This window comes from Sinorhizobium mexicanum (assembly GCF_013488225.1).
GTDB lineage: Bacteria > Pseudomonadota > Alphaproteobacteria > Rhizobiales > Rhizobiaceae > Sinorhizobium > Sinorhizobium mexicanum.
In genome coordinates, this window is sequence record NZ_CP041238.1 from 996464 (window position 1) to 1054134 (window position 57671).

At 62.0% G+C, this 57671-nt stretch carries 53 protein-coding genes and 1 riboswitch (2 of these 54 running past the window's edge); of the genes, 31 read left to right on the forward strand and 22 right to left on the reverse strand.

The window, feature by feature from the left end:
* The 3 genes from FKV68_RS04635 to ubiA all read left to right on the forward strand — a co-directional run.
* Nucleotides 1-329, forward strand: partial view of an AraC family transcriptional regulator gene (locus FKV68_RS04635; RefSeq protein WP_180940360.1) — the final stretch only. 487 nt of this gene lie to the left of the window's left edge; 329 of the gene's 816 nt are visible here — the last part of the coding sequence; its start codon lies beyond the left edge, outside the window; it ends in the stop codon at nt 327-329.
* Between the two features lie 267 nt (nt 330-596).
* Entirely contained in the window at nt 597-1400 is an 804-nt protein-coding gene (locus tag FKV68_RS04640) for a MipA/OmpV family protein (RefSeq protein ID WP_180940361.1), read from the forward strand.
* A 169-nt stretch (nt 1401-1569) separates the two neighbouring features.
* On the forward strand, nt 1570-2529 hold the full coding sequence (gene ubiA, locus FKV68_RS04645; RefSeq protein ID WP_180940362.1) for a 4-hydroxybenzoate octaprenyltransferase: 960 nt from the start codon (nt 1570-1572) through the stop codon (nt 2527-2529).
* 399 nt (nt 2530-2928) lie between these two features.
* On the opposite strand, the gene FKV68_RS04650 is transcribed toward ubiA, so the two are convergent.
* Nucleotides 2929-3495: a DUF6101 family protein gene (locus FKV68_RS04650; RefSeq protein ID WP_180940363.1), complete on the reverse strand. Its 567-nt coding sequence runs from the start codon at nt 3493-3495 to the stop codon at nt 2929-2931.
* Between the two features lie 328 nt (nt 3496-3823).
* On the opposite strand from FKV68_RS04650, the gene FKV68_RS04655 reads away from it, so the two are divergent.
* Nucleotides 3824-6001, forward strand: coding sequence for a DUF1217 domain-containing protein (locus FKV68_RS04655; protein ID WP_180940364.1), 2178 nt, complete (start codon nt 3824-3826; stop codon nt 5999-6001).
* 50 nt (nt 6002-6051) lie between these two features.
* Here FKV68_RS04655 and FKV68_RS04660 read toward each other — a convergent pair whose 3' ends face one another.
* The 3 genes from FKV68_RS04660 to FKV68_RS04670 all read right to left on the reverse strand — a co-directional run bounded on the left by FKV68_RS04660 (nt 6052) and on the right by FKV68_RS04670 (nt 9296).
* Nucleotides 6052-7488, reverse strand: coding sequence for an FAD-binding oxidoreductase (locus FKV68_RS04660; protein WP_180940365.1), 1437 nt, complete (start codon nt 7486-7488; stop codon nt 6052-6054).
* Nucleotides 7489-7517: 29 nt separating this feature from the next.
* Complete coding sequence (locus FKV68_RS04665) at nt 7518-8492, reverse strand: L-threonylcarbamoyladenylate synthase (protein ID WP_180940366.1); 975 nt, start codon at nt 8490-8492, stop codon at nt 7518-7520.
* A gap of 204 nt (nt 8493-8696) precedes the next feature.
* The gene (locus tag FKV68_RS04670) at nt 8697-9296 is read right to left on the reverse strand and encodes a DUF6656 family protein (protein WP_180940367.1); all 600 of its coding nucleotides are present in this window, start codon (nt 9294-9296) and stop codon (nt 8697-8699) included.
* A gap of 313 nt (nt 9297-9609) precedes the next feature.
* A riboswitch (cobalamin riboswitch) is annotated at nt 9610-9811 on the forward strand.
* Between the two features lie 108 nt (nt 9812-9919).
* Between FKV68_RS04670 and FKV68_RS04675 the strand changes: the two genes are divergently transcribed.
* Nucleotides 9920-11164, forward strand: a complete 1245-nt coding sequence (locus tag FKV68_RS04675; RefSeq protein WP_180940368.1) for an aromatic ring-hydroxylating oxygenase subunit alpha — start codon at nt 9920-9922, stop codon at nt 11162-11164.
* A gap of 2 nt (nt 11165-11166) precedes the next feature.
* Nucleotides 11167-12258: an FAD-binding oxidoreductase gene (locus FKV68_RS04680; protein ID WP_180940369.1), complete on the forward strand. Its 1092-nt coding sequence runs from the start codon at nt 11167-11169 to the stop codon at nt 12256-12258.
* Nucleotides 12259-12270: 12 nt separating this feature from the next.
* Here the strand turns inward: FKV68_RS04680 and FKV68_RS04685 are convergent, their stop codons facing one another.
* Together FKV68_RS04685 and FKV68_RS04690 are read right to left on the reverse strand one after the other, a co-directional pair.
* Nucleotides 12271-13332 carry a glycoside hydrolase family 25 protein gene (locus FKV68_RS04685; protein ID WP_180940370.1) on the reverse strand — a complete coding sequence of 354 codons (1062 nt, stop codon included), beginning with the start codon at nt 13330-13332 and terminating at the stop codon, nt 12271-12273.
* Nucleotides 13333-13620: 288 nt separating this feature from the next.
* Entirely contained in the window at nt 13621-14610 is a 990-nt protein-coding gene (locus FKV68_RS04690; RefSeq protein ID WP_180940371.1) for a transporter, read from the reverse strand.
* Between the two features lie 286 nt (nt 14611-14896).
* Here FKV68_RS04690 and FKV68_RS04695 point away from each other — a divergent pair, with 286 nt between their 5' ends.
* The 3 genes from FKV68_RS04695 (at nt 14897) to mcpU (ending at nt 20070) form a co-directional block, all read left to right on the forward strand.
* On the forward strand, nt 14897-16678 hold the full coding sequence (locus FKV68_RS04695; protein ID WP_180940372.1) for an acyl-CoA dehydrogenase family protein: 1782 nt from the start codon (nt 14897-14899) through the stop codon (nt 16676-16678).
* 11 nt (nt 16679-16689) lie between these two features.
* A complete protein-coding gene (locus tag FKV68_RS04700) occupies nt 16690-17442 on the forward strand; it encodes a crotonase/enoyl-CoA hydratase family protein (protein ID WP_180940373.1) in 753 nt (250 codons plus the stop codon).
* A gap of 528 nt (nt 17443-17970) precedes the next feature.
* Nucleotides 17971-20070 (forward strand): methyl-accepting chemotaxis protein McpU, encoded by a 2100-nt coding sequence (gene mcpU / locus FKV68_RS04705; RefSeq protein WP_180940374.1) that lies wholly within the window; start codon nt 17971-17973, stop codon nt 20068-20070.
* Between the two features lie 48 nt (nt 20071-20118).
* Here mcpU and FKV68_RS04710 read toward each other — a convergent pair whose 3' ends face one another.
* From FKV68_RS04710 to FKV68_RS04740, 7 genes are all read right to left on the reverse strand, one after another.
* A complete protein-coding gene (locus FKV68_RS04710) occupies nt 20119-21375 on the reverse strand; it encodes a class I SAM-dependent RNA methyltransferase (protein ID WP_180940375.1) in 1257 nt (418 codons plus the stop codon).
* Nucleotides 21372-22127 carry a TlyA family RNA methyltransferase gene (locus tag FKV68_RS04715; RefSeq protein ID WP_180940376.1) on the reverse strand — a complete coding sequence of 252 codons (756 nt, stop codon included), beginning with the start codon at nt 22125-22127 and terminating at the stop codon, nt 21372-21374. The genes FKV68_RS04710 and FKV68_RS04715 overlap by 4 nt, the downstream gene beginning before the upstream one ends.
* A 57-nt stretch (nt 22128-22184) precedes the next feature.
* On the reverse strand, nt 22185-24098 hold the full coding sequence (gene dxs / locus FKV68_RS04720) for a 1-deoxy-D-xylulose-5-phosphate synthase (protein ID WP_180941404.1): 1914 nt from the start codon (nt 24096-24098) through the stop codon (nt 22185-22187).
* Between the two features lie 158 nt (nt 24099-24256).
* On the reverse strand, nt 24257-25180 hold the full coding sequence (locus FKV68_RS04725; protein WP_180940377.1) for a pirin family protein: 924 nt from the start codon (nt 25178-25180) through the stop codon (nt 24257-24259).
* Between the two features lie 230 nt (nt 25181-25410).
* On the reverse strand, nt 25411-25665 hold the full coding sequence (locus FKV68_RS04730) for an exodeoxyribonuclease VII small subunit (protein ID WP_136507243.1): 255 nt from the start codon (nt 25663-25665) through the stop codon (nt 25411-25413).
* Nucleotides 25666-25668: 3 nt separating this feature from the next.
* Nucleotides 25669-26598 (reverse strand): histone deacetylase family protein, encoded by a 930-nt coding sequence (locus FKV68_RS04735; protein ID WP_180940378.1) that lies wholly within the window; start codon nt 26596-26598, stop codon nt 25669-25671.
* 63 nt (nt 26599-26661) lie between these two features.
* On the reverse strand, nt 26662-27630 hold the full coding sequence (locus FKV68_RS04740; RefSeq protein WP_180940379.1) for a zinc-dependent alcohol dehydrogenase family protein: 969 nt from the start codon (nt 27628-27630) through the stop codon (nt 26662-26664).
* A 14-nt stretch (nt 27631-27644) separates the two neighbouring features.
* On the opposite strand from FKV68_RS04740, the gene FKV68_RS04745 reads away from it, so the two are divergent.
* A complete protein-coding gene (locus tag FKV68_RS04745; protein WP_180940380.1) occupies nt 27645-28046 on the forward strand; it encodes an acyl-CoA thioesterase in 402 nt (133 codons plus the stop codon).
* Here FKV68_RS04745 and FKV68_RS04750 read toward each other — a convergent pair.
* From FKV68_RS04750 to FKV68_RS04770, 5 genes are read right to left on the reverse strand one after another with little or no spacing between them, the layout of a single operon-like run.
* Complete coding sequence (locus FKV68_RS04750) at nt 28034-29227, reverse strand: thiolase family protein (RefSeq protein WP_180940381.1); 1194 nt, start codon at nt 29225-29227, stop codon at nt 28034-28036. The genes FKV68_RS04745 and FKV68_RS04750 overlap by 13 nt on opposite strands.
* The gene (locus tag FKV68_RS04755) at nt 29211-30713 is read right to left on the reverse strand and encodes a class I adenylate-forming enzyme family protein (protein ID WP_180940382.1); all 1503 of its coding nucleotides are present in this window, start codon (nt 30711-30713) and stop codon (nt 29211-29213) included. Before FKV68_RS04755 ends, FKV68_RS04750 begins: the two co-directional genes overlap by 17 nt.
* 4 nt (nt 30714-30717) lie before the next feature.
* A complete protein-coding gene (locus FKV68_RS04760) occupies nt 30718-31281 on the reverse strand; it encodes a biotin transporter BioY (protein WP_180940383.1) in 564 nt (187 codons plus the stop codon).
* Nucleotides 31282-31313: 32 nt separating this feature from the next.
* On the reverse strand, nt 31314-31919 hold the full coding sequence (locus tag FKV68_RS04765; RefSeq protein ID WP_180940384.1) for a CbiQ family ECF transporter T component: 606 nt from the start codon (nt 31917-31919) through the stop codon (nt 31314-31316).
* A complete protein-coding gene (locus FKV68_RS04770) occupies nt 31913-32593 on the reverse strand; it encodes an energy-coupling factor ABC transporter ATP-binding protein (RefSeq protein ID WP_180940385.1) in 681 nt (226 codons plus the stop codon). The genes FKV68_RS04765 and FKV68_RS04770 overlap by 7 nt, the downstream gene beginning before the upstream one ends.
* 121 nt (nt 32594-32714) lie before the next feature.
* On the opposite strand from FKV68_RS04770, the gene FKV68_RS04775 reads away from it, so the two are divergent.
* The 3 genes from FKV68_RS04775 (at nt 32715) to FKV68_RS04785 (ending at nt 35955) form a co-directional block, all read left to right on the forward strand.
* Entirely contained in the window at nt 32715-33914 is a 1200-nt protein-coding gene (locus FKV68_RS04775; RefSeq protein WP_180940386.1) for a winged helix-turn-helix domain-containing protein, read from the forward strand.
* 75 nt (nt 33915-33989) lie between these two features.
* A complete protein-coding gene (gene tldD / locus FKV68_RS04780) occupies nt 33990-35405 on the forward strand; it encodes a metalloprotease TldD (protein WP_180940387.1) in 1416 nt (471 codons plus the stop codon).
* A gap of 34 nt (nt 35406-35439) precedes the next feature.
* Nucleotides 35440-35955, forward strand: coding sequence for a GNAT family N-acetyltransferase (locus FKV68_RS04785; RefSeq protein ID WP_180940388.1), 516 nt, complete (start codon nt 35440-35442; stop codon nt 35953-35955).
* 20 nt (nt 35956-35975) lie between these two features.
* Here the strand turns inward: FKV68_RS04785 and FKV68_RS04790 are convergent, their stop codons facing one another.
* The gene (locus FKV68_RS04790) at nt 35976-37229 is read right to left on the reverse strand and encodes a D-alanyl-D-alanine carboxypeptidase family protein (protein WP_180940389.1); all 1254 of its coding nucleotides are present in this window, start codon (nt 37227-37229) and stop codon (nt 35976-35978) included.
* 199 nt (nt 37230-37428) lie between these two features.
* Here FKV68_RS04790 and FKV68_RS04795 point away from each other — a divergent pair, with 199 nt between their 5' ends.
* Nucleotides 37429-38484, forward strand: coding sequence for a polysaccharide deacetylase family protein (locus FKV68_RS04795; RefSeq protein WP_180940390.1), 1056 nt, complete (start codon nt 37429-37431; stop codon nt 38482-38484).
* A gap of 12 nt (nt 38485-38496) precedes the next feature.
* On the opposite strand, the gene pdxH is transcribed toward FKV68_RS04795, so the two are convergent.
* Nucleotides 38497-39117 (reverse strand): pyridoxamine 5'-phosphate oxidase, encoded by a 621-nt coding sequence (pdxH, locus tag FKV68_RS04800; RefSeq protein WP_180940391.1) that lies wholly within the window; start codon nt 39115-39117, stop codon nt 38497-38499.
* 141 nt (nt 39118-39258) lie between these two features.
* Here pdxH and FKV68_RS04805 point away from each other — a divergent pair, with 141 nt between their 5' ends.
* From FKV68_RS04805 to FKV68_RS04820, 4 genes are all read left to right on the forward strand, one after another.
* Complete coding sequence (locus FKV68_RS04805; protein ID WP_180940392.1) at nt 39259-39711, forward strand: RT0821/Lpp0805 family surface protein; 453 nt, start codon at nt 39259-39261, stop codon at nt 39709-39711.
* Nucleotides 39712-39916: 205 nt separating this feature from the next.
* The gene (locus FKV68_RS04810; RefSeq protein ID WP_180940393.1) at nt 39917-40975 is read left to right on the forward strand and encodes a DnaJ C-terminal domain-containing protein; all 1059 of its coding nucleotides are present in this window, start codon (nt 39917-39919) and stop codon (nt 40973-40975) included.
* Between the two features lie 202 nt (nt 40976-41177).
* Nucleotides 41178-41996, forward strand: a complete 819-nt coding sequence (gene fabI, locus FKV68_RS04815; RefSeq protein WP_180940394.1) for an enoyl-ACP reductase FabI — start codon at nt 41178-41180, stop codon at nt 41994-41996.
* A gap of 53 nt (nt 41997-42049) precedes the next feature.
* Nucleotides 42050-42634 carry a histidine phosphatase family protein gene (locus FKV68_RS04820; protein WP_180940395.1) on the forward strand — a complete coding sequence of 195 codons (585 nt, stop codon included), beginning with the start codon at nt 42050-42052 and terminating at the stop codon, nt 42632-42634.
* Between the two features lie 121 nt (nt 42635-42755).
* Here the strand turns inward: FKV68_RS04820 and FKV68_RS04825 are convergent, their stop codons facing one another.
* Nucleotides 42756-43016 (reverse strand): DUF1344 domain-containing protein, encoded by a 261-nt coding sequence (locus FKV68_RS04825; protein ID WP_136507224.1) that lies wholly within the window; start codon nt 43014-43016, stop codon nt 42756-42758.
* Nucleotides 43017-43304: 288 nt separating this feature from the next.
* Between FKV68_RS04825 and FKV68_RS04830 the strand changes: the two genes are divergently transcribed.
* The 3 genes from FKV68_RS04830 (at nt 43305) to ribB (ending at nt 48353) form a co-directional block, all read left to right on the forward strand.
* Entirely contained in the window at nt 43305-46022 is a 2718-nt protein-coding gene (locus tag FKV68_RS04830; protein WP_180940396.1) for a bifunctional diguanylate cyclase/phosphodiesterase, read from the forward strand.
* 116 nt (nt 46023-46138) lie between these two features.
* Nucleotides 46139-47236: a chorismate synthase gene (gene aroC, locus FKV68_RS04835; RefSeq protein WP_180940397.1), complete on the forward strand. Its 1098-nt coding sequence runs from the start codon at nt 46139-46141 to the stop codon at nt 47234-47236.
* A 16-nt stretch (nt 47237-47252) separates the two neighbouring features.
* Nucleotides 47253-48353, forward strand: a complete 1101-nt coding sequence (gene ribB / locus FKV68_RS04840; RefSeq protein WP_180940398.1) for a 3,4-dihydroxy-2-butanone-4-phosphate synthase — start codon at nt 47253-47255, stop codon at nt 48351-48353.
* Nucleotides 48354-48425: 72 nt separating this feature from the next.
* On the opposite strand, the gene FKV68_RS04845 is transcribed toward ribB, so the two are convergent.
* Complete coding sequence (locus tag FKV68_RS04845) at nt 48426-48980, reverse strand: invasion associated locus B family protein (RefSeq protein WP_425347586.1); 555 nt, start codon at nt 48978-48980, stop codon at nt 48426-48428.
* A 328-nt stretch (nt 48981-49308) separates the two neighbouring features.
* Here FKV68_RS04845 and coxB point away from each other — a divergent pair, with 328 nt between their 5' ends.
* The 10 genes from coxB to FKV68_RS04895 form a co-directional block, all read left to right on the forward strand.
* Entirely contained in the window at nt 49309-50193 is an 885-nt protein-coding gene (gene coxB, locus FKV68_RS04850) for a cytochrome c oxidase subunit II (RefSeq protein ID WP_180940399.1), read from the forward strand.
* 20 nt (nt 50194-50213) lie between these two features.
* The gene (gene ctaD / locus FKV68_RS04855) at nt 50214-51902 is read left to right on the forward strand and encodes a cytochrome c oxidase subunit I (RefSeq protein WP_180940400.1); all 1689 of its coding nucleotides are present in this window, start codon (nt 50214-50216) and stop codon (nt 51900-51902) included.
* A 98-nt stretch (nt 51903-52000) separates the two neighbouring features.
* Nucleotides 52001-52957, forward strand: a complete 957-nt coding sequence (locus FKV68_RS04860; protein WP_180940401.1) for a heme o synthase — start codon at nt 52001-52003, stop codon at nt 52955-52957.
* Nucleotides 52957-53097 (forward strand): hypothetical protein, encoded by a 141-nt coding sequence (locus tag FKV68_RS04865; RefSeq protein WP_153442220.1) that lies wholly within the window; start codon nt 52957-52959, stop codon nt 53095-53097. The genes FKV68_RS04860 and FKV68_RS04865 overlap by 1 nt, the downstream gene beginning before the upstream one ends.
* 11 nt (nt 53098-53108) lie before the next feature.
* Nucleotides 53109-53711, forward strand: coding sequence for a cytochrome c oxidase assembly protein (locus FKV68_RS04870; RefSeq protein ID WP_180940402.1), 603 nt, complete (start codon nt 53109-53111; stop codon nt 53709-53711).
* A gap of 64 nt (nt 53712-53775) precedes the next feature.
* Entirely contained in the window at nt 53776-54654 is an 879-nt protein-coding gene (locus FKV68_RS04875) for a cytochrome c oxidase subunit 3 (protein ID WP_180940403.1), read from the forward strand.
* Nucleotides 54655-54728: 74 nt separating this feature from the next.
* A complete protein-coding gene (locus FKV68_RS04880; protein WP_180940404.1) occupies nt 54729-55112 on the forward strand; it encodes a DUF983 domain-containing protein in 384 nt (127 codons plus the stop codon).
* On the forward strand, nt 55105-55881 hold the full coding sequence (locus tag FKV68_RS04885) for an SURF1 family protein (RefSeq protein ID WP_180940405.1): 777 nt from the start codon (nt 55105-55107) through the stop codon (nt 55879-55881). Before FKV68_RS04880 ends, FKV68_RS04885 begins: the two co-directional genes overlap by 8 nt.
* 169 nt (nt 55882-56050) lie before the next feature.
* Complete coding sequence (ispH, locus tag FKV68_RS04890) at nt 56051-57061, forward strand: 4-hydroxy-3-methylbut-2-enyl diphosphate reductase (RefSeq protein WP_180940406.1); 1011 nt, start codon at nt 56051-56053, stop codon at nt 57059-57061.
* A gap of 68 nt (nt 57062-57129) precedes the next feature.
* Nucleotides 57130-57671: the 5' portion of a homoserine kinase gene (locus FKV68_RS04895; RefSeq protein ID WP_180940407.1), read on the forward strand. Its footprint extends 439 nt past the window's final position; 542 of the gene's 981 nt are visible here — the first part of the coding sequence; its start codon is at nt 57130-57132; its stop codon lies off the right edge, out of view.

Genomic DNA, 57671 nt, shown 5'->3' on the forward strand with positions numbered 1-57671 from the left:
CTTTCCCGCAGAACCAGAGGCTTGCCTCCCTGTGCCGGCAGTTCCTGAAGGCGCCTTCGGCGACCGCAACCATTGATCAATGGGCCGATCGCATGCGCATCAGCCGCCGTTCCTTCACGCGCCTTTTTCGGCGCGAAACAGGCATCAGTTTCGTCACCTGGCGGCAGCAGGCTTGCATCTTCGGCTCGCTGCCGCGCCTTGCTGATGGCGAGTCGATCACCACCGTGGCGCTCGACGCGGGCTACGAGAATGTCGCGGCGTTCACGACCATGTTTCGGCGCATGCTTGGCGCGCCGCCAAGCCTCTATTTGCGTGACCAGTCAGGCTGATCGATAAAGTGCCATGGGAAACGAAAGCTGAATTGACCTGGTTAACGGAATCGTAGGAACACACCATAGATAAAGCGGCGGTTGTACTACACCCGAGCTTTCTCCCTGGCTCGTGCCCAGGCGCGATCCACCCGCCTACAGCGCCGCGCGTCCAATCGGACGCGCAAAGGTCGCTGCAGCACTTTGAACTGCTGCATGATTTTGTCCTTAAATCGATTCCGATTTAAGGAATCATGCGGTCGCGAATGATTCACCCGGAGTTGTTCATTGCGTATCCGTATTGCTTTTCTTTCTGGAACAATTCTTCTGGTGGCCAGCGCGGCGTCGGCCGAAGACGGTCGCTTCATATGGTCGGGCGATTGGTATCTGAAAGTCGGTGCCACCGGCTTCATCGGCCCGAAATATGAAGGCTCTTCGGACCGGATGTTCCAGGCAGCACCGCTGGTCTCGCTCGGCAAAGCCGGCAGCAGCGTGCGTTTCTCGTCGCGCAACGACAATATGTCCTACGCGCTCCTCGATCACGGCGGGTTCCGGGCAGGCGTCGTGGGCAAGCTGATCTTCGAGCGTGACGAGGATAGGTCGAGCGATCTGAAGGGCCTCGATCCGGTCAAGTTCGGCGGCGAAGTCGGCGGCTTCGCCGAGGTTTATCCGACCGATTGGATGCGTCTGCGCGCCGAGGTCCGCCAGGGTATCCGCAGCCATCACGGCGTCGTCGCGGACGTTGCGGCGGACGCCTTCGTCGACATCAGCGACACGGTACGGGTTTCCGGCGGTCCGCGTCTGACGGCCGCGACGAGCGATTATTTCGACACATACTACGGTGTAAACAACAGGGAATCGGCTGCGTCCGGCCTGAGCGCCTATGATCCGGGAGGCGGCATCCACTCCGCCGGCCTCGGCGCTGCGATTACCTGGCAGGCGACCGAGAAGCTGGAGACCAGCGCCTACACCGAATACCGACGATTGATGGGGCCCGCCGCCGATTCGAGCCTGGTACGTGAACGCGGCAGCCGCAATCAGCTTCTGGTCGGGGTTTCCGCGACCTACCGCTTCGACTTTACGCTTCCCTGACGGCCGATGGCCCCCGCGTGTGGTCAGAAGCGCAAAGGACACTTATACCACTTTGAATTACTGCATGTTCTACCTTGAATCGGCTACGATTTAAGGAAACATGCCGCACCGATTGTGGAACGGAGTGCCGCCGCTTGACCGCGCGGCCCCGGGGAGCCAAACAGGAGCGATGAACACTTCCTCTTTAGATTCCGGCCGCGTTCACGACGCACCGTCCAACAACTGGGTTTATCGCGTACTGCCGCGCGTATTCTGGCCCTATGCGCAGCTTGCCCGCTGGGACAGGCCGATCGGCTGGCAGCTCTTGTTGTGGCCGTGCCTGTGGTCTGCCGCGCTGGCTTCGGCGACCGCGGCTAGCCTCGGCAGCTTCTCGGCAGGCCGTTTCCTGTTCCACGTTGTTCTTTTCACGGTCGGCGCGATTGCGATGCGCGGCGCCGGCTGCACCTACAATGACATCGTCGACCACGATATTGATATGGAAGTGGCGCGCACGCGGTCGCGTCCCCTGCCTTCCGGGCGCGTCACGCGTTTTCAGGCCAAGGCGTTCATGGTGCTGCAGGCTCTTGTGGGTCTTCTCGTCCTGCTGCAGTTCAACGGCCTCACCGTGTTCCTCGGCATTCTGTCGCTGGCGCTGGTGGCAATCTATCCCTTTGCCAAGCGTTTCACGGACTGGCCGCAGTTCTTCCTCGGCCTCGCGTTTTCCTGGGGAGCCGTGATGGGTTGGTCGGCGGAGTTCGGCGAACTCTCCCTTGCCTCCATTTTGCTTTATGCAGCCGCGATCGCCTGGACCATTGGCTACGACACCATCTACGCCTATCAGGACAGGGAGGATGACGCACTGATCGGCGTCCGTTCGACCGCCCGCCGGTTCGGTGACAATCCGCGGCCGTGGCTGATCGGGCTCTACGGATTAGCCGTCGTGCTGATGCTGCTGGCCTTTGTCGCGGCGGGAGCAGGCTTCTTCGCTTATGCGGCTCTTCTGATCGCAGCGGTGATGCTTGGCTATCAGATCCTGGTGCTGAATATCCATGACCCGTTGCAATGCCTGGCATTGTTCAAGTTCAACAGCGTCGTCGGCCTCATTGTTTTTGCCGGCCTTGTGCTGACGCTTCTCATACGCCTCATATGAAAAATCCTCCGGCTGGGTCCGGAGGACGTGTGGGCTTTCGTTCGACCGGCATTTCGGTCAAGCCAATCCATTGGCGGGGCCCCTTATGCCCAGCTTGGTCCGCTATCGGGCTTGCGCGGCTTGACGGCAGCACGCGCGCGGAAAGCAGCCCGAATGGCGATGAGGACTGCGAGCAGATGCTTGCGCATGCGATATCTCCTTCATTCGTGCCTTTGGCTATGGAGCGCATATGGCATGAAGAAGGCGAACCCACTGTTTCTGCGGTAACATTTGCCCGCAAGATGTGGAAAACCTCCACGGCAAATTTAACCTGCGTACGCGGGAGGCGGCATCGCAAAAGACGACGACCGGCCGCAGGGGCTCGGCCGGTCGTCGCACTGGAGTCGATGGGAGAGGAAATCAGGTCCGGGCGATGATCTCGCGCCCGTCGATTTTCATGTGAACGCCGAGTGTCCCGGTCGAGCGGCGCACGAGAAAGCGCGGGCGGCGCTCGGCGAAAAAGGAGTGACGGCGACGCGGTTTCGCCGGAGCGGTGCGGACATCGCCGAGGTGCTCTTCCAGCGGGCGGGCGACACCGTCGGCTTCGACCATCAGCATCGGGATGCGGTAGGCTTCCGCCCAGGCCCGCCAGTCGGCTGCAATGTCGGAAAGGTCGTGGGCGACGAGCAGCGGGATGCAAAGATCCGGATCGTCGTGATGGAGTTCGAGCGTCACTGTAACCTCCCCGTCGCCATGGTCGATGGCCCGCGCTGCCACACCCTTGAACGCTCGCGCAGGCAGGGCGATCGAAAGCGGCAAGCCGCTCGATGGTAGCACCTTGCGCAAAACAGCGCCACGTTCGTCAAGGCTGATGGTGACATTGCCGGCATGGCCGCGCAAGGCGTAGGTTGCATGCTGCGGAAAACGCTTCGGATCGAGCCTCAGTTTGTTTTCAACCCAAGCCGGTTGAGAAAGTGTGTTGCGCATTTCAATCGCCCTTGTTTTTCCTTGAGAGCCGGTTCCCGGTCTTCTCGTCGGGACTTTTCGTCCTCTATGGGCAGGAGGATAGGCAGCCGCTCTTCCGGACGGCTTAAAAATTGCGGTTAAAAAAACTTTGCGTCGCCCGATGGTTAGCAAAAGCCGACCCGTCAAGGTTTCTTCTTCGTCAACGAAATTGCCCGGATTTTTTTGAACCGCGAACGAGGGCCGGAAAAGCCACACACAAGTCTCCGGTGGCATGATGCGGCGTCAGAATTCCGTTTTGGCGGGCGCGGCCCGCCGGCAATCGACAAGAAGCAATCGACAAGGCGGCGGCATGGTTTCGACCTACATCGACTACAATCTCATTACCCGCGACATGAGGGCCAGTCTCAATCGGGTGTCGATCCAGCCGCTGGTTGCGCGCGAGGCCGAATATTATAAAGCGAATATCGGCAAGGTGACTTCTGTCGACGAATTTCTCGACGATTACCGCCTCTATTCCTACGCCATGAAGGCCCACGGCCTCGAGGACATGACCTATGCAGTCGCTTTCATGCGCAAGGTGCTCGAGAGCGACCTGAAGGACGACAACAGCTTTGCCAATCGCCTGACGGACGAACGGTACCGCAATTTCGCCGAAGCGTTCAGTTTTGGCTCGTCGACCGCGGTTGTGCAGACCGACGCCCAGACCGATGCGCTCATAGGACTCTACAGCGAGGCGATCGCCAACCAGTCGAACGTGCTCAATGCCGAAACGAGCTATTACAACGCGGTGATCGATACCGTGACGAATGTCGATCAGTTCCTTGGGAATGAACGCCTCAGGACCTATGCGATGAAGGCCTTCGGGTTCGATCCGAAATACACGTCCTATTCCCATTTGAGACAGATTCTGACCAGCGACGTCAACGATCCGAACAGCTACGTTAACAAGCTCGGCAGCAGCTCTGCGCTGAATTTCGCGAAGGCGTTCAATTTCCAGACCGACGGGAGCCTGCCCGCCAACACGCTGCCGCAGAGCGCGACGCAAAAGAGTGCCATCAACGAGAGCTACATCCTTAACGCCAGCGACCGCGTGACGTCGGCGGAGGCCCTGCTCAACAAGAGCTACTACGAGGCGAAGATTGGCAGCATCACGACGGTCGCCGCATTGAAGGCCGATACCCGCCTGTTCAACTACGTGGTGACCGCTTTCGGACTGCCGCCGAGCACTTTGACGACAACCGTCGAGAACATCCTGACCAGTGACCTCGACGATCCCAACAGCTACGCCAACAAGATGGGCGGCGAGTACAACAAGGCCTACAAGGCCATGGCAGCCGCCTTCAATTTCCAGACCGACGGGACGCTCGCGAGCAGCGACGGCGCGCAGACGGCAGCGCAGGTGGCCATAACGTCCGATGGTTATATGATCCATTACAACGACAAGGACGATGCCGCGGACGAGGCGCTGATTTCGCGTTTCAAGATGCTGATAAACGCGCTGACGAGCGTCGACAATCTGCTCAACGATCCCAGCATGATGACGCTTACGCTGCGCGCCTTCGGCCTTGAGGAGGAGGGGGACAGCGTCCGCAAGCTGAGGAAAGTCCTGACGAGCGATCTGAGCGACCCCGACAGCTATGCCAATTCGCTCAAGGACGAGCGTTACGTTAAGCTTGCCAAGGCGTTCAACTTCGAGCCCGACGGCTCGCTTGGCGCGCCGAAGCTTGCGCAATCCGAGGCCGAAATCCTGAATACGTCCAAGGCCTATGTCATCGAAAAGAGCCGCTTTGGCACCGACGAAGACAAGAGCAAGGCGCAGGAAGAGGCGAAATATTATAGCGCCGAGATCCAGAAGATCGAAACGCTCGACGACTTGCTCGGTAACCGGCGCCTGGTTGATTTCGTCCTTGTCGCCGCGGGCATCGATCCGGAGACCGTCGAGACCAGCTACCTCAGGGAGATGTTTCTCTCCGATCTCGATGACCCGGAAAGCTTCATCAACGCGCAGAGCGATACCCGCTATCGCGAGATCGTCGCTTCTTTCAATTTCGACATCGAAGGAAAGCTTGCGCGCGGAGAAGCAGGTCAGATCCAGACCCGGCGCGGCATCATTGCCACGATGGATCTTTACCTCAACCAGACGCTGGAAGAGAACGCTGGCGAGGACAATGCCGGTGTCCGCCTGGCACTCTATTTCAAGCGCATGGCTTCCGACGTCAACACGGTTTACGACCTTCTTGCCGACAGCGCCTTGATGCAGGTCGTCAGAACCGCCTTCAGCATCCCGCAAGAGATGGCAAGCAGCGACATCGATATTCAAGCCGAATACATCAAGCGTGTGATGAACATCGAGGATCTCCAGGATCCCCAGAAGCTCGAAAAACTCCTGCAGCGTTTCACCGCGCTTTATGACGTCGAGAACAACACCGATGTCTCCCCGGCCGCCACCATCCTGTCCGGCAGCGGTGGTTTCGGCATCAGCGCCGACACGTTGATGCAGCTGACACAGCTCAGGATGGGTGGATGAAGAACGTGGCGGGCGCATTCGCCCGCATCGGCTCCATGCCCTGGAATCGATCACACAGACCTTGCGCGCAGCACCTTGTCGGGGTTCATGATGCCTGCCGGGTCGAAAGCATGCTTGATCCGCTGCATCAGATCGATTTCGATCGCCGGGCGGATCTCCGCAAGCTCATCGCGCTTCAACTGACCGATGCCGTGCTCGGCCGAGATGGATCCGCCATGCGTGAGCACGATGCCATGGACGATGGCGTTTATCTCGCGCCAACGGTCGAGGAAGGCCTGTTTGTCGGCGCCTACCGGCTGGGAAATGTTGTAGTGGATGTTGCCGTCGCCCATGTGGCCGAAGGCGCATATGCGAGCCCCGGGTATCGCTTTCATGACGGCGGCATCGGCCTCAGCCATGAAGGCAGGGATGCTCGACACAGGCACCGACACGTCGTGCTTGATCGACCCGCCTTCCGGTTTCTGTGCCGGCGACATGCTTTCGCGCATGTGCCACAGCGCCTTGCGCTGCATCTCGTTCGTCGCAATCACCGCATTTTCGACAAGGCCATCGCTGACGCCCGCTTCGAGCACGCCCTGTATCATACGCTCCGCGCTTTCCGCGGAATCCGAGGTCGAAATATCGATCAGCGCGTACCAGGGATGGACTGTCGCCATCGGGTCACGAACGCCCGGAATATGCCGGGAGGTGAACTCTATGCCGATCCTCGGCATCAGCTCGAAACCGGTCAGCGCCGGCCCACAGAGGCTCGAAGCCCGATCGAAAAGGGTAAGCGCATCCTCGACGCTTTCAAGGCCCGCGAATGCGACTTGATGGCCAAGCGGCTTCGGGAACAGCTTCAACACGGCGCCGGTGATGACGCCGAGCGTTCCTTCAGCACCGATGAAAAGGTCTCGGAGATCGTAGCCGGTGTTGTCCTTCTTCAGCCGGCGCAATCCGTCCCAGATTTCGCCGGTCGGCAGCACCACCTCCAGCCCCAGGCAGAGCTGGCGCATATTGCCGTATGCGAGCACCGCCGTGCCGCCGGCATTGGTCGAAAGATTGCCGCCGATTCGGGCAGAACCTTCCGAGCCGAGGGATAGCGGGAACAGGCGTCCGTTATCGTCCGCGGCCTTGTGGATATCCGCTAAGATGCAGCCGGCATCGGCCACGATGACGTTGCCGACGGGATCAACGTCACGGATGCGGTTCAGCCGCTCGAGCGAAAGAACCATGTCGGATCTTCCCTCGCGCGGAATCTGGCCGGCAACATGTCCGGTATTGCCGCCCTGCGGGACGATCGCGGTGTGGGTCTGGCTTGCCAGGCGCATGATGCGCGAGACGTCCTCGACGGAGCCCGGTCTGAGAACGAGCGGGGTGGTGCCGTGATAGAGCCCGCGTGACTCGACGAGATAAGGCGCGGTCTCCGCCGGACTGCTGAGCGCATTGCCGCTGCCGACGATGTCGATGAAAGAGGCGATCAGTTCGGGAGAAAGTATTGTCGTCATGATCGTTCCCTCGTTTTCCGACGAATTGTTCAGCCTCTGGGCGCTGCTGCCCGCTGCAGGCGGTCGATGATCGCCTCCCCAAGGCCTTCTTCCGGAATGCGGCCGAAGGCGATCGTCCGCGCGCCGCTCGCATCCGCTTGCTTCATATAGTCGAAGAGGTTGGCGGCCGCCTCGCGGAGGTTGCCGCCGGGGCTCAAGTCCAGCACGATGGTCGCTTCGCCCTCGCCGGGAAGCGGCCTGCCGCCGAAGCGGATCAACGCTTCTCCCGCCTGCACGTCTTCCGCATTCAATCTTACGGCTGCGCCCGGAGCGTAATGCGACGCAAGCATCCCGGGCGCCTCGATCGTCGCGCCGGCGCTTTCGGGCCGCATCACCACGCACCCCGTCAGGTTCTCGATCTCTCCGGCGTCCAGGCCGCCGGGTCTGAGAAGCCGCAGCGTGCCGTCCTCGACCTTGATGATCGTGGACTCAAGGCCGATTTCGGCCGGGCCGGCATCGAGGATGAGTTTCAGCTTGGATCCGAGGTCAGCTTGCACATGGGCGGCGCTGGTCGGGCTGATTTTGCCGGACGTGTTGGCGCTCGGCGCCGCAAGCGGGTGTCCGAAGCGGGCGATTACCTGGCGTGAGAACCCGTCGGGCATGCGGATGCCGAGCGTATCGAGCCCGGCCGATGCGAGCGAATGTACGGTGCTTTCCGGCCGCTGCGGCAAGATAAGGGTCAGGGGACCAGGCCAGAAGGCCTCCGCAAGCCGGCGCGAAATCGGGTCAAACGTCACATGCGCCTCGGCCATCGCCATATCCGAGACATGGCAGATCAGCGGATTGAAACGAGGTCGACCCTTCATCTCGTAGATGCGGCTGATCGCATCGGGATTTGTCGCGTCCGCCGCAAGGCCATAGACCGTCTCCGTCGGGATCGCGACCGGCTCGCCCTCGGAAAGAACGGCGCGGGCTTGCTCGATCGCCCGATCTGGCTCTGTGCGTGTATCGATGATTTCGGCCATGGCGGTTCCGTTTGCCTTTCCGTCGCTTCCTTAACGGACGTGCCGGAAAAACAGAACGATTTTCTTCGTCAATGCATGTCGCCCAAAAGTGCGGAGCGGTTTTGGGACAACGACATGCACGAAACAAGGAGCGCATGTCGCCCAAAAGTGCGCAGCGGTTTTGGAGCACGACATTTATAAGAACAATGCCCGACCAAGCATGGGTCAAAGGCTGCGAATGATCTTGCGCAGTGCGTCGTCGCGCGCGCCCAGCATCAAGACGTTCTTCAGTGCCACCTTGGGATCCTGCGTCCGGAAGATCAGGCCGTTGCCGCGCACATTGCGATTGATGACCATCTGCCCTTCGTCGCCGCCGGGTTCGATGGCCACGGCGAAGTACATCCGCGAATAACCCCTGTGTATTCGATCGAAGAAATGCGTCTCGTCGCCGAGATCGGAGAAGAAGTTCGCGAAATAAAAGGCCCAGGTGATGTCGTGGGAGCGCTCGAGATGCGTTTTCGCGGCCGTCACATGGCAGTAGCCGAGATGCGGACTGTTCGGGAGGGTGCGGTGAAAGATCATCTTCGGAAACTGGATCGAAGAATGGAACGCGTTGATGCGCTTGTGGGTCGTCTCTCCCGCCGCCGAAAGCTTCCGCCCCGTTTGCTCCGCGACCTCCTCATGCGTCAGGTAGCGACGCTGCCCGGCTATCCAGGGCCGTCGGCGGTCGATCCGGCCGGTGCGGAGGAATTCCGCGTGGGGCGTGGCCTTTGACGCGGCAACCGGAGCTCGCGTGCCGGTGTCATAATATCTGAGTCTTGCCATTGGCGCCGGCGCCGTCCTTGTCCGCGAAACGAGTTGATCCGTCCCGGAATGCTAGCCCTTCAGGGTTAACAGATGATTTTTTATTGCCTTTCGTCGGCGGCAAGCACTCCGGAGGATTGTCGCAAAATGACCAGCTCATTTCGTGCCGGAGATGACGCTGGTGAAAAAATCGCCAGCTGCCTATGTTTTCAGCTATCACATTGTTTATAATAAAAAATATCAATCATAGTATAGCGGAATGACGAGCGAATATCGTGTCGTCTTTCTGGAAGAGGATGTCGTCAATCGGCAAACGAAAAGGCGCTGCGCGCGCTTAGATATCGACACTCAAGGTGCCGCTCCCAGGGAGGGCGGAGAATTGGGAAGCCGGTCAGATCCCGGCGCTGCCCCCGCAACGGTGGTGGAGCGAAAGCCACGGCAAAAGGCCACTGGACGGTGTGTCCGGGAAGGCGCCGGGCGGGTCCCTCTTGGGGCCGCTCCAGAGCCCGGAAACCAGCCTTGGGACGAAAAATCGACCGTAACTGGTTGCGGCGGGCAGCCGGATCGGAGCCTTTGATGCGCCGGCACTATCGTCGGCGTTGGTTCCTGTCCTGCCTCTCCGAACTGATGAAAGAGGACAGGACATGGACATTCAGAACGATATGCTGTGCCGGCTGGAAACCCGCCGTGAGGGCCATAGCCTCGACCGGGCCTTCTACACCGACCCGGATTATTACCGGCAAGACCTCGAGCACATCTGGTACAAGGACTGGCTCTTTATCGGTCACGACTGCGAAATTCCGCGGGCCGGCAACTACTTTACCGTTCAGGTCGGCGACTATCCGATCGTCGTTGTCCGCGACCGGCAGGGAACGATCCGGGCGCTCCACAATTCCTGCCGCCACCGCGGCTCGCGCGTCTGCACGCAGCACAAGGGCTCCTCGGCCAAGCTCGTCTGTCCCTATCACCAGTGGACCTACGAACTGGACGGAAAACTGCTTTTCGCGCGGCAGATGCCCGAAGGCTTCGACCCGGCTCAGCACAGCCTGAAGCCGGTCCGTTGCGAAACGGTTGGAGGCTATATCTTCATCAGCCTCGCCGACGAGCCGATGGATTTCCAGGCGTTCCGCGAGACGGTTGCTGGTTATCTCGCGCCGCATCGCCTTGGCGAAACCAAGGTCGCCTATGAGAGCACGATCGTCGAGAAGGGCAATTGGAAGCTTGTCTGGGAGAACAACCGCGAGTGCTACCACTGCGCCGCCAACCATCCGGAGCTTTGCCGCACCTACCCCGAGGCTCCAACGGTGACGGGTGTCCAGGGCGCGATGGACGACCCGGAGATCGGCGCCCATTGGGAAAGGTGCGAAGCGGCGGGCCTTCCGAGCACGTTCAGGATCGCGCCGACCGGCCAGTTCCGGATGACGCGGATGCCGCTCATCAACGGCGCCGAGAGCTACACGATGTCCGGGCATGCGGCCGTGCGCAAACAGCTTTCGGCGGGCATCAACCAGCGCGCGATCGGCACGCTCTTGCTCTTCCACTACCCGACCACCTGGAACCATGTGCTCGGCGATCACGCGATCACCTTCCGTGTGCTGCCCCTTGGCCCGGAACTGACGCAGGTCACCACCAAATGGCTGGTCAGCAAGGATGCAGTCGAAGGTGTCGATTACACCATCGAAGACCTTACTCATGTCTGGACAGAAACCAATGACCAGGATCGCCAGATCGTAGAGGAAAACGCCTTCGGCATCCGCTCGCCGGCCTATGAGCCGGGCCCCTATTCGACCGAGCACGAGGGCGGCGTGATGCAGTTCGTCGAATGGTACTGCAATTTCATGCAGAACCGCCTGCAGGGCGATGCCGCTCCTCTCTCACGGGTGGCCTGATCATGGAAATGGGTTCCTCTTTTCGCCATTTCGATGAGTTGCATCCGTGGATCGATCGGCAGCATCTGCTCGAATGCATATCGGCCGTGATCGAGACTGCGGACGTGATGACCTTCACCTTCCGTTCGGACAAGCTGGCCTGGTTCCGCTATCTGCCGGGGCAGTTCGTCACGCTTGAGCTGCCCGTCGGCGAGGAGCCGGTGATGCGCACCTACACGCTGTCATCCTCGCCATCACGCCCGCTCTCGGTTGCCGTCACCGTCAAGGCGCAGCCGGACAGCATCGGTACGCGCTGGATGTTCGACAATCTGAAGCCCGGCATGAAGCTGAGGGCGCTCGGGCCGCTCGGGGATTTCAGCTTCGTTCGCCATCCGGGTGAGAAATACCTGTTTATCTCGGCTGGCTCCGGTGTGACGCCGATGATGTCGATGACGCGGTGGATGGCGGACTGCGCGCCCGACATGGACGTCACTTTCATTTCCTGCGCGCGCCGGCCGGAGGATCTCCTGTTCCGCTCAGAGCTGGAGGTTCTCGCCCGCCAGATGCGGCGGCTCAATCTCGGCTTTCTCGTCGAGGGCCATGAGGCGCGCCACGGCTGGCATGGACTGCGCGGTCGCATCGATGCGACGAAATTGCCGCTGCTCGCGCCGGATTTCCTGGAGAGGACGGTCTTTTGCTGCGGGCCCGAACCCTTCATGCGCAGCGTCAGGGAGATGCTGAAAGGCGCCGGTTTCGATATGGCGCGCCATCACGAGGAGAGTTTCCAGCCGGCAGCCGCGCCGGCGGCCGAGGAGCTCGCGGTGCGGGCCGGCGCGGGGCCGGGCACTGCGGCCGAGGCACGCGTCTCCTTCACCATGAGCGGCAAGGACGTGACGGTGGTGCCAGGCCAGACGATCCTGCAGGCCGCCCGCGCCAACGGCGTCAGGATCGGCGCCGCTTGCGAGGGCGGCATATGCGGTACCTGCTGTGTGATGAAGGTCGCCGGCGAAGTCGAGATGAACCACAATGGCGGCATTCTCGATGACGAGATCGAGGAAGGCTACATTCTTGCCTGCTGCTCGCGGCCACTCGGCGACGTGCAAATCGAGGCGTGACGGGCGGGCCCTTCAGCGCCGCTCGGGCTGCTGGGGCAGGTGTACCTCGGCAGCTTTGACGGCGATCGAGCCGGTGACGGTCATGTCAACGCCGCTGCCCGATTTGCTCTCGGCCGTCGCGCGGCTGACGAGCAGGGCAGGCCGCCCGAGCGAAGCTACCGCCTTGGCGCTGGTCGCCGCCGCGCCGCGCGTCGCCGCAGCAACAACGGTCAGCACCGGCGGTTTCTCGGGCAGAAGTGCCCCTTGCGCCCAGATGGCCCTTAGCGCAGGAGCGGGCATGGGAGCGACGTTCACGTCGATATCGTCCAGCGTGCCCGGCACCCGGTAGGGGCAGCGCCGCTTGCCGCAATTGTGTGACGAGGAGAACTGCCAGAGGGCATAACTGTCCCAGTTTCCCATCGGAAAGACGTTGCGGATGTCCGGCTTGTAGCGGGCGTACCAGAGCGGAAGCCGCGACAGCAGCCGGTGCTTGTAGCGGTTGGCGGCGATGTATTTCGCGGTGATGTGATTGGTGTAAAGGATAGGGTAGCGGCCGGTGCGGGCCTTGATATGCCCGGCGAAGATGGCTGCGTCTTCCAGGGACATGTATTTTTCCGGATCGATTCCCTCGATGTCGAGGACCATCACCTCGTCGTCGCGGGGGCTGGCATAGTCGAGGAAGTGATTGGCCTGGTCGACAGGATTGCCAGGCCGGGCCATGTGATAGGCCCCCCAGAGCAGGCCATACGCCCGGGCGATCATTCGGCGCGTCTGGTAGAGCTCGCGGCTGACGGCGTACTTGCGCCACATCGTCTTGCAATGGGCGACCGTGTCGCCGCCGTGGTCGCCGGTGCAGGAGAAACTTTCGGGCAGGCCGTCGGAGGCTTTCGCGATGAAGCCGGCGATGCGCTTGTCCTTCAGCAGCGCTTCCCAGTCGATGCTGTTCATCTCATAGGCATCGACGATGATGGCGTTCTGCCGCTGTTTCCAGGGTTCGAGATCACGCGCGTGAAGATTCACCGCCGCGAAGGTCAGACCCAGAAGGGCCACCAGGCGCAAGATCGTCCCCGAGATCGAGAGTCCCCGCTTTTCCATTCACTGAGATTGCCGACATTAGCGTTAAAAGGTCGTAAATCTCAGCCCCGCCTCGATCCTGCGCGAGACGAACGCTCCTGTACACAGACCTCCAGCAGAAGCGTCATTGGCAGATTCGGCTCTGGATTGTGGTGCTACGGCGCCGGTCCGGTCGGGAAATCCCTTGGCGATATGGTTTTCCATCTCGCGATCCATGCCTTAAGTTTCACAATGGCAAGGCGCAATCGTCGGCTGCATGTTCCAAAAAGAGGGAGCAGAACCCGGTCCATATCCTTCCGCAACAGCGTGCTACAGAATCCCGATCCGGCGAAGAATGAGCCAGGCAAGTCCCATTGAAAAGGCGATGATCAAAGCCGCGTAGAGCGTGCCGCTTCCATCGGCGAAGGGCAGGGTTCCCGTGTTCATGCCGAAGAAACCCGTCACCAGCGTTGGCGGCAAGAGAAAAGCTGTCATCAGCGACAGGATATAGAGATGCCGGTTGGTCTCCGAGGAAATCTTGCTGTCGATTTCCTCGTGGAGAAGCCTCGCGCGTTCCTGGAGCGCGAAGACATCGCGATCAACTGCCTCCAGCCGATCTGAGAGTCGCTCTGCCGCGTCGATGAAACCCGGCGGCACCTCGTCCTCCTCCGATGCCCCGGCCCGCCGCAACAGGGCGAGAATGGTCCTGAGATGCCGATGGAGCCGCACCACGGTCCTGCGCAGCGGCGCCAGTCCGGGCTGCTGCCTATGACCAGCCTCTCCGTAGACATGATCCTCGATGATGTTCAGTTCTTCGGTCAGCTCCAGGACGAGGGTGATGAGCGTGCGCTGGAACTCGACCACGAGCATCTCGAAAAGATCGATCGGCCGGCTGCATTTGGCGCTCTTCTCGACGGCAGCCTTCACGCGGTCGAGGCTGCGCAGCGGGTGCAGCCGCGTCGTGATGATAATCTTGTCGCTCACTGCAAAGTGCAGCCAACCGATCGTCTTGGTAACCGCGTCGAATGTGCGCTCGAAATCCACCAGCGTTCCGTGGACGACGTCCTCGGAAACGGAGATCGCTGCCTGGGTATCATGGCTGGTCAGCGTGGCAATCGCCGACTGGGGCAGTTTGCTGATGCGTTCGATCAGGGCGGGCGTGCGTGCATCGCTGAGTGCCAGGTGCAGCCATACCCAGCCGTCGCCCGCAGAAAGGTTGTCGATCGAAGAGTCGGCCCCGATGCGCTGGCATCGGCTCTCCCCGGGTATGAAGCGGTAGGCCCAGACGAGGCCCGGTATCTCGGGAGAAATCAGGTTCATCGCAGCGCCTTGGCTACAGCGCCGCGTGTCTGATCAGACGCACCAAGGTCGCTGTAAAGCTTTGAATTGCCGTATGTCTGCTTAAAGCGAGGTCGATTTATGCAGACATGCAGTAAGCAATCCGGACTCGGCTTCTAATCCCGCTCGATGACAGTTTTGTTACAATCTCGTCAACCTGCAGCCGGCCGCAATTGACGTTGACGTTTACGTAAAAATCAATAGTCTTCGGTTCGAAAGAAGGACGCGCGGCGTGGTCCATGACTACGGCCGCACGGGGAGGATTGTCATGTACAAAGCACCGGTCGACGAGATCGCATTCACACTGAAGCACGTGGCCGGGATGGCTGAGGCCTTGGACGCCGGTGTTTTCGGTGAACTCGGTGAAGATCTGGTCGACGCGATCCTTGCGGAAGCCGGGCGTTTCGCCACGGAAGAGGTGGCTCCTCTCGGCGAAGTCGGTGACCGGCAGGGCGCGCGACTCGTCGACGGCGCGGTCAAGACGCCGGAGGGATGGCGCGATCTCTACCACAATTGGGTCGGCGGCGGCTGGAACGGCCTGACGGCGCCGGAAGCCTTCGGCGGCCAAAATCTGCCCCACATGCTCCACGTCGCCGCGATGGAGATGTGGAACGCCGGTTCGATGGCTTTCGCGCTTGGCCCGACACTGACGATGGGCGCCATCGAAGCGCTGGAGAAGCACGGATCCGAGGCGCTGAAGACAACGTATCTCGCTAAAATGGTTTCAGGCGAGTGGACCGCCACGATGAACTTGACGGAACCGCATGCCGGTTCCGATCTCGGCGTGCTCAAGACCCGGGCCGAACGTCGCGACGATGGCAGTTATCGCATATTCGGCCAGAAGATCTTCATCACCTGGGGTGAGCACGACTTCACCGACAATATCGTCCATCTGGTGCTGGCACGCCTGCCGGACGCACCCACCGGCACGAAAGGCATTTCGCTGTTTCTCGTGCCGAAGTTCCTTGTCAACGCCGATGGCTCGCTCGGTGCCCGCAACGATGTTTTCTGCCATTCGCTCGAGCACAAGCTTGGCATTCACGGCTCGCCCACCTGCACGATGATCTATGGCGACGGTAAGTTCGGCGATGAAAAAGGTGCGATCGGTTATCTGGTTGGCGAGGAAAATCGCGGTCTCGCCTGCATGTTCACGATGATGAACAACGCCCGACTGGCCGTCGGCATGCAGGGTGTCGCGATTGCCGATGCCGCCACCCAGAAGGCGATTGCCTATGCCAAGGAGCGCACGCAAGGCAGGGCCCCCGGCTGGCGCGGCGAGGGCATGAGCCCGATCATCGAGCATCCGGATGTCGCCCGCATGCTTTTGACGATGAAGGCGCTGACCCAAGGTTCGCGCGCGATCGCCTATGCCTGCGCCCACGCAGTCGACATGGCGCACGCCAGCAAGGGCGACCAAGCCCGCCATTGGCAGGAGCGTTCAAGCCTGCTGACGCCGATTGCAAAATCCTTTGCCACCGATGCCGGCGTCGACGTCGCCTCCCTGGGCGTACAGGTGCATGGCGGTATGGGCTTCATCGAGGAAACCGGCGCCGCTCGCTACCTGCGCGACGCCCGCATCGCGCCGATCTATGAGGGCACCAACGGCATCCAGGCGATCGATCTCGTCACCCGCAAACTGCCTCTATCCGACGGTGCCCATGTGCGCGGCTTCATCGCCGAACTGAGTGAGATCGCCGCCGCTGTCAGGGCCACGAACAGGAAGGGGTTCGGGAAGGCGGCAGCGAGACTCGATGCTGCGATTACCGATCTCTCCGACGCGACCGAGTGGCTGCTGGCCGCGCTTGACGGCGGAAGACTTACCGATGCGCTCTCCGGTGCGACCGCCTATCAGCGCCTCTTCGGACTGGTACTGACAGGCGTCTATCTCGCCAAGGGCGGCACGGCGGAGGCCGGTGACGGCAAGGAAGATACTCGCATCGCGCTTTGCCGTTTCACGGCGGAGAACCTGCTCGCGGAAACAGGCGCCCTCAAGGATCGCGTCGTCAGTGGCGCCGAAAGCCTTGCGGCTGCGCGCGCAGTTCTGGTTTGAGGGGGGAACCTATGACCGATCATGTGCTTGTAGAACGCCCGGAGGCCTTCCCCGGCGTCCAGGTCATCCGCTTCAATCGGCCGGAAAAGAAGAACGCCATCACGCGCGAAATGTACGCGAAGATGACGAACGCGCTGACGGTGGCCGGAACCGATCCGGCCGTGCGCGTCACTGCGTTCCTCGGCACCCACGGCTGCTTTTCGGCCGGAAACGATATGGCCGACTTTCTCGCCTTTGCCATGGGCGGGGCGATGGGGACCGAGGTGCTCGATTTCCTGCGGGCGCTCGCGGGAGCGAGAAAGCCGGTCATATCCGGCGTCGACGGCCTGGCGATTGGTATCGGCACGACCATCCATCTTCATTGCGACCTGACGATTGCTTCGCAGCGTTCGATCTTCAAGACACCCTTCGTGGATCTCGCACTTGTGCCTGAAGCTGCCTCAAGCCTGGTCGCGCCGCGCATCATGGGGCACCAGCGCGCCTTCGCGCTTCTTGCCGCTGGAGAACCGCTGGAGGCCACCGATGCCTTGCAAACCGGGCTGATCTGGAAGATCGTCGCCCAGGAAGCGGTGGAACAAGAGACGCTCTCGCTCGCGGCACGTCTCGCCGGGAAACCGCCGGAAGCGCTCAGGATCGCGCGAGACCTCATTCGCGGGGATCGAAGTGACGTGCTCTCCCGCATCGACGAGGAAGCTGCGCACTTCGCCGCGCAGTTGAAGAGCAATGAAGCGCGGGCGGCTTTCGAAGCCTTCATGCGTCGTTAGCTCGGGGGGGCGATGTCCAGATGGCGAGAAGCTGCTGCATGTTTCTTAAATCGGAGCCGAGTTAAGGATAAAAACTGCAGCAATTCAAGGTCTTACAGCCTCCTTTGCGCGTCTGAAGGACGCGCGGCGCTGTGGCGTGTGTGTTCCGGATTGAGGTGCGCGTCGCGGCAGAAATCCCGAACTTGCATATGTCAATTTTAATCGCTTCTTAAATAGCGATCGCTAGCGTGCGGTCGCAGTAGGCCTTCTCCGGAAGATCCGCGTCCAAAGTGGAAACACGAAAAAACCGGACCGGATGCTCTGGAACCATAGCGCCGAGCGTCCTCTTGCGCCTTCATCCGAACAGGCAGACGCTCGTCGTGCGGGCGGCCCCCGGCCGCATGAGGCATGGCCGGTCTTGCCTTCGCGGCATGTTCAATCATTTCCCGCAATTTCGTCCGTCGCTCGCCGCGACCGATCCGCTCTGCGCGGGAAATCCACGAGCTCATGTCCGGCGAAGAATGCCGGCCAATCCAGGGGAGTCCCTCCTTGTCCAAACGATCGAATCTCATGACGCGCATTCTTGTTGCCGCGTCCTGCGTTGTCGTCGGCGCCTTTGCAGGCTTTTCCGTCTACATCGATACGCTCCAGAACAGTGCGACGACAAAAGCCGTCGAGGAGAATATCGCCTCGTCCGGCACCCAGGCGGCGACAAGCGTCGCCAACTGGCTGAACGGCCGCGTGACGCTGACGGCCATGGTTGCCGACGCCGTCGGTCGCGTCGGGGACGACGCCGCTGTCCAACCGGTTCTGAAGAACGATGTCCTCACCGCCGAGTTCATCTCGACCTATGTCGGCAACGAAAGCGGCAAGTTCATCACCTGGCCTGAAACGCCGATGCCCGAAGGCTACGATCCGCGCCAGCGCCCGTGGTATCAGCAGGCCGTCAAAGCCGATGCTCGCGTGCTGACCGAACCCTACATCGACGCCTCCAGCGGCGATCTGATCATCAGCGCAGCGGTGCCGGTCAAGCACGATGCCAAGCTCTATGGCGTGGCAGGCAGCGACTTCTCGCTGAAGACCTTGGTCTCCATGGTCAAGGCGATCGACGTCGGCGGCGAGGGCTTCGCGTTCCTTGCCAGCAAGGACGGTCAGATTCTCGTCCACCCGGATGCCAAGCTGGTGACGAAGACGCTCGCCGACGCCTTTCCGGTCGGCACGCCGAAGATCGGTAGCGGTATCGTCAACACCGAACTCGACGGCAAGCCGATGTTGGTCAGCTTTGTGCCGGTCAAGGGGCTTCCCTCGGTCGAGTGGTATGTCGGCTTCGTCGTGGACGCTGAAGTCGCCTATTCGGCGATCAGCCAGTTCCGCGTCGCCGCCACCGTTGCGACGATCCTCGCCGTCGGTGCCATGATCGCCTTCCTCGCGACCCTGCTCAGCCGCTTGGTCATCCGACCGATCACCGAAATGACCGGCACGATGGAAAAGCTCGCCGCCGGCAATATCGAGGTCGAAATCCCCTGCGAGACGCGCCGCGACCAGATCGGATCGATGGCCGCGGCCGTTGCCGTCTTCCGCGCCAACGCCGTCGAACGCGCGCGGCTTGAGGACGAAGCGGACGCGAACCGGTCGCTGTCCGAGCGCGAGCGCCTGGACCGCGAGGCCCAGAAGGCGCGCGATGCGGCGGAAGTCCAGCACGCCGTCGACGCGCTTGCGACCGGCCTTGGCCGGCTTGCCAACGGCAATCTCGCCTTCCGCATCGACAGCCCCTTTGCCGATCGCCTCGACCGCCTGCGGGCCGACTTCAACAATTCGCTCGCCAAGCTGCACGACACGCTCCGTGCGGTCGGCGTCAACGCCCGTGCGATCGATGCCGGCGCCAGCGAGATCCGTTCGGCCGCCGACGATCTTGCCCGTCGCACCGAGCAGCAGGCAGCTTCGGTCGAAGAAACCGCGGCGGCGCTCGAGGAGATCACCACGACGGTGAAGGACTCAGCCCACCGGGCGGAAGAGGTCGGAGCACTCGTCGCCCGCACGCGCGCCGGCGCCGAGAAGTCCGGTCAAGTCGTCCAGAACGCCGTCCAGGCGATGCATGCGATCGAGAAGTCGTCGGGCGAGATCTCCAACATCATCGGCGTCATCGACGACATTGCCTTCCAGACCAACCTTCTGGCGCTGAACGCCGGCGTCGAGGCGGCCCGTGCGGGTGAGGCTGGCAAGGGCTTTGCCGTCGTCGCCCAGGAAGTGCGCGAGCTTGCCCAGCGGTCGGCCAATGCCGCCAAGGAAATCAAGGCGCTGATCACGACCTCCGGCGACCAGGTGCGCTCCGGCGTGACGCTCGTTGGCGATACCGGCCGCGCACTGGAAGCGATCGTCGCCGAGGTGCAGGAGATCAACAAGCATGTCAGCGCGATCGTGACCGCGACGCGCGAGCAGTCTACGGGTCTTCAGGAGATCAACACCGCCGTCAACACCATGGATCAGGGCACGCAGCAGAACGCGGCGATGGTCGAGGAACAGACGGCGGCAAGCCACGGCCTCGCCCAGGAGGCGGCAGCACTCAACGCGCTGCTCGCCCAGTTCGATCTTGGCGAGATGCAGATGGCCCATACGAGCGCGACCAGCTACCGGCGCCGTGCGGCCTGATCAGAGGCGATTGGAAACATTTGGGGCCCGGCATTTGCCGGGCCTTCGTCATTTCTGGGGTTTTTCGAGGGTCGCGACGGCTTCCACATGCGCCGACCAGAGAAACTGGTCGATCGGTGTCACCGATGTGATCCGATAGCCCGCAGCGGTGAGAATTGCGAGATCGCGGGCAAGAGTCACCGGATTGCACGAGATGGCTGCAATCTTCTTCACGCCCGAGCGGGCGAGCTCGTGGCACTGGGCCTCGGCGCCGGCACGCGGCGGATCGAACACGACCGCGTCGTAGGTCTTCAACTCCTGCACCATCAGGGGTCTGCGGAAAAGGTCGCGCTTCTCGATCGTCACCGGCTTCAGGCCTTGCGTGTTGCGTGCGGCAAAATCGAGTGCTTTCAATGCTTTGTCATCGCCCTCGACGGCATGCACGCGCGCCCTTTGCGCAATCCTGAGAGCGAAGGTGCCGATGCCGGAGAAGAGGTCGGCGACGTGTTTGGCCTTGCCCACATGTTCAAGCACGAGCTTTGCCATCGCCTCTTCGGCGGGCCGCGTCGCCTGGGTGAAACTTCCCGGCGGCGGCGACACTGTTACGCTGCCGAAAACTATCGCCGGCTTTACGGGTTCGACGATGATCTCGCCGTTGAGGCTGACGCGGGCAATGCCGCGTTCCCCCAATACTGCCTCGACGGTCAGGCGGCGCTGCCGGTCCGCGAGCTTGATGCCTTCAAAAGCGAGATCGAGACCGGAGTTGGTCTCAAGCACGGTGATGCGGAACGGCTCGGCGTTCGATGCCATCGCGGCAGCGATCTTGCGGATGGTCGCAAGCCGGGAGACGATGCCCGGGCTCGCGATGGGGCATTCGCTGATCGACACGATGTGATGGCTTTCTGCCCGGTTGTAGCCAAGCAGCATTTCCTTTTCGGTGCGCCGCGCAGTGAAGACGGCGCGTCGCCGCTCGCCCGGATGGGCGATCACCAGCGGCACCACGTCCGGCGTCAACCCCTTCGACTTCAAGGCATCGATAACGAGATTGCGCTTGAAGGCGTGATAGAGGTCGTCGGATGCGTGCTGCAGCGTGCAGCCGCCGCAGGTACCGTTGACGCCGTCCGGGCCGAAGTGGCGACATTTCGGCTCGACGCGATCGGGGGAGGGCTCCTTCAGCGAGATCAGTGTGCCGTGCGCCTTGTTGACGGCAAGTGCGACGGTTTCGCCGGGGAGCGTGAACGGCGCATAGACCGGACCCGCCTCGGTCTGCGCGATGCCGTCGCCCTGTGCGCCAAGACGGGCGATCGTGACGGTTTGCGTGCTCATGGCTTCACACCGGCAAGGAGGAATTCAGTATTGCCGTCGCCACCGGCGATCGGGGATGGGATGAGACCGAGGCTCTGCCAGCCCATGTCCTCCACGAGCCAGCGCTCGAGTTCGGCAGCAACGGCAGGGGCGCTCTCGGGATCCTTGAGCAGCCCCGCCTTGCTGATCGCCTCGCGCCCGGCCTCGAATTGCGGCTTGACGAGGAGGACGCAATGCGCGCCGGGTGCGGCGATCCCGAGCGCGGGCGGAAGAGCCAGTTTCAACGAGATAAAGGAGACGTCGGAGGCGACGAAGCTGATCGTTTGGTTGCCCACGTCCTGCGCTGTCATGGCCCGGGCGTTTAGCCCTTCTATATTGGTGACGCGCGGATCTGCCGCGATGCGCGGATGCATCTGTCCGTGGCCGACGTCGATGGCAACGACATGGCGGGCACCACGCTGGAGCAGAACCTCGGTGAAGCCGCCGGTCGAGGCGCCGATATCGATGCAGGTCTGCCCCGCCGGGTCGAAGCCGAAATGGTCGAGCGCGGCGACGAGTTTCAGCGCCGCACGGGAAACATAGGCCTGCGCCGGATCGTCGATGGTGATCGCGACCCCTTCAACGAAGGTGGCGGCGGGCTTGGTTACAGTACGGCCCTCGACCTTGACGGTTCCGCGCTGGATCGCGTCGCGGGCGCGAGCGCGGCTGGCAACGAGACCGCTGTTCAGCAGCAATTGGTCAAGGCGGAGGGATATCTTGGCTTCTTCAGACATGCGGTCTCATCGCGCCTTGGCGTCGTTTCTTCGTTGAAGCGTGTGACCGAAAAGGTTTCAGCCTGCGGCTCCGAGGCCGACAGTATGCTTCTGGCCAAGCGCCTTGAAGACGGTCGAGACGATGCCGGCCCGGTCGAGCCCGGCCGCGGCATACATGGCTTCGGGTTTTGCCTGTTCCATCCAGATGTCCGGCATCACCATCGGCCGCACCTTGAGTCCGCCGTCGAGCAGGCCGTCCTGCGCAAGGAACTGGAGTACATGGCTTCCAAAGCCGCCGACGGCGCCCTCTTCGATGGTGATCAGCACTTCATGGTGCCGTGCGAGCTGGCGGATGAGATCGTGGTCGAGCGGCTTTGCAAAGCGGGCGTCGGCAACCGTCGTCGAGAGGCCGGCAGCGTCCAGATCCTCCGCCGCCATCAGACAGTCGGCAAGCCGTGTGCCGAATGAAAGCAGCGCGATCTTCGAGCCTTCCTTGACGATGCGTCCCTTGCCGATTTGCAGGATCTGCCCACGTTCCGGCAGGTCGACGCCGACGCCCTCGCCGCGGGGATAGCGGAACGAAATCGGGCCTTCGTCGTAGGCGGCTGCGGTGCGCACCATGTGTTTCAGTTCCGCCTCGTCGGCGGCAGCCATCACCACGAAGCCGGGCAGCGTGGCGAGGTAGGTCGTATCGAAGGAACCGGCATGCGTCGGCCCGTCGGCACCGACGAAGCCGGCGCGATCGATCGGGAAGCGGACCGGCAGCCCCTGGATCGCCACGTCATGGACGACCTGGTCATAGGCCCGCTGCAGGAATGTGGAATAGAGCGCTGCGAAGGGCTTGTAGCCTTCCGCCGCAAGCCCCGCCGCGAAAGTCACTGCGTGTTGCTCGGCAATGCCGACATCGAAGCAGCGCGACGGGTGGACGGATGCGAACCTGTCGAGACCGGTGCCGGACGGCATCGCTGCGGTGATGGCGACGATCTTGTCGTCAAGGCTCGCTTCCTGGACGAGCGCTTCCGCGAATACCGAAGTGTAGGCCGGCGCATTCGGCTTCGCCTTGGCCTGGGCACCTGTGATCACGTCGAACTTGTTGACGCCGTGATACTTGTCGGCAGCCGCTTCCGCCGGCGGATAGCCCTTGCCCTTCTGTGTCACCACGTGAATCAGCACCGGTCCCTTGGCGTTGTCCCGGACATTGCGCAGGACCGGCAGCAGGTGGTCGAAGGAATGCCCGTCGATCGGGCCGATGTGATAAAAGCCCATTTCCTCGAAGAGCGTGCCGCCGGTGACATAGCCGCGGGCATGCTCTACGGCGCGCGTTATCGCCCGGTCGACGCTCTTGCCGAGATACGCCGTCAGCTTCTTGCCGACCTCGCGGATGCCCATATAGGTGCGGCCCGAAGCAAGCCGCGCGAGATAGGCGCTCATCGCGCCGGTAGGCGGCGCGATCGACATGTCATTGTCGTTGAGGATGACGATGAGGCGGGCATCGAGCGCCCCGGCGTTGTTCAACGCTTCATAGGCCATGCCGGCCGAGAGCGCGCCGTCACCGATTACGGCAATCACATTGCGGGACTTGCCGTCGAGATCGGCGGCGACCGCCATGCCGAGCCCGGCGGAAATCGAAGTCGAGGAATGTGCCGCGCCGAAGGGGTCGTATTCGCTTTCGGCCCGCCGCGTGAAACCGGAAAGGCCGCCTTCCTGGCGCAGCGTGCGGATGCGGTCACGCCGCCCCGTGAGGATCTTGTGCGGATAGCACTGATGGCCGACGTCGAAGATCAACCGATCATGCGGCGTATCGAAAATCTTGTGAATCGCGATCGTCAGTTCGACGACGCCGAGGCCGGCGCCGAGATGGCCGCCGGTGCGAGACACCGCATCGATCATTTCCGCGCGCAGTTCACTTGCCAGTTCCGGCAGATCCTTGTCGTCGATCTTCTTCAGATCGTCGGGGAACTTAACCTGATCAAGCAAGGGCGTCGCCGGCATAGGATTGGTTGGCAGTTGTGTCACGCTGCATGCCTCATGCGCGCCGAGGACGGCGCGCGAACTGTTGAAGGTGTTCGTCGAAACGGATCTTTAGACGCAATCGCCGTTGAATGCAAAATTAGGCTTTCCTGCGACTTCAACCAAGAGCTTAACGAAATTTAGCTTTCGGGCAATGGTATGAACTCTTCCTCGTCCCCCGGCACGATATCGAAGCGCCCGCTGCGCCACTCTTCCTTTGCCTTGTCGATCCGTTCCTTGGACGAGGAAACGAAGTTCCACCAGATGTGGCGCGGCGAACTGAGAGCGGCGCCGCCGAACAGCATGACGTGACAGCCAGCGGGGCCGGCGGTCACCGTGATTTCATCGCCGGGGCGGAAGACGAGCAACTGGTTGTCGGCAAAGTGATCGCCGGCGATGATCGCTTCGCCGGCAAGGATGTAGAGTGCCCGTTCTTCCCAGTTGGCGGCAAAGGGGCCGCTCTTGCCCGGCTCGATCATCAGGTCGACGTAAATCGTGTCGGTAAAGGTGGAGACCGGCGAGGTAGCGCCCTCGAAGCCGCCGATGACGACGCGGGCCTCTACGCCGCCATCGGAAAGAGCCGGCAGCATATGCTTTTCCGTGTGATCGAAGAGCGGTTCGATTTCTTCCTTGTGGTCAGGGAGCGCCAGCCAGGTTTGCAGGCCTGACAGCGAACGTTCGTGGCCACGCTGATTTTCCGGCGAGCGCTCGGAATGCACGATGCCGCGGCCGGCGGTCATTAGGTTCACGTCCCCGGGGCGGATCACCATTTCGGTGCCGAGGCTGTCGCGGTGCTTGATCTCGCCATCGAAGAGATAGGTGACGGTCGAAAGGCCGATATGCGGATGCGGGCGAACGTCGATTGCCTGGCCAGCCCGAAGCAGTGCCGGCCCCATCCGGTCGAAGAAAATGAAGGGACCGACCAGGCGGCGCCTTGCGGTCGGAAGCGCCCGGCGAACCTCAAGGCCGCCTATGTCGCTGGTGCGCGGAATGATGAGATGTTCGATGGCGTCGCAGGCAGGCTTGTCACCGGCAAGCGGGTCGGGACCAGGAAAGAACGACATGGCAATCACTCCGTTGGTAGCCGTTGTCTTCGAAGTTACTGCATGTTTCCCTAAATCCTAGCCGATTTAAGGATACTACAGCGATCTTTGCACGTCTGATAAGGCGCGCGGCGCTGTAGAGCGCACACAAACTCTAGCTGGAGCTGAAGACGCGCAAGAGATCATCGGAGCACCTGATTCCGCAGCTCTGGCCTTGCGCGCCGCGCACTATCGAGGGTGACGCCGGCGGTTCACTGGTCCGCGTCGAGCGGTTCCACGCCCTGCGGCTTGCCGGCACGGTCGAGCCGGATCTTCTCGATGCGGTCCTCGGCGGCCTTCAAAAGCATCTCGCAATGCTTTTTCAGCGCCTCGCCGCGCTCGTAGATTTCGATCGATTTGTCGAGCGCCACGTCGCCGCGTTCAAGCGCCGAGACGATGCGCTCCAATTCTTCGACGGCCTGCTCGAAGGAGAGGGCGGAAACGTCCTGTTGCGTGGTGGTGGTCATCAATTACCCTCTCATCAATCTCATAATGTGCATGCCCGCCGATTCGGCGAGCCCCTGCAGGTCATAGCCGCCCTCGAGCAGGCTGACGATACGGTTTCCCGCAGACCTGCTGGCGACTTCCATGAGGCGGCCCGTTGCCCAGTCGAAGTCCTCGGCCACGAGGTTGATCTGCGCCAGCGGATCGCGGTGATGGGCATCGAAACCGGCGGAGATCAGCACGAAGTCGGGACGGAAATCGTCAAGTGCGCTGAGCACCCGCGACCGGAAAGCGTCGCGGAAATGCTCGCTGCCGCTGTTCGGCGAGAGCGGTGCATTGACGATGTTGTCGTCGACGCCCGTCTCGTCCTTCGCGCCCGTGCCGGGGTAGAGCGGCATCTGGTGGGTGGAGCAGAAGAGCACCGACGGGTCGTCCCAGAAAATGTCCTGCGTACCGTTGCCGTGATGGACGTCCCAGTCGACGATCGCGACACGCTCGGCGCCGTGGGCCTTTTGCGCATGGCGCGCGGCGATCGCAATCGTATTGAAGAAGCAGAAACCCATCGCCTTCATCTTTTCGGCGTGGTGTCCCGGCGGGCGTGCGGCGACGAAGGCGTTGTTCGCCTCGCCGGTGAAGACGGCGTCGACGGCTGCGACAGCGCCGCCAATAGCTGTCAGCGCCGCAACAAGGCTCTGCGGGCTCGCGCAGGTATCCGCCTCGAACTGGTTTATGTCTTCTTCCGGGATCTCCCGGACGATCGACCTCAGGTGATCTTCCGGATGGGCGAGCAGAACCAGCTCTTCGCTGCCCCTTGGCGCCTTGATCCGCTTGAGCTCGGCAAAATTCGGATGTTCCAGCGCCAGGTTCAGCGCCCTCAGCCGGTCCGGCCGTTCGGGATGCCCCTCGGGAACCTTGTGCTCCAGGAAGACCGGATTTTCGTAGAGGAACGTAGCCATGGCGCAAAACCTAGTGCGCTGACTGCCGGAGGTCCATGGTGTAGGCGGTGAAAGTGGCGATTTTCAACAGCGCGGATCGAGCAGGATCTTGCCGTCGCGACGCGGGTCCCCCTGATGCGCGAGGGCTTCGGCGAGGCGGCTCAACGGATAGGTGCCTGCGATCGGGCTCGCAAACAGCCCGTCGCGAAGACCCGCGAAGCTTCGCTCAAAGGCGGCTTCGAGCGCATCGCGGCCGGCCGAATGCACCCAGGTCCTGAGCCAAAGGAAAGCGAAACGGACATCCGGCCGGCCGCTGATTGCGGCCTGCGGCACCGGCACGCCGCTCAAGGCACCGTATTGCACGAAGGTTCCGCCGGATTGCACGGACCGCGCAATCAACGCGCCGGCCAGAGTCCCACCGACGGCATCGAGCACCGCGTCGAACGCGAGCCGTGACGGAAGGTTATCGCCGTCCGCGACAATGATGCGGTCCGCATCGGCAAGGTGGCTCACGCTCTTTTCGCTGCGAACGATGGCGGTCGTCGCCACGTCCTCCGGGGCGAGCAGGCGCAGGAGCATGCCGCCGATCGCGGAGCCTGCCGCGGTCACGCCGACGCTGCGGCCCTTGAGTGACCCGAAATGTTCTCGCAACTGCTCGATGAGCCTCAAGGTCGTCAGCGGGTTGACGTAGCTCGTGGCAGCCTGCTGGTCGTCGATGTCGTCCGGTACGGAAAAACACCATTCGGCCGGGCGCACGAGAAACTGCTGCCACAGGCCGCTCGAGCCGATGGCGATGACGCGATCTCCGGGCTTTAGATCCCTTACGCCCGCCCCGACCCGGGTGACGACCCCGACACCCTCGAAGCCGGGAACGAAGGGCAGGACCGTGCGCGCGCTGTAGGCACCGGTCACGGGGATCAGGTCAGACGGATTGACGGCCGAAAGCGAGACGGCGATCTCGACATCCTCGGCCCCCGGCGTGGCGCGGTCGGTATCTACCAGTTCGATCACTTGTCTGGGATCGCCAAACTGTCTAACCAGAGAAGAGAGCATCGTGAGGGCCTCGCATGGACGGCACGCAGCGGGAAAACGTTACGGAAATCCGCATTCCGTTTCGCGATATAGACATGCACGGCCACATGCACAATGCGGCCTACTACGCGCATGCCGAGGCCGCGCTGTCCAACCTCTGGCGCCACCGGCCGACGGTCAGGAACGAGCCTGCCTATCTCGTGCGCCGATCGGCCTGCGTCTTCCATCGCGGTCTGCGTTACGACGAGCCGGCGCGTTTCACCGTCAACGTCTCGAAGATCGGCGGCAGCTCGGTGAGCTTTGCGGTGAGAGTGGAGGCTGGCGGCCAACTTGTCGCCGAGGTCGAGATTGTCTGGGTGGCGGTCGATTCTGCGCGCCATGCCCCGGTGCCGCTGCCTGTCGCCACACGCGAATGGCTGACTACTTATCTTGCGTGATCGGGCCGAAGGCTGCGGAAGTGGGCGACCACGCCCATGCCGCCGCCAACGCCCATCATTGCCAGGCCCACCGTATCGGATGGAGCCGCGAGCATTTGCGAAAACAGCCTGACGACGAGAATTGCCCCCGAGGCGCCATAGGGGTGGCCGAGCGCAATTGCCCCGCCGTCGAGATTGATGCGTTCCGGTCGGATGTCGAGCTGGTCGAGGCTGCCGAGAACCTGTGAAGCGAAAGCCTCGTTGAATTCGATGAAATCGACCGTGGCGACGTCGAGCGCCGGATTGCGGGCGCGAAGTCTCGCCATCGCCGGAACCGGGCCGAGCCCGAGCAGGTTCGGATCGACGCCCGCCGTCGCCGCGTCGACGAATTCCAAGGCAAAGGGGACGCCAAGCCGGCGCGCCTCCGCGAGGTTCGTCACCAGCACCATGGCGGCCCCGTCATTGATCGGACAGGCATTGCCGGCTGTCACGGTGCCGTCCCTGACAAAAATGGGTTTGAGCCGCGCCAGCGTCTCCGCTGCCGCATTTGCCCGGGGACATTCATCGCTGGCGACAAGACCCGTCGGCGTCGAGACCGCGACGATCTCGCGCTGGAACCTGCCGGCCGCTGCGGCGGCAACGGCGCGGCGGTGGCTTTCCAGTGCGAATTGGTCCTGCCGTTCGCGGGAAATGCCGCAGGCAGCGGCGACGTTCTCGGCTGCAACGCCCATGTCCGGGTCGCCGATCGAATCGGGTGCCATCCGCGCCCGCTTGACCGGCTGAAGTTCCTCGTCGCGTGCAAGCGGCGGGCGAAGCCGGATATGGGCGCGGCTGGCACTTTCGCTGCCGCCGGCGAGATAGAACCGTCCCGCGCCAGCCTGGATCTGCCGAGCCGCAAGTATGATGGCCTCGAGGGCCGAGCCGCATTGCCGGTCGACCGTGACGCCAGGGATCGCAACGGGCAGGCCGGCTTCGAGCGCCGCAAGCCGCGCGAGGTTGCCTGCGCTGTTGGCGGCATTGCCGATGAGCACATCGTCGATTTTATCGCCAGCGACGCCGATGTCGGCAATGATCCGGGCAATCAGCGGGGCGGCGAGCGTCGCCGGTTCAACCTTGGCCAGGCTGCCGTTCACACGGCCGATTGGCGTGCGCAATGCGGCGATGATGACGGGTGTGCGGGCCGGGTCAGACGAGGCGTTCAAGGGCACCGTTTCCCTCCGCGATCCATAGCCGGAGCTCCTTGATGGCGATCTTGCCGGAGGCCGTCATAGGCAGCTCACGGCAGAGCCAGATCTTGCGCGGATGCTTGTAGCGCGGCAGAGCGGCGGCAAGATGACGTTCGAGTGCAAGATGGTCGAAAGCCTCGTCGTGCGGTTGGATGATGGCTGCCAGCTCGCTGCCGAGGTCGGGGTGGTCGAGGCCCAGGACCTGGACGGCGCTCACATTGTCGGCGGCCATGATAACGGCCTCGATCTCGGACGGATAAATGTTGTTGCCGCCCGAGAGCACCATCCCGCCTGCACGGCCGATCAGATGCAGTGTGCCGTTGGGATCGAGGAAGCCGACATCGCCGACCGTTGCGAGATCGCCGTGCCGGCGAAACCCTGCGCCATCGCCGCCCGCAACATAACCATCGGATATGAGCGTGCTTTCGACGAAGATCGTACCCGTCTCGCCTGCGGGGAGACGGTTTCCCGCCTCGTCGAGGATCTCAAGTCGGACGCCGGGGAAGGCCCTGCCGACGGCCGTCGGCGCGTGATTGTCCGATGTCCCGGCGACGGTAATGAAACCGAGCTCGGATGCGCCGTAATACTCGATGATGCGCGCCTCCGGAAAGGCAAGGCGCGCCGCCTTCCGGTCCGCGGGCGTGAGCTTGGCGCCAGCGACTGTGATCGCTTCGACTAAGGGCAGGGCGGTGGAGCCTCGCACCTGTTCGCAGAGCCGCCGCAGCATCGTCGGCACCAGGACGAGTCGCTTGACTTTTCTGGCCGCGATCGTCGCCACGGCTTGCAGAGGATCGAAATGCCGGGCACCAATGAATTCGGCGCCCGCCTTCAGGCTTTCAGCGAGCGCGTAGAGCGTCAGGCCGTGAGCAAGCGGCCCCGGCGCATAGGTTGTCGTTTCCGCTCCGATGCCGAAAAAGCTCTGGCCGGTTTCGAGGCTGAGACGCCAGGACCGGCGATCGCGGACAATCGCCTTCGGCTCTCCCGTCGTGCCGGATGTGAAGACGATGAGGAAAGGTTCGCCGCCCTCGCCAACAGGGATCGTACGCATACCATCGGCGGCGATGCCGATGAGAGTGTTTTGACCCGTCGCCGGCCGGTCGAGCCGCACGGCGTGGCCGTCGGGATGGACCATGATGTCGGGCCGCAGCTGCTCGATCATCCGGCGGCGCGTCGGCTCCGGCAGATGCGGATCGATGAGCGCGGCGCAATTGCCGCCGGCGGTCGCAGCGATGAAGGCAGCAGCAAAGAGCGGATGATTGCCGGTTTGAAGCGCGATCAGCCGCGCGCGCCCGGACAGAATGCTGCCACCGGCCTTGGCCGGCACCCATTGCTCGATCGCGCCAAGGATACGGCTCGCGCCGGTAGCAAGCTCGCGGAAGGAGAATACCCGGTCTTCGATGCGGAAGGCGGGGTCATGCGGGCGTTCACCCGCGCGACGCGTTATTGCCTCGGCGAGCGGCATTGATTCAAGCGCGGGCCGGCAACAGCGGATAGCCGGCGTAGACGGCGCGAGCGGCAAGGGTCGCGATCGCCGCCTTCAGAAAATCGCCGGGGATGAAGGTGAGTGAACCGGTCGCGGCCGCGAGCAGCGGCGTGCCGGTGACGGCGGACAGCCATGGCACACCGATCCCGTAGAGCACGACGATGCCGCCGGCGACCGAAGCAAGGAAAAACCCGCCGAACTGGCGGCTCTCCGACTGGCCCTCGTGAATGAAGCGTTCGGCGATGATGCCCGTGACGTAAGCTGCGACGGCCCAGCCAAGGATGAAGCCGCCCGAAGGGCCAGCCAGAACAGCGAGACCGCCGCGTCCGCCGGAAAGCACGGGCAGGCCGATGGCGACAAGGAGGACGAACAGCAGGAAGGCGAGCGCCCCGCGTTTTGCACCGATGATGCAGCCGGCGAGCATCGCACCCATCGACTGCGCCGTGATCGGAACGGGGATGAACCCGAGCGTGATCGGCGGGATGAGGCCAAGGACGACGACGATCGCGGCAAAAAGCGCGATGAGGACGAGATCTCTGGTGTTCATGTGGTCGTACCTTTTTATTAGAAAGCGCGAATTTATTGCCGCCGAAATCCGCGAGCGTCAATGGCCGCGGCAATCGTATCCGCATCTTTAAGCGTCAGGATGATAAGCGGCCCGATGATCGTCAGTGGCCGTATCGGCAGGCCCCGCGCGCGATGCGCCTCGCGGATCGCCTCGTAGCGGGCGAAAATATCCGGAACGAAACGCAGCACGAGGCCAAGCGCCAGGCTGACGTCGGCGGCATTGAGCAGGCCCATGCGCTCGAGCGGCTTCAGCAGGATGGTGATCTCGTCCATGAAAGCGCTGATCGTCGTCGTCGCGGTAACCGCAGCGGCGAAGAACACGAGCGCCATCAGCCGCAGCACCAGCGCGGCGACTTCGGGGAGAGGGAGAAGAAAGAGGTTGACGACGGCAAGGACGAGGATGGTGAAAAAAACGAAACCGATGCGCGCGAGCGCCTGGCGGATTGTCAGGCCGAGGGAGAAATAGAGCCATCCGCAGAGCAGGAAGGCGGGCGCAAGCAGATAGAGCGATTGCGTCGCGAAGAGCAAGAGGCTGAGAAGCAGAAGAGCAATAAGTTTCGCGCGCACCGGCAGGCGGTGAAACCAGCTATTGCCCTCGACATAGAGGCTCGTCAGCATCCGGCGACCTCGTGATAGCGCCGGATCGTTTCGGCGGGTTTGCCATCGGCGAGCAGCCGGCCTTCGTGGAAGAGCAACAACCTTTCGACGCTTTCGACGAGTTCAAGGTCATGGGTGATGACGATGGTGTCCTCGTCGAGTCTATCGATCGTGTCGGCGACCATGCGGCGGTTGCGGAGGTCGAGCTGGTTGGTCGGCTCGTCGAGAATCAGGATCTTCGGCCCGGTGACGACCACGCTCGCCATGGCGACCAGTTGCGTTTCCCCACCCGAAAGCTCATGCACACGGCGCCGGGCAAGGTGGGTCACACCAAAGCGCGCCAGCGCCGCCTCGGTGCGTGCGGCAATTTCGTGCTGGGGCAAGCCGCGATTCTTCAGCCCGAATGCGATATCGTCGGCGACGATCGGCATGATCAACTGGTGCTGCGGATTCTGGAAGATGAAGCCTGCCTCTGCAAGGACGGCCCTGTCATCCTTGACCGTATCGAGCCCATTGACAATCACGTGGCCCTTGGTCGGCTTGACGAGCCCGTTGATCAGCCGCGCGAAAGTCGTCTTGCCGGAGCCGTTGAGGCCGATGATGCCGATGCGGCGTTCGTCAAGGGCGAGTGTCAGGGGATGGAGCGCGACTCGTTCGCCGAAGCTGACCGAGCAATCGGTAAAGCGAATATCCAAGCCTTGTCCCTCGCAGTTTGCGTGTGGCTCTATAGGGCAAGTCGATCGGGAAGGGCAATGCGGCCGGACCTTTGCATCGCGGCATTTCAATAATGGGAATAAAAGCCTACTCTTTCAAACCATGACGATTCGCCTCTCCAATCGCGATGCCCGGCGCATCTTTCTCGCCAAGCAGGGCCTTTCTGCCGCGCCACAGCGCGCGCTCGGCAAGGAAGGGCTCTTAAAACTCATCCGCGAGCTTGGCTTCGTCCAGGTTGACAGCATCGCGACGGTCGAGCGGGCCCATCACCAGATCCTTTTTTCCCGCAATCAGACCTATCGCCGCGAACACCTGACTGAATTGCTCGAAAAGGACCGCGAGCTCTTCGAGCACTGGACCCATGACGCCTCGATCATTCCAAGCGCCTTTTTCATCTACTGGAAACATCGCTTCAAATGGGAAAGTGAGACGCTGCGCGACCGCTGGATCAAATGGCGGGGCGAGGGTTTTGACGACGGCTGCGAGGAGACCTACGAACGCATCGTCAGCGACGGCGCGGTGATGGCGCGCGATCTCAAGATGGACGGCCACGCATCCGGCGGCTGGTGGAACTGGCATCCGTCGAAGACCGCGCTCGAAGTGCTATGGCGCCAGGGCAAGCTGGCGATCGCGCGCCGGGAAAACTTCCAGAAGGTCTATGATCTTACCGAGCGCGTCATTCCTCCGCAGCACTACGAAGGCGAGGTGGGTCACGCGGAGTTCATCGACTGGGCGTGCCGCAGCGCTCTCGATCGACTGGGCTTCGCGACCCATGGAGAGATCGCCGCCTTCTGGGATCTGGTGTCGCCGGATGAGGCGAAAGCCTGGGTTGCCGCGCATCGGGACGAGCTTTCGGACGTGCTGATCGAATCCGCAAATGGCGGCAAACCGCGCGCTTCCTATGCGCTTTCCGGATTCCCCGATAACCTCGGCGACATTGCCGAGCCGCCGGGACGCATCCGCGTGCTCAGCCCGTTTGATCCCTTGCTGCGTGATCGCAATCGAACGGAGCGGCTTTTCGGCTTCTTCTATCGTATCGAGGTTTTTGTGCCGGAGGCGAAGCGGGAATACGGCTATTATGTCTTCCCGTTGATCGAAGGCGACCGTTTGATCGGCCGCATCGACATGAAAGCGGACCGAAAGCTTGGACGCCTCGATGTCCGGCGCCTCTGGCTGGAGCCGGGTGTCAGGCCCTCGTCCGGCCGCATGGAAAAGCTTGGCGCCGAACTCGACCGCGTCGCCCGGTTCACCGGCGTCGAAGAGGTCAAGCTTCTCGACGGCTGGAACGCGCCCGTTACCTGAGATTTTTCTTGGCTTGCGTCCCCCTGCTTCCTAAATGAGGGACTCAGGACATTGAACCAGCGGGAGCGGACGACCATGAACACCGATCTGATAAGCCTCTTCGATACGGATGAGGCTACGGTCCGCAAGGTTCTGTCCGAGACGCTTTCCGGCGCAGATGACGGCGAGCTCTTTCTGGAGCACGCGCAAGCCGAGGTCCTGTCCTTTGATAACGGTCGCCTCAAGGGCGGCAGCTTCAACACCGACCAGGGTTTCGGCCTGCGTGCTGTCGCCGGTGAATCGGTCGGTTACGCGCATGCCGGCGAATTGTCGCTTGCCGCCCTGCGCAGGGCGGCGGACGCCGTTGGCCAGGTGACGCGCGGCTATGCCGGTTCTTATGCCGCGGCCCCGCAGCGCACCAACAAAAAACTCTACGGCGACGAAAATCCGATCGGCGAACCGAGCTTCGAGGCCAAGGTCGCCTTGCTTCAGGAGGTTGACGCCTATCTGCGCGCCAAGGATCCGAAGGTCAGGCAGGTGACGGCGTCGATCTCCGCCAGCTGGCAGGTGGTCGACATTCTGCGGGCCGACGGTCACCGCGTCCACGATGTGAGGCCAATGACCCGCATCAACTTCTCGGTCGTCGTTGGCGATGGCGATCGGCAGGAAACGGGTTCGTTCGGCGTCGGCGGACGGCGCGGGTTCGGTGACTTCGTCACGGAAGAGAACTGGAAGCGCGGTGCCGACGAAGCGTTGCGGCAGGCGCTCGTCAACCTCGAAGCAATCGATGCCCCGGCAGGCACGATGGACGTCGTGCTCGCCTCCGGCTGGCCCGGCGTCATGCTGCATGAAGCAGTCGGCCACGGGCTCGAGGGCGATTTCAATCGCAAGAAGACGTCCGCGTTTGCCGGGCTCCTGGGCGAGCAGGTGGCAGCCAAAGGGGTTACTGTCGTTGACGACGGCACCATCGAAGCGCGGCGCGGCTCGATCTCGGTCGACGATGAGGGCACCCCGTCAGGTTACAACGTGCTGATCGAGGACGGCAAACTGGTCGGTTATATGCAGGACCGGCAGAATGCACGGCTGATGGGCATGAAGGCCACCGGCAACGGCCGCCGGCAGGGCTATGCGCATGTGCCTATGCCCCGAATGACGAACACCTACATGCTTTCCGGCGATCGCACGTCCGAGGAGATCATCGCTTCGGTCAAGAGGGGCATCTACGCCGTTTCCTTCGGCGGAGGTCAGGTGGACATCACCTCCGGCAAGTTCGTGTTCGGCTGCACCGAAGCCTATTTGATCGAGAACGGTAAGGTCGGCGCACCTGTCAAGGGAGCAATGCTGATCGGCAATGGCCCGGATGCGATGAAGCGGGTGACGATGGTCGGCAACGACACGAAGCTCGATACCGGCATTGGCAATTGCGGCAAGGCCGGCCAGTGGGTGCCGGTCGGCGTCGGCCAGCCGCATCTCCGGATGGATCAGATCACCGTCGGCGGCACACAGGCGTAAGACGATGAGTCGATTGACGGAGGAATCCGACTCCATGACCGATGATGCACGTGGAGAGCTGGAAATCCGCCGCTTCGTAGCAGAGGACGAACAAGGCGTCATCGACGTCATTCTGCCGATCCAGCGCGAAGAATTCGGCATTGCAATCACCATCGGCGATCAACCGGATCTGCGCTCGATCGCCGACTTCTATCAGAGCGGGATCGGAGATTTCTGGGTTGCCACCGTCGGCGATCAGGTCGTCGGTACCCTTGGGCTCAAGGATATCGGCGCTTCTCAAGCGGCAATCCGCAAGATGTTCGTCGCTCCCGATTTCCGTGGCCGCAGCCATGGCGTGGCAGCACGCTTGCTCGAAAGCCTGCTTGCCCACGCCCAGCACCGGAAGATCGCAGCCCTCTTTCTCGGCACGACGGACAAGTTCCTCGCCGCGCATCGTTTTTATGAAAAGAACGGCTTTGCCGAGATCGCGAAGGATGATCTGCCCGCCGGCTTTCCGGTCATGAGCGTCGACACGAAATTCTACGTTCGACGACTTGCGTTCGCCGCATAGTGTTGCGGCTTACGTGCCGACTAACCGCGATCCGGTAGCAGCGTGCACTCGTAGGATCGCTTCTTCAGAATGGCGCAGGCGGAAGTGGCCGCCTCGCGGCTGGCGAAGCCGATGAAGCGTGCGCGATATTGCTTGGCGCTGCCGGTGCCGGACACTTCCGTATGAGGGGAGGCGCCGAGCAGGGCCGCGCCACCGGCCGACTGCGCTTCGACCAGAATCTTCCGGGCGCCTTCTGCCGTTGCGGCGGTAGAGATCTGAATTTGCCAGTGGCTGTTGGCGGTTGGTGCTACGCCTGCGCTGTCATCGACGGCTGTCGGGCGGTCCGACGGCATCGCTGGCGCGGTGGATGCCGCCGCAATGGCGAGGCCGCTTTCGCTCGTCCGGGTGGCATCGGTATAGGAGAGCCGGACGCCCGGCAGTCCAGCGACTTCAACGGCGCCCTGCGGACTCGTAGCCGCGACCGACCGGCCGCCGGCGGGCGCTGCCGCCCTGCCCAGATGCTGATCGAGCAGGGAAGCCATCTTGTCGTCCCGGCCCTTCGCCGACCGACCGCCAAGCACCACGCCGATGACACGACGATTGCCATCCCTGACGGCGCTCACAATGTTGTAGCCCGATGCATTGGTGTAGCCGGTCTTGATGCCGTCCATGCCTGCGTATCGATACATCAGATTGTTGTGACCGCGGATCGTCCGGCCGCGAAAGGTGAAACCTTGGGCAGCGAACATGCGATACTCCCCCGGGAAATCTCTCATGAGGGCAATGGCAAGCCGCGCCATGTCGCGCGCTGTCGTTACCTGCTCACGTGCCGGCAGACCGGAGGCGTTCACGAAGTACGTCCGCGTCATGCCGAGGCGACGCGCTTTTGCGGTCATCATCTGCGCAAAGGCGGCCTCCGAGCCTCCGAGCGCTTCGGCGACCGCTGCCGCCGCATCATTGGCGGAACGAACGATCATGCCGTAGACAGCCTCCTGAACTGTGATCGTATCGCCGGCTCTGACGCCGAGCTTGGTCGGCGGTTTGCGCGCGGCTGTCGGCGACATCACCAACGGCGTGCTCCAGCCGATCTTGCCCTGATGCAGCGCCTCGAACGTCAAATAGAGCGTCATCATCTTGGTCAGCGACGCCGGATGGTTGAGCGCGTCGGCATTCTCGGCAGCAAGAATCCGGCCTGTCCGCGCATCAAGAACGAGGGACGCGCTACCCGCTACCGCGTGCGCGGCGCCGAACACGAAAGCGGCGACCGCCACCAGGGCAAATCGGAAGCTCTTCATCGGATTTCCCCTCTCCAAAACTGCGCTTGTCAGGAACGATGTTTCGCTTTGTGACAGGGTAGCCGCTCTGTTGCAATATCGAGGCCATGAACGCTTCTCAAAAAGGCGGAACGTTTGCGGAACGCCCCGTGAAGTCAGCCAGATTCAGCAAGGCTTAACCGGCCGGCGCTAGTTTCCCCCTGGCAGGCAGGGGTACCGGATGAAGCAGGGCATCGCGCGGGTGGTGAGAAACCGAGTGAGGCGCGTCGCCATTGGCGGCGGGCTCGAAATCGCGCAACTGCTCGCGCGCTCGGGATTGATGACGGGCGCACGCGGATGCGGCGCGATCTTCACCCTGCATCATGTTCGTCCCAGGATTCCGCGCGCGTTTGACCCCAACGCTCACCTGGAAATTACGCCGACATTTCTCGAGGAAGCGATCCTGGCGCTGAAGCGTGACGGTTATCGCTTCGTCGCGTTGGAAGATCTGCCGGAAAGCCTGGTTCTCAACGATGCACGGCCGGTCGCTTGCTTCACGCTTGACGACGGCTACCGCAACAACCTCGAATATGCGTTGCCGGTTTTCGAGCAACACGGCGTGCCGTTCACTGTCTTCGTCACGGGCGGCTACGTCGACCGTACCCACACGCTGTGGTGGGAAACACTTGCCGACATGCTCTCGACCGCAAGTGCTTTCCGCTTCGATTTCGGCTCCGGAACGGAGACCATGAGGGCCGCCAGCGCCGCTGAAAAGCAGGCTGTATTCGACCGAGTCTCCACCTACGTTCGCCGTCACGACGAGGCGGGTGCCGTCGGCAAACTGAATGCGTTGGCGCGTGCCCAGGGCATTGATCCCCTTGCGATCACCACAGGCTTGACGCTCGACAAGGCGGGGCTACGCTCCCTGCTGCAAAGCCCGCTGGCAAGCCTCGGCGCGCATACGATCAGCCATCGCGCACTGGCGCGGCTGAGCGACGCCGAGGCGCAGCGCGAGATGTCGGAATCGGCCGCGTGCGTCGAGGCCATTGCCGGCCGCTGGCCGGCGACTTTCGCCTATCCCTATGGGGACAGGTATGCCGTCTCGGAGCGCGACCATCGTCTGGCCGAACGGCTGGGTTTCACGGCGGCGGTGACGACACAACCCGCCACGCTTTCAACCGGCACCGCTTCAAATCTCCACGCGCTGCCGCGAATCTCGCTCAACGGCCACTTCCAGAACCGCCGCCACGTCTCGGCACTTGCTTCCGGAATTCCCTTTCGGCTGATGGCGGGGTAATCCGTCGGTCTGTCACGGATACATCCGCACCTTTGCCCAGCCGCCCTCCGGTGTTTGGCGACGGAATTCCACCCGGTCATGCAGCCGGAAGGGCCGATCGTGCCAGAATTCGATCGAGGTAGGGCGGATGCGGAAGCCGGACCAGAATTCCGGGCGCGGGATTTCGCCGATGGCGTGGCGTGCCGTGTATTCGGCGACCGCCTTTTCAAGAGCAAAACGGCTTTCGAGCGGACGTGATTGCTTCGAGGCCCAGGCGCCGATGCGGCTGCCGCGCGGCCGGCTGCCGAAATATTCGTCCGCCTCTTCGTCGGAGACGATTTCGACCGGACCGCGGATCCGCACCTGTCGGCGCAGTGATTTCCAGTGGAAACACATCGCGGCTTTGCGGGCGGAAAGAATTTCACGGCCTTTCTGGCTCTCGAAATTTGTGTAGAAGACGAAACCGCGTTCATCGAATCCCTTGAGCAGCACCATGCGCACATTGGGCAGCCCATCCGGATCGACGGTCGCAAGCGCCAAGGCGTTCGGATCGTTGATCTCGTTCTCTTCGGCGTCCTTCAACCATGTGCCAAAAAGGGAAAAGGGTTCATTCGCTTCGGTGAAGTCACCGGTTGTTAACTCATTCGCGGTCATAGTGCCTTCCAATGACGTGATATCTGGCGCGGGAACGCCTCGGGATGAGCCCGGTCGGTGTTTCCGCATCGAAAAGTGTCAGAGCCTGCCTGTGGACTTCCTCGGAAAACGTGCAGCTCTTGCGAGTCTGACAGGATTGCCGTGCAAGACATAGCAAAGTCGATCGATGGCAAGAAGGGTTTTTCCTTCGCCTTGCTGCGCAGCGGAGTGCTTTGTATGGCACTTCTCACTCTGCCGGGGTGCATGGGCGCGGGCCTTGATCTCTTTGGCGGCCCAAGCGTCGATCATGTGTCAACGGGAACCGTACCGGTCGCGAAAACCGCGGACGGTCTCTCGGACGCCGTTGCCGTGCGCAACGCGGTTTCCTCCGCGGATATCAGTCAGGGTGGTGATAGCCCGATCCCGTGGGCAAACGCGACGTCCGGCAGTGCAGGCGTCATCAGTGCAATCCAGGAAGACCGTGCCAGCGGCATGCTCTGCCGGCACTTCACGACCACCCGTCACTCTTATGAAGGCATAGCGAAGTTCGACGGAAGCGCCTGCCAGCTCGGCAACGGCGAATGGCACCTGACGAGCTTCGGGCCGCAGGGCTGAAAATCCTCGATTAACCACGTTGTTTCAAAGCCGCGGAAAAGCATCGCGACCCGTTCGTTCGCGCCGGCCCCAGAACCGCCGGCTAACCTATATTTAGCAACTTCTCCAGATCATTGCCGGGAAAGGAAGTCGCAAGGCGCGGCCTTCTTATCGTGGTGAGATATGGCGAGCGAAGGCCGCCGATCGGAGAAGATGGTGACGAACCATGCGTGATCCCTATGCTATTCTCGGCGTGCGCCGCAATGCCGGCCAGGATGAGATCAAGGCGGCTTGGCGATCGGTCGCCAAGGCCGTGCATCCGGACCACAACCAGGAAGATCCTTCGGCGACACAGCGCTTTGCCGAGGCGGGCAGGGCGTATGAACTGTTGCGCGATCCAATCCTGAGAAGCCGTTACGATCGTGTTCGGCGTGAAGCCGAGCTGCGTCGCATGGAAGCGATGAAGCAGAAAATGCGTGGACCGGAGCCTGCAGAGCAGCCCGTCGACGCGGAAACGGCTGAAGAGGCCATCTCGCGCATCTTCGGTGTCGAACCGCAGGCTGCAGCATCTCCCTCGAAACCAAGAACAGCGTCTGCGCGGCCAGTCGAAAAGGGCGAGCTGCCGGCGGATATCGGCCCGGAGGCAACCGCGGATTCGAAACGGGAGGAAGCGCTCAAGTTCGAAGCAACGGCCTTCCGGCGCTCCGCAGCGCCGGCAGCGGACCTGGTCGCCGCGATCGTACGGCGAATTCGTGGCCGCACCGCAAAGACGGCCGAGAAAGTGCCGGATCTGGCGGTCGACGTTCATGTGAGCATCGAGCAGGTTGTCAATCGCGCCCGGATGTCCATCGAGCTTCCGGACGGCGAAACCGTAAAGCTCTCGATCCCGCCCGGCGCTACCGACGGCCAGACCATTCGACTGAGGGAACAGGGTTACCGGGTGACGGGCATGGCGCGCGGCGATGTCCTGGCGACATTGCGGATCAACCAGGAAGGGGCGTTCCGAACGCAAGGTCTCGATCTGGTGACCACCCTGCCGCTCGACCTTGAAGATGCCGTGCTCGGCTGCGACGCTGTCGTAGAAACGCCAAACGGGCCGGTTACGGTGACTGTTCCGGCCTGGTCCGGGTCGGACAAGGTGATCCGGGTTGCCGGTGCGGGGTTGCGCGGCACGGATGGAGAAGCCGGGGATCTGCTTGTCGAACTGCGACTGATGCTTCGCGAAAAGCCGGACGACAAGGTAACAGACCTGATGCGTTCCTTGCGCCATGGCCTTTATCTGTGACGGTTTTCTGACAAGCTGAACCAATATTACGGGGACTAACAGTTCCTGATCCGCGCCGCGCTTGAACCGTTTTAACGGCTATGCCATAGGCAAATGCTCGACAATTTGCCGCACCGCACAGGACCTTGTGCGGCGGCGTTGACATTCGTGAACTCTCGCACCGGCGGCGGCCGGTGCAGGCAGACAGTATTGGGGACATTCCATGGCTCAGGCATCGGGTCTGATGAATGGCAAGCGCGGCGTCATTATGGGCGTCGCAAACAACCGTTCGATCGCATGGGGCATCGCAAAGGCTTGCGCGGAAGCGGGTGCTGAAATCGCGCTGACCTGGCAGGGCGACGCACTGAAGAAGCGTGTCGAACCGTTGGCGCAGGAACTTGGCGCCTTCATGGCGGGCCATTGCGACGTGACCGACCTTGCATCGATTGATGCCGTCTTTTCAACTCTTGAAGAGAAGTGGGGCAAGATCGACTTCGTTGTGCATGCCATTGCCTTCTCCGACAAGGATGAACTGACGGGGCGCTACCTCGATACGAGCCGCGACAACTTCGCGCGTACGATGGATATTTCCGTCTACTCCTTCACGGCCGTCGCCGCACGCGCCGAGCGCGTCATGAACGACGGCGGCTCGATGCTGACGCTCACCTACTACGGTGCTGAGAAGGTGATGCCGCATTACAACGTCATGGGCGTTGCCAAGGCGGCGCTCGAGGCGAGCGTGCGTTACCTTGCTGTCGATGTCGGCAACCGCGGTATCCGCGTGAACGCGATCTCGGCCGGCCCGATCAAGACGCTCGCCGCGTCCGGCATCGGCGATTTCCGCTATATCCTCAAATGGAACGAGTACAATGCGCCGTTGAAGCGTACCGTCTCGATCGAGGAAGTCGGCAATTCGGCGCTCTATCTGCTCTCCGACCTGTCGAGCGGCGTGACTGGCGAAGTGCACCACGTCGATTCCGGTTACCATACGGTCGGCATGAAGGCTGTCGATGCACCGGACATTTCCGTTCTGAAGGACTGATTTTCCTTTTTTGATATGACGGCGGTGGTGACAGCTCGCCCGGAGTGAATGCTGTGCTCGTCTACATGGTTCGGCATGGACAAACGGATTGGAACGCCGAAAGCCGTCTTCAGGGACAAAAGGACATTCCCCTCAACGAAACCGGCCGCCGACAGGCGACCGGTAACGGTCTTTCACTGGCGGAGATCCTCGGGCGCGAATCGAGCAACTTCGATTTCGTCGCCAGCCCGCTCGGCCGCACACGCGAGACCATGGAGCGCATGCGATACGCCATGGGGCTCGATCCGCTTTCCTACCGTACTGACGACAGGCTGAAGGAAGTCTCTTTCGGCGACTGGGAAGGCCTCACCTTGCCCGAATTGAAGCGCCAGGTACCGCAGCGCATCGCCGAAAGACGCGTTGCCAAATGGGATTTCATCCCGCCCGGCCAGAATGCGGAAAGCTACGAAATTCTGTCTTGGCGCGTCGGCGCCTGGTTGAAGGACGCGACGCGCCCGACAGTCTGCGTTACGCATGGCGGCGTCATTCGCGTGTTGTTCAAGCTTCTCGGAGAAATGAGCGCGGACGAAGCGGCGGCATCGGCCATTCCGCAGGACCGGCTACTGAGGATCGCGGATGGCGCGATCGGCTGGATTTAGTCTAGGCAACCACTCCGACAGTCCGAGCGGGGCGGGGTTGCTGAGCGGGGCGGGGTTGCTGAAAGGCCCGCGCTTATGCGGGCCCCTTGCATGCTTCCTTCGATCCTATTCGAAGTCACGATTATTGGACGATTTCCAGGTCGTTGATGACGCGTTTGCCATCGACTTCGGTGTAGAAGACGAGAACCTTGACGCCTGCCTCGAGACCTTCGAAGTTGAACTCCTCGGGAGCCTGATAACTTTTGCCGTCATCCAGCGAGAGGCTCAGGCGCTCGGTGTCCACACTGGTGATCACCGCCTCCACGTCAGCGCTTTCAGCATGCGCGGAAAGCGGCGAAAGCAAACCTGCAGTGGCCATGAGTGCGGCAATGACAAATCGCATCCCTCTTGCCCTCCTCAATGATTCTGCGAATATTCTTGTCATCACCATTTGATCCCCGATTGTGGCAAAAGTTGCCTAATACCGTTGCTTTAGCGCAACTGTCGGAAGGTTTAGGACAGTGCGGCCGGTGATCGGAGAGTGGACGGCGTTGTGGGCAATTTCAAGCCGACGAGGCTGGTCGGCTGCCCGGAGGACGGCCGTTGTCACCACGTTTTCCAATGAAATTTTTGCGAAAGCCTATCTTAAGACTCCAAGGCTACCGTGCGCCCGGGGATTGGGGAAAGACAATTGAAGATTATCGTCGCTCTGCGCCGCCGCATTCGTGCGATTGCCAATTTTGCGAAGCCGTCGCTCATTCCGGCGCTGATTGCGGGCGCCGTGGTCTTCCTCGGCGGCAATATCTATGAGCGCCAGCACCGCGAGAACTTTCGCAAAGACCTCAAGATCGATGTCGAAAACGAATTGAACCTGATTGCGGGCCGTTTCCGCGCGGAATTCAACACCAATATCGCCGCGCTCAATGGACTGGCGAACGGGATCGCCGTCCAACTGGAAATGAAGGAAAGCGATTTCAGCAAACTGGCATCGAAACTGCTCCTGCAAAATCCCCAACTCGTTCGTGTTTCTGCGGCGCCGGCGGGCATCGTCACTGTGACTGTCTCACAGGAGCGCCAACAATCCTTCGTCGGCACGGACTTCGGCAGGTTCCGGGCAATGCGGGGGGCGCTCGACCGTGCAGCCTTGACGACGAAGCCTGTGGTCGTCGGACCGGTGCGCCTGCCAAGCAGCCGCAATGGCTTCGAGATTTTTGTGCCGGTCTCCTCCAATGCCGACGGCCGAACCGCGTTCTGGGGCTTCGTTGAGGCCGTCCTTGATGAAGAGGCGCTCTATCGGTCGGCGCGCCTCAATGAGGAAAGGATGGAAATGCGCGAGGCAGGCGGCCGCGACCATCGGCATGTGCCTATTCATCTTGCCATTCGCGACGTTTCGGTGAGCGACAACGTTCTGGAACCGTTTCTCGACGAGACTGGGGTGTTCCTGAACTCACCGGTCCTCCGGGAGCTGATCCTGCCCGGTGGCGTGTGGGAATTAGCCGCTACTCCCGTCGCCGGCTGGGCGCAGGAACCGGCGAACAGCGGTGAGATCAGGCTTGCGACCATCGCCGCAGTCGTGGTCGTCGTCGTGCCTATTTTTCTCGCCGGTGGTCTCGTCAACGAGCGCCAGCGAAACATCGCCAAGCTCAAGGCGCGCGAAAGCGAGGTGATGGCCTTGTCCCATCGTCTCAACCTGGCTCTGGATGCGTCGAAGATCGGAATCTGGGAGATCGACATTGCCACCCAGGAAAGGTCCTGGGACGACCGGATGTTCCATCTGCATGGGCTGGTCCGCACCGGCGGAGATCCAACTCATGAGGAATGGCGTGCGACTGTGCACCCCGACGACATCGCCGCTGCCTCCATCGCCTTGTTCCGTAGCCTGGACGAAGGGCTTGAGCATCGCTCACAATACCGCGTTGTGATGGCGGATGGCTCCATCCGTCACGTCCGCCATGTGGGCTCGGCCCATGAGGGAGCCGACGCCCGCGCGAAAATCACCGGGATAAGCTGGGACGTCACCGACGACGTGCTGATGACCGAGCAGCTTAGGGCGGCCAAGGCGACTGCCGATATGAAGAATGCCGAACTCGCCGATGCAAAGGATCGCATCGAGCACAATGCCCTGCATGATCCGCTGACGGGACTCGGCAACCGGCGGATGCTCGACAAGGCGCTCGATCGGCTCTTCGCGGCGAATGCCGTAAAGTCGGAGGGCATCGCCATCCTCCATATCGATCTCGACCGCTTCAAGCAGATCAACGACACGCTCGGACACGCAGCCGGTGACGCCATGCTCGTTCATGCTTCCGAGATCCTGCGCTCGAGCATCTCGCCAGATGACATCGTCGCCCGCATCGGCGGAGACGAATTCGTTGTGGTGATTTCGGGAGCACCGGACGACAGGGCGCTGGCCGCGCTGTGCGACCACATCATCGCCCAGATGCGCCAGCCGGTCGACTATGACGGGTTTCCCTGTCGCTTCGGCGTCAGCATTGGCGTTGCGGTGGCGCATCGCTCCACGGCGGATGCGCGCAAGTTGCTCGTCAATGCCGACATCGCGCTCTATCGAGCCAAGGAAAGTGGACGCAACCGCTATCAGTTCTTCACGCAGGCGTTGGAGGCCGAAGTGGTGACCAACAAGCGCATCGCCGATGAAATCCTGGAAGGGATCGAACGCGACGAATTCGTGCCGTGGTACCAGCCGCAGTTCGACGCCTCGACGCTCGTATTGTCCGGTGTCGAGGCGCTGATCCGTTGGCAGCATCCCCGCGAGGGAATCCTGACGCCGGACCGGTTCCTGAGGATCGCCGAAGAGTTGAACGTGACAGCGACGCTCGATCGGCTGGTCCTGCAAAAGGCTCTCGCCGACCGGATGCGCTGGGCCTCGGCCGGTCTCCATGTGCCGAAGATTTCCGTGAACGTCTCTGCCAAGCGCCTGCAGGAAAAGGATCTGCTCGCCTCGCTCAAGGGGCTGAGCATCATGCCCGGCCAGATTTCGTTCGAACTGGTCGAGTCGATCTTCCTCGACGAAAGCGACGATGTCGTCACAGCCAATATCGACGGGATCAAGAAACTTGGTATCGACATCGAGATCGACGATTTCGGTACCGGGCACACCTCGATCGTCAGCCTTTTGAAGATCAAGCCGAAGCGCTTGAAGATCGATCGCCAGCTGGTGGCGCCGGTGCTCGGCGCCCGAACAGAGCAGGCGCTCGTGCGCTCGATCATCGACATCGGCCGTTCGCTTGGCATCGAAACCGTCGCCGAAGGCGTCGAAACCATGGCGCATGCGGAAATGCTCGGCATTCTCGGTTGCGACCTTCTGCAGGGCTACGCCTTTTCCAGGCCGTTGAGCAGCGAAGGCTTTTTTGCCTTCGCGACGGATCGCGGAATCCGCCTCGCCTCCTGATCGAATTATCGACAAAGACCGACCGAGCTGCAGAAAGTCTTTTCCCTTTGACGGCTTTCCACTAAGAGAGGGCGCGCGTCTGTTTTTGCGCGCGGTTGTCAGCGTTCGGTGTCGTCATGTCGCACAATAGCTTCGGTCACCTCTTCCGCGTCACCACCTGGGGCGAAAGCCATGGGCCGGCGCTCGGCTGCGTTGTCGACGGATGCCCGCCCGGCATTCGCTTCACGCTCGCCGAAATCCAGGCCTGGCTCGACAAGCGCAAGCCCGGGCAATCCCGTTTCGTGACCCAGCGCCGCGAGGACGATCTGGTCAAGATCCTCTCCGGCGTGATGTTCGGCGACGACGGCGAGACGATGATCTCGACCGGTACGCCGATCTCGATGATGATCGAGAACACCGACCAGCGCTCGAAGGACTATTCCGAGATCGCCAAGCGTTACCGCCCCGGCCACGCGGATTACACCTATGACGTCAAATACGGCATTCGTGATTATCGCGGCGGCGGACGCTCTTCGGCGCGGGAAACAGCGGCCCGCGTTGCCGCCGGCGGCATCGCTCGAAAAGTCGTACCCGGCCTGGTCGTGCGCGGGGCGCTCGTCCAGATCGGCAAGCACAGGATTAATCGTGCCAACTGGGATTGGGCGGAGGTGAACAACAACCCGTTCTTCGCCCCCGACCCGGCGATCGTTCCCGTCTGGGAAGAATATCTCGACGGCATCCGCAAGGCCGGTTCATCGATCGGTGCAGTCGTTGAGGTGGTTGCCGAGGGCGTGCCTGCGGGTATCGGCGCGCCGATCTACGGCAAGCTCGATCAGGACATCGCTGCGAACCTGATGTCGATCAATGCGGTCAAGGGCGTGGAGATCGGCAACGGTTTTGCCGCCGCCGAGATCAGTGGCGAGGAGAACGCCGACGAGATGCGGATGGGGCCTGGCGGCAAGCCGGTTTTTCTTTCCAACAATGCGGGCGGCATCTTGGGCGGTATCGCTACGGGTCAGCCAGTTGTTGCACGCTTCGCGATCAAGCCGACGTCATCCATCCTGACCGAACGGCGCTCGATCGACAGCGACGGCAACGAGGTGGACGTGCGCACCAAGGGCCGCCACGATCCGTGCGTCGGGATCCGGGCCGTGCCGATCGGCGAGGCGATGCTCGCCTGCACCATCGCCGACCATTACCTGCGCGACCGGGGCCAGACCGGGCGGTTGAAGTAGTTTCGGGAGGATCCTGATGTCCTATGACCAGAAGCGCGTCGTCGACGCCATTCGCGCCTTCGAGGCTGGCGAGATCGTCGTCGTCACCGATGACGGCGGCCGCGAGAACGAGGGCGACCTGATTGTCGCAGCTGTGCATTGCACACCCGAAAAGATGGCCTTTATCGTCCGCCACACCTCAGGCATCGTCTGTGCGCCGATGCCGCGCGAGGAGGCAAAACGCCTCAATCTGAACGCGATGGTGGCGGAGAACGATTCCGCCCATACGACCGCATTCACCGTTTCGGTCGATTTCAGGCACGGAACCACGACCGGCATCTCGGCCGACGACCGGACGCTGACCGTTCGCAACCTTGCCAATCCGAACATCGGATCGGCCGATTTCGTCCGTCCGGGCCATATCTTCCCGCTGGTGGCGCGCGAGGGTGGTGTGCTGATGCGTTCGGGCCATACCGAGGCGGCCGTGGACCTCTGCAAGCTCGCGAGCCTCCCGCCGGTCGGCGTCATCAGCGAGCTCGTCAACGACGACGGCACCGTGATGCGCGGCCCGCAGGTCGAAAGCTTCGCCGAGACTCACGGCCTGAAACAGGTCTCGGTCGCGGATCTGATCGCCTACCGCCAGCGCAAGGAGACGCTGATCGAGCAGGGCAATTGCTTCCAGATTGATACGCCTTACGGCAAGGCGAAGGGTCACACCTATTCGCTGCCGTGGGATCCGATGCAGCATCTTGCCGTCGTCTTCGGCGACATTCGCGACGGCGTCGACATCCCCGTTCGTCTGCACCTTGAGAATGTTGGCGCGGATGTCTTCGGCGGTGACCGTCAGATCGACGCGATCATGAAACGCATCGCCGGAGAGGGAAGGGGCGTCATCGTCTATCTGCGCGAGGGTTCTGTGGGCGTCGGTGTTTCGCAAACAGCGCGGAAGGGCAAGCATGATCGCGAGGAGCATTCGGAAGCCCAGGCCCGCGAAAGCGAATGGCTGGAAATCGGTCTCGGCGCACAGATCCTGAAGGATCTCGGCATTACGTCGATCCGCCTCATTTCCTCGCGCGAGCGCCACTACGTCGGCCTCGAGGGGTTCGGCATCAAGATTGCCGCCACCGAGATCCTGTAAGTAGCGGTCCTTGCGTACCACAAGAAAAAGCCGCGCTCGAAGCGCGGCTTTCCAATGTCAGTATCCTGCAAATTAGGGGAGGGCGTCGTAGCCCTCGCCGAAGCCCTTGAGGTCGACCGGGATGCCGATACCTTCTTCTGGCGATTGGAAGACAATGAAGGTCGCGGTCGCACCGGCGCGGAAAGTCTTCAGGAGCTCGTCTTCCAGCACCACTTCGGCATAGCATCCGTCGGAGAAGCAGCGCACGAAATAGGCGCGACCGATATCCTTGCCATCGACGTTGAGACCAAGGCCGTTCGGCAGAAGCACGCCGAGCGGTGCGAGAACGCGCAGGATCTTCGCCTTGCGGTCGGCGGTCTTCAGTACCACGACCGAAAGCCCGACTTCCGGCCTGTCCTCGGCGATGACGTTCTGCATCAGCGCGCATTGCTCAGCCGAGGCGCCCGCCGGCTGATCGCAAACGATCGACCAGGCGCCGTGGTTTGACTTCACCGTTCCTGGCGTTGCGCCGGATTGCTGGGCCATGCTTGCGGTGGGGAAGACGAGGGTGGCAATTCCGAGCGCGGCCAGAACCGGCAGCCGGGAGAAGAGGGACAGGCCCATGTAAACCTCAAAACGTCGAATCATCAGGGCTATTCTTGATGCGCGCGAAGATAAATGAAAAGCCCTGCGTGCTACATTCCAGCGCCATATGGCGGAAATTGGGCCCCATCGGGGGAAGCCTGGAACGCAAATAATAGATTGGCAGTCGCGCGGACCACGATACGCCTAACGCAATTCGCAGGCGGGCGCGAGGGGTTGCCTGTGAGAAAAGCCGCCTTGTGCAAAAATGCCGCACGGGGTTGATTGGACAGATGTTGCGGCGCTGGTCAAACTGTGGTTTGAAGCGCTGCAGTATCGCAGGGATTCTGCGGTTTCGGTTTGATCCTGATCAAGCGCATTGGGGAGACACATTGTGAAAAACAAGGCTTATGCAGTTCTGGCAGCGCTTGCCTGTCTGCTTTTTGCTTCGAGCGCCTTTGCTGACAAGCCTGTCGAATGGCAGACGCGTCTTCAGACGGCCGCTACGGGCATCATGGAAGAAATCACGTGGTTTGAACAATATACCCTGTGGTTCATCATTCCGATCACGCTTCTGGTTCTCCTCCTGCTGATTGTCGTCGTGGTAAGATTCCGTGAGGGTGCCAACCCGGTTCCTTCCAGGACCAGCCACAACACTCTGATCGAAGTCATTTGGACCGTCGGTCCGGTTATCGTTCTGCTTTTCCTCGCCATTCCGTCCTTCCAGCTTCTGACGGCGCAGCTGACGCCGCCGCAGAACCCGGACCTGACGGTCAAGGCGACCGGCAACCAGTGGTACTGGTCTTATGAATACGAGGTTGGTGAAAATCCGCTTTCCTTCGACAGTCTGCTGATGAAGGAAGAGGATCGCGCAAGCCTCGGCAAGGAAGACAAGGCTCAGTATCCGCGCCTTCTCGCCGTCGACAACGAAGTGGTCGTGCCCGTCGGCAAGACCGTCCGCATGCTCGTGACCGCGGCCGACGTTATCCATGCCTTTGCAATGCCGGCTTTTGGTGTGAAGATCGACGCCGTTCCCGGCCGTCTCAACGAAACCTGGTTCAAGGCCGACCGCGAAGGCCTTTATTACGGCCAGTGTTCCGAGCTCTGCGGCAAGGATCACGCCTTTATGCCGATCGCCATCCGCGTAGTCGCGCAGGACAAGTACGACGCATGGCTCGCGGCGGCCGCAACCAATCTCGGCGAAGCGAACAAGGCGCTCATGGCGTCCATCGACGGCGCGGCCAAGACCGTTGACGTCGCCGCAAACGCCGCACAGTAATCGGAAGGGGAGCTCGACCCATGGCTGGAACAGCCGTTCATCACGACCACCGGCATGATCACTCCGATCATGGCCATGCAGACCATGCGCACAAGCCGCTGAGCTTCTTCCAGCGCTGGTTCCTGTCGACCAACCATAAGGACATCGGTACGCTCTACCTGCTGTTCGCGATCTTCGCCGGCCTCATCGGCGGCACGCTGTCGGTCTTCATGCGCGCCGAGCTGCAGGAACCCGGCATCCAGATCTTCCACGGCCTGGCCCAGATGGTCTACGGCTTCGAAGGTGATGCTGCCATCGACGGCGGCAAGCACATGTTCAACGTGTTCACGACCGCGCACGCCCTGATCATGATCTTCTTCATGGTCATGCCGGCGCTCATCGGCGGCTTCGCCAACTGGATGGTGCCAATCATGATCGGCGCGCCGGACATGGCCTTCCCGCGCATGAACAACATCTCGTTCTGGCTGCTCGTGCCGGCATTCCTGCTCGTGTTCCTTTCGATGTTCGTCGAAGGTCCGGCGGGTGCCTACGGCGCCGGCGGCGGCTGGACGATCTATCCGCCGTTCTCGACCGCCGGCATGCCCGGGCCGGCTATGGATCTCGCGATCCTCGGCCTTCATATCGCCGGTGCGTCGTCGATCCTCGGTGCGATCAACTTCATCACGACGATCCTCAACATGCGCGCTCCGGGCATGACGCTGCACAAGATGCCGCTCTTTGCGTGGTCGGTCCTGATCACCGCCTTCCTGCTCCTGCTCTCGCTGCCGGTGCTCGCAGGCGGCATCACCATGCTGCTCACCGACCGCAACTTCGGAACGGCCTTCTTTGCACCGGAAGGCGGCGGTGACCCGATCCTGTTCCAGCACCTGTTCTGGTTCTTCGGTCACCCGGAAGTGTACATCCTGATTCTGCCGGGCTTCGGCATTGTCAGCCACATCGTTTCGACCTTCTCGCGCAAGCCGATCTTCGGTTATCTCGGCATGGCCTATGCCATGGTCGCGATCGGCGCGGTCGGCTTCATCGTGTGGGCGCACCACATGTATACGGTCGGCATGTCGCTCGACACGCAGCGTTACTTCGTTTTCGCGACGATGGTCATCGCGGTTCCGACCGGCGTGAAGATCTTCTCCTGGATTGCGACGATGTGGGGCGGCTCGATCCGCTTCTCGACGCCGATGGTCTGGGCGATCGGCTTCATCTTTCTCTTTACCGTCGGTGGCGTTACGGGCGTTCAGCTCGCCAATGCCGGTCTCGACCGTGCGCTGCATGACACCTACTACGTGGTTGCTCACTTCCACTACGTTCTGTCGCTCGGCGCCGTCTTCGCGATCTTCGCTGCCTGGTACTACTGGTTCCCGAAGATGACCGGCTACATGTATTCGGAATTCATCGGCAAGCTGCATTTCTGGGTCATGTTCATCGGCGTGAACCTGATCTTCTTCCCGCAGCACTTCCTCGGCCTCGCCGGCATGCCGCGCCGCTACATCGACTATCCGGATGCCTACGCCGGCTGGAACATGGTGTCGTCCTACGGCTCCTACATCGCTGCCGTCGGCGTGCTCATCTTCCTCTTCGGTGTCGCTGAAGCCTTTGCGCGCAAGCGCGTTGCCGGCGACAATCCGTGGGGCGAAGGTGCCAACACGCTCGAATGGCAGCTTTCGTCGCCGCCGCCGTTCCACCAGTGGGAACAGCTCCCGCGGATCAAGTGACGGGGAACGAACAGAAGCCGCCGGTTCCGGCGGCTTCACACCGCCGGCCTGCCGGCAGAATGCGGCTGCCATGGTCGCAGCAATTTCAAGGACGAGACATGACGCTCATCGACAATCACGAAGCAGTCGGCATGGAAGGCGTACCGCGCCTGTCCGAGGCCTCTGCGCGCGATTACTTCGAGCTCCTGAAGCCGCGCGTCATGTCTCTTGTCGTCTTTACCGCCTTTGCAGGGCTCGTCCTTGCGCCGGGACAAATTAATCCCTTTATCGGCTTCATCGCCATCCTGTGCATTGCCGTCGGTGCCGGCGCCTCCGGTGCGCTGAACATGTGGTACGACGCCGATATCGACGCCGTGATGAGCCGTACCGCCAAGCGTCCGATCCCCGCCGGCAAGATCCTGCCTGAGGAGGCGCTCGCCTTCGGGCTGACGCTGTCGGCGTTTTCCGTGATCATCCTCGGGCTCGCCGTCAATTGGCTCGCAGCCGGGTTGCTCGCCTTCACGATTTTCTTCTACGCCGTGATCTACACCATGTGGCTGAAGCGCTCGACGCCGCAGAACATCGTTATCGGCGGCGCGGCGGGAGCCTTCCCGCCGATGATTGGTTGGGCCTGTGTGACCGGCGGCGTGTCGATCGAAAGCATCGTGCTTTTTCTCATCACCTTCCTCTGGACGCCGGCTCATTTCTGGGCGCTGGCCCTGTTCAAGATGCGTGACTATGGTGCCGTCGGCGTGCCGATGATGCCCAACGTCTGCGGCGAGGCGACGACGAAGAAACAGATCGTCATCTACGCCGTCTTGACCGCGATCACCGGTATCTGTCCCGCCGTCCTCGGCTTCGCGAGCCTTGGCTATGGCGCGTTTGCCACGGCCATGGGTCTCGGCTTCGTTTGGTATTCCATCGGAGTTCTGCGCATGCCGGAGGGAGACGAGAAAATGGTGCCAGCCAAGAAACTCTTCGCCTTTTCGATCGCCTATCTATTCGCGATCTTCTCGGCCCTGGTGGTCGACTACGTGATCGCGCAGATCTGGCTCAACGCCGGAGGTATCGTCTAATGGAAACCGTCAAGCTCAGTGAGGCACAGCGCAAGTCGCGCCGCAGCCGCAACATCGCCCTTGGTCTCGTGCTCGCCGGCCTCGTTGCCCTTTTCTACGTCGTCACGCTGATAAAGTTCGGCAACGGCATGGTCCATTGAGTACGCCGCGTATGACCAACACCCCGCAATCGACCCGGAAAGAGCGCGCAAACGGCCTGATCGTCGGCACCTGCATTGCTTTCGTGGCAGGCATGGTCGGCATGGCCTATGCCGCAGTGCCGCTCTACGACATGTTCTGCCGGGTGACGGGCTATAACGGCACGACGCAGCGGGTCGAGCAGGCCTCGGACGTCATCCTCGACGAGAAGGTCAAGATTACCTTCGACGCCAATACGTCCGGCCTACCGTGGGAATTCAAGCCCGTCCAGCGCGACATCGACGTCAGGATCGGCGAGACCGTGCAGGTCAGCTATCGGGCGAAGAATCTATCGTCGAAGCCGACGACCGGCCAGGCGACCTTCAACGTGACGCCAATGGCGGCAGGCGCCTATTTCAACAAGGTGCAGTGCTTCTGCTTCACGGAAACAACCCTTCAGCCGGGCGAAGAGATGGAGATGCCGGTCGTCTTCTTCGTCGATCCGGAGATCGTCAAGACGGTCGAAACCAAGGGCATCAAGACACTTACGCTGTCCTACACCTTCTACCCGCGCGAGCCGTCCAAGCCGCTCGCCGAAGTGAAGGCTAAGGCGGGGGAAGCTCAGAACAAACTTTGACAGAGACCCCGTTTCGGCTATGCCGGGCGGGCGACAAGAGAAAGACCTATCGGGGATTACTGACATGGCCGATGCGCATCAGAAGAATCACGACTACCACATCATAGACCCGAGCCCGTGGCCGCTGCTCGCCTCCATCGGCGCCTTCGTCATGGCTTTGGGCGGCGTTGGCTTCATGCGCTTTGTGGCCGGTGGTTCGTTCAAGCTGTTCGGAGCTGAGCTTGCCACTCCCTGGGTCTTCTTCATCGGCCTGGCGCTGGTGCTCTACACCATGTTCGGCTGGTGGTCGGACACGATCAAGGAAGCCCATGAGGGACATCATACCCGCGTCGTGTCGCTGCACCTGCGCTATGGCATGATCATGTTCATCGCCTCGGAGGTGATGTTCTTCGTAGCCTGGTTCTGGGCCTTCTTCGATGCAAGCCTCTTCCCGGGCGAAGCGATCCAGGCCGCGCGCGCGACCTACACCGGCGGCGTCTGGCCACCGAAGGGCATTGAGGTCCTCGATCCCTGGCACCTGCCGCTCTACAACACTGTCATCCTGCTTTTGTCCGGCACGACCGTTACCTGGGCACACCACGCGCTGCTGCACGATGACCGCAAGGGTCTGGTCTACGGCCTGACGCTGACGGTTCTGCTCGGTGTCCTGTTCTCCAGCGTCCAGGCTTACGAATATGCGCACGCGCCGTTCGCCTTCCGGGACTCGATTTATGGCGCAACCTTCTTCATGGCGACCGGCTTCCACGGTTTCCACGTTCTGATCGGCACGATCTTCCTGCTGGTCTGCCTGTTGCGGGCGATACGCGGCGACTTTACCCCGAAGCAGCATTTCGGCCTTGAGGCGGCTGCCTGGTACTGGCACTTCGTTGACGTCGTCTGGCTGTTCCTCTTCTTCTCCATCTATATCTGGGGCAGCTGGGGTGCGCCGATCGCGCACGGCTAACAGGCCGTCGACGGTGTACTGAATTCGGGGCGGCCTGCGGAAATGCGGCCGCCCCTTGCATTTGGAGGTGAGCAATGACTGACGACAAGGCGCTCTATCCGCCGGTCGACCCGATCTTGACCGGCATCAAGGGGCACTGCCCGCGCTGCGGCCAGGGTCAACTCTTCGATGGGTTCCTGAAACTGCGCCCGGGATGCAGCAATTGCGAACTCGACTATCGCTTCGCCGATTCCGGCGACGGACCTGTTGTCTTCGTCATCCTGATCGTCGGCTTCATCGTCGTCGGCGCGGCGCTGTGGATGGAGGTCAACATCAATCCGCCGCTTTGGCTGCATTTCCTGCTCTGGATACCGCTGGCGACGGTCCTCAGCCTCGTTCTGACGCGGATGCTGAAGGGCGTCTTGATCAACGTGCAATACCGCAACAGCGCGCGTCCGGGTGAGATCGATCATGGTTGAGGCGCGCAAGCCGGCAGCGCGCGGCCGCCTCGGCAAGATCGCTGGCTTTTTCCTGGTGATTGCGGCCCTTGGCGTGCTTGTGTCGCTCGGCACATGGCAGATGCAGCGGCTTCAGTGGAAGGAAACACTGCTGGCTGCGATCGCCGAGCGGCGCACGGCGCCCCCGGTATCGCTAGAGGAAATCGAGGCAATGGCCGCCGCCGGCGACGACATCGACTACCGCACTGTCCGGGTGGCGGGAACCTACGATCACGGCAAGGAGCGGCATTTCTTCGCCACCCACGAGGGCCGCACCGGCTACTATGTCTTCACCCCGCTGATGCTCGCAGGCGGCCGCGCCCTCTTCGTCAACCGCGGCTTCGTGCCGTTCGAGAAGAAGGACGCGTCGACTCGCCCCGAAGGGCAGGTCGCCGGAACGGTGACCGTGAACGGCCTTGCCCGCCCGAGACTTTCGGAAAAGCCTTCCTCTCTCGTTCCCGACAACGACATCGCCAAGAACATCTTCTACTGGAAGGACCTCGACGCAATGGCGGGATCGGCCGGCATAGCGACCGATCGTGTCGTTCCCTTCTTCGTGGACGCCGATGCCTCTGCAAATCCCGGCGGCCTGCCGATCGGCGGCGTCACGCAATTCGACCTGCCCAACAACCATCTGCAATATGCTCTTACATGGTACGGCCTAGCGGCCGCGCTGGTGGCGGTGAGCGGTGTTTACCTCTATCGCCGCAGGCGGCAACCCACGCAGGAAAATTCGGTTTCCGACGTCTGACCGCGGATATGAGGCGCATGTGATCTTTCGGGCGATCCACGCGGTGGTACGGCATTTGCTCGGTTGAAGGTGTTCTTCCTTGTGTGCGTTGCCGTTGCCGCTATATATGGCGCATGGCCGGGATAGCTCGGCTACGTTCGCTCCTGTTTGTTCTACCATTTTGTGACTCATGGCCTCATCCGCGGCAGCAAAATCTCCCGTTACCATTCGCCTCTGCGGCCCGCGCGGCTTCTGCGCCGGCGTCGATCGGGCGATTCAGATCGTCGTTCTTGCGTTGAAGGAGTTCGGCGCGCCGGTCTACGTCCGCCACGAGATCGTGCACAATCGCTATGTTGTCGAGGGGCTCGAAGCCAAGGGTGCGATCTTTGTCGAGGAATTGGACGAGATCCCGCTGGAGCATCGCAAGCAACCCGTCGTCTTTTCGGCCCATGGCGTTCCGAAGTCCGTGCCGGCGGATGCAGATGCTCGCAATCTGTTCTATCTCGACGCCACCTGTCCGCTCGTGTCGAAGGTACACAAGCAGGCGATGCGCCATCATCGGCTGGGACGCCATGTCGTGCTCATTGGCCATGCCGGGCACCCGGAGGTCATCGGCACGATGGGGCAACTGCCGGAGGGCGCCGTGTCGCTCGTCGAGACCGTGGAAGACGCGGACGTCTACATGCCGCCGGACCCCGATAATCTCGGATTCGTCACCCAGACGACGCTGTCGGTCGACGACACTGCCGGCGTCATCAAGCGGCTGCACGAGCGCTTCCCGAACCTGACTGCGCCAGCGGCCGATTCGATCTGCTACGCGACCACGAACCGCCAGGAAGCGGTAAAGCAGGCGGCGCCCGGCTGCGACCTGTTCCTGATCGTCGGCGCGCCGAATTCCTCCAATTCCAAGCGTCTCGTCGAAGTGGCGCTGAGGGCCGGGGCAAAAAAATCTGTTCTGGTCCAGCGCGCGTCGGAAATCGACTGGGAAGCGATCGGGGATATTTCTACCGTTGGCTTGTCGGCCGGCGCGTCTGCGCCGGAGGTTATCGTCAACGAAATCATCGAGGCGTTCCGCGAGCGTTACGATGCGGCGGTGGAGCTTGCCGACACGGTCGAGGAAAACGAGAACTTCCTCGTCAACAGGGAGATCCGCCACGTCGAATTGACCGCCGCCGACATGGCCTTCGTCAACGGCGAATAAATCGAAGCGCGGTCTTCCGCCGCGGCCTGCTCCAACTACTCGACGTATATTTCTGAAAGTGGCGAACCTTGGCAGTTTATACCGACATCACGGAAGACGACCTGATCCGTTTTCTGGCAGCCTATGACATAGGTGCCCTGACCTCCTACAAGGGCATCGCGGAAGGCGTTGAAAACTCAAACTTCCTTCTCCACACGACCAAGGGCTCCTATATCCTCACGCTTTACGAAAAGCGCGTAAACGCGGACGATCTGCCGTTCTTCCTTGGCCTGATGCATCATCTGGCCGAACGGGGGCTGTCCTGCCCGTTGCCGCTGCCGCGCGCGGATGGCGAGCTTCTGGGAGAACTGTCGGGCCGCCCGGCCGCCGTGATCTCCTTCCTCGAAGGCATGTGGCTGAGAAAGCCCGAGGCGCAGCATTGCCGCGAGGTCGGCCGTGCGCTCGCGGCCATGCATGTCGCCGGCCAGGATTTTCCCTTGAAGCGCGCCAACGCGCTCTCGGTTGGTGGTTGGCGTCCGCTCTGGCAGAACTCTGAGGCCCGTGCCGATGAGGTGCAGGCCGGTTTGAAGGATGAGATCGCAGCGGAACTGAGCTATCTGGAGGCACGTTG

Coding starts and splice junctions, on each gene's coding strand:
- FKV68_RS04845 (WP_425347586.1), bottom strand. CDS start 48,980: ATGATTCGACGTTTTGAGGTTTACATGGGCCTGTCCCTCTTCTCCCGG.
- dxs (WP_180941404.1), bottom strand. CDS start 24,098: ATGCCGGCGACGCCCTTGCTTGATCAGGTTAAGTTCCCCGACGATCTG.
- FKV68_RS04775 (WP_180940386.1), top strand. CDS start 32,715: ATGACGATTCGCCTCTCCAATCGCGATGCCCGGCGCATCTTTCTCGCC.
- FKV68_RS04870 (WP_180940402.1), top strand. CDS start 53,109: ATGACCAACACCCCGCAATCGACCCGGAAAGAGCGCGCAAACGGCCTG.
- FKV68_RS04685 (WP_180940370.1), bottom strand. CDS start 13,332: ATGGAAAAGCGGGGACTCTCGATCTCGGGGACGATCTTGCGCCTGGTG.
- FKV68_RS04880 (WP_180940404.1), top strand. CDS start 54,729: ATGACTGACGACAAGGCGCTCTATCCGCCGGTCGACCCGATCTTGACC.
- FKV68_RS04810 (WP_180940393.1), top strand. CDS start 39,917: ATGCGTGATCCCTATGCTATTCTCGGCGTGCGCCGCAATGCCGGCCAG.
- FKV68_RS04865 (WP_153442220.1), top strand. CDS start 52,957: ATGGAAACCGTCAAGCTCAGTGAGGCACAGCGCAAGTCGCGCCGCAGC.
- FKV68_RS04660 (WP_180940365.1), bottom strand. CDS start 7,488: ATGACGACAATACTTTCTCCCGAACTGATCGCCTCTTTCATCGACATC.
- pdxH (WP_180940391.1), bottom strand. CDS start 39,117: ATGACCGCGAATGAGTTAACAACCGGTGACTTCACCGAAGCGAATGAA.
- ubiA (WP_180940362.1), top strand. CDS start 1,570: ATGAACACTTCCTCTTTAGATTCCGGCCGCGTTCACGACGCACCGTCC.
- fabI (WP_180940394.1), top strand. CDS start 41,178: ATGGCTCAGGCATCGGGTCTGATGAATGGCAAGCGCGGCGTCATTATG.
- FKV68_RS04655 (WP_180940364.1), top strand. CDS start 3,824: ATGGTTTCGACCTACATCGACTACAATCTCATTACCCGCGACATGAGG.
- FKV68_RS04790 (WP_180940389.1), bottom strand. CDS start 37,229: ATGAAGAGCTTCCGATTTGCCCTGGTGGCGGTCGCCGCTTTCGTGTTC.
- aroC (WP_180940397.1), top strand. CDS start 46,139: ATGTCGCACAATAGCTTCGGTCACCTCTTCCGCGTCACCACCTGGGGC.
- FKV68_RS04675 (WP_180940368.1), top strand. CDS start 9,920: ATGGACATTCAGAACGATATGCTGTGCCGGCTGGAAACCCGCCGTGAG.
- FKV68_RS04860 (WP_180940401.1), top strand. CDS start 52,001: ATGACGCTCATCGACAATCACGAAGCAGTCGGCATGGAAGGCGTACCG.
- ribB (WP_180940398.1), top strand. CDS start 47,253: ATGTCCTATGACCAGAAGCGCGTCGTCGACGCCATTCGCGCCTTCGAG.
- ispH (WP_180940406.1), top strand. CDS start 56,051: ATGGCCTCATCCGCGGCAGCAAAATCTCCCGTTACCATTCGCCTCTGC.
- tldD (WP_180940387.1), top strand. CDS start 33,990: ATGAACACCGATCTGATAAGCCTCTTCGATACGGATGAGGCTACGGTC.
- FKV68_RS04715 (WP_180940376.1), bottom strand. CDS start 22,127: ATGTCTGAAGAAGCCAAGATATCCCTCCGCCTTGACCAATTGCTGCTG.
- FKV68_RS04730 (WP_136507243.1), bottom strand. CDS start 25,665: ATGACCACCACCACGCAACAGGACGTTTCCGCCCTCTCCTTCGAGCAG.
- FKV68_RS04650 (WP_180940363.1), bottom strand. CDS start 3,495: ATGCGCAACACACTTTCTCAACCGGCTTGGGTTGAAAACAAACTGAGG.
- FKV68_RS04725 (WP_180940377.1), bottom strand. CDS start 25,180: ATGTCGTTCTTTCCTGGTCCCGACCCGCTTGCCGGTGACAAGCCTGCC.
- FKV68_RS04765 (WP_180940384.1), bottom strand. CDS start 31,919: ATGCTGACGAGCCTCTATGTCGAGGGCAATAGCTGGTTTCACCGCCTG.
- FKV68_RS04755 (WP_180940382.1), bottom strand. CDS start 30,713: ATGCCGCTCGCCGAGGCAATAACGCGTCGCGCGGGTGAACGCCCGCAT.
- ctaD (WP_180940400.1), top strand. CDS start 50,214: ATGGCTGGAACAGCCGTTCATCACGACCACCGGCATGATCACTCCGAT.
- FKV68_RS04740 (WP_180940379.1), bottom strand. CDS start 27,630: ATGCTCTCTTCTCTGGTTAGACAGTTTGGCGATCCCAGACAAGTGATC.
- FKV68_RS04710 (WP_180940375.1), bottom strand. CDS start 21,375: ATGAGCACGCAAACCGTCACGATCGCCCGTCTTGGCGCACAGGGCGAC.
- FKV68_RS04670 (WP_180940367.1), bottom strand. CDS start 9,296: ATGGCAAGACTCAGATATTATGACACCGGCACGCGAGCTCCGGTTGCC.
- FKV68_RS04760 (WP_180940383.1), bottom strand. CDS start 31,281: ATGAACACCAGAGATCTCGTCCTCATCGCGCTTTTTGCCGCGATCGTC.
- FKV68_RS04745 (WP_180940380.1), top strand. CDS start 27,645: ATGGACGGCACGCAGCGGGAAAACGTTACGGAAATCCGCATTCCGTTT.
- FKV68_RS04785 (WP_180940388.1), top strand. CDS start 35,440: ATGACCGATGATGCACGTGGAGAGCTGGAAATCCGCCGCTTCGTAGCA.
- FKV68_RS04665 (WP_180940366.1), bottom strand. CDS start 8,492: ATGGCCGAAATCATCGATACACGCACAGAGCCAGATCGGGCGATCGAG.
- FKV68_RS04885 (WP_180940405.1), top strand. CDS start 55,105: ATGGTTGAGGCGCGCAAGCCGGCAGCGCGCGGCCGCCTCGGCAAGATC.
- FKV68_RS04825 (WP_136507224.1), bottom strand. CDS start 43,016: ATGCGATTTGTCATTGCCGCACTCATGGCCACTGCAGGTTTGCTTTCG.
- FKV68_RS04695 (WP_180940372.1), top strand. CDS start 14,897: ATGTACAAAGCACCGGTCGACGAGATCGCATTCACACTGAAGCACGTG.
- FKV68_RS04875 (WP_180940403.1), top strand. CDS start 53,776: ATGGCCGATGCGCATCAGAAGAATCACGACTACCACATCATAGACCCG.
- FKV68_RS04680 (WP_180940369.1), top strand. CDS start 11,167: ATGGAAATGGGTTCCTCTTTTCGCCATTTCGATGAGTTGCATCCGTGG.
- FKV68_RS04795 (WP_180940390.1), top strand. CDS start 37,429: ATGAAGCAGGGCATCGCGCGGGTGGTGAGAAACCGAGTGAGGCGCGTC.
- FKV68_RS04700 (WP_180940373.1), top strand. CDS start 16,690: ATGACCGATCATGTGCTTGTAGAACGCCCGGAGGCCTTCCCCGGCGTC.
- FKV68_RS04690 (WP_180940371.1), bottom strand. CDS start 14,610: ATGAACCTGATTTCTCCCGAGATACCGGGCCTCGTCTGGGCCTACCGC.
- FKV68_RS04735 (WP_180940378.1), bottom strand. CDS start 26,598: ATGGCTACGTTCCTCTACGAAAATCCGGTCTTCCTGGAGCACAAGGTT.